The 57,671-nt window shown below is 52.8% G+C and carries 41 protein-coding genes, 1 other RNA gene, 2 pseudogenes and 1 other annotated feature (1 of these 45 running past the window's edge); of the genes and pseudogenes, 18 read left to right on the top strand and 26 right to left on the bottom strand.

Features of this window, described 5'->3' with window-relative positions; translation table 11 throughout:
* From ACLJRU_RS11160 to iroB, 4 genes are all read right to left on the bottom strand, one after another.
* On the bottom strand, positions 1–679 hold the 5' portion of the coding sequence (locus ACLJRU_RS11160; protein WP_001540733.1) for an alpha/beta hydrolase. It extends 257 nt beyond the left edge of the window; only the first 679 of its 936 coding nucleotides appear in the window; its start codon is at positions 677–679; its stop codon lies beyond the left edge, outside the window.
* A gap of 31 nt (positions 680–710) precedes the next feature.
* Positions 711–1,955 (bottom strand): esterase family protein, encoded by a 1,245-nt coding sequence (locus tag ACLJRU_RS11155; protein ID WP_001540732.1) that lies wholly within the window; start codon positions 1,953–1,955, stop codon positions 711–713.
* A 109-nt stretch (positions 1,956–2,064) separates the two neighbouring features.
* A complete protein-coding gene (iroC, locus tag ACLJRU_RS11150; RefSeq protein ID WP_001540731.1) occupies positions 2,065–5,721 on the bottom strand; it encodes a salmochelin/enterobactin export ABC transporter IroC in 3,657 nt (1,218 codons plus the stop codon).
* An 80-nt stretch (positions 5,722–5,801) separates the two neighbouring features.
* Positions 5,802–6,917 (bottom strand): salmochelin biosynthesis C-glycosyltransferase IroB, encoded by a 1,116-nt coding sequence (iroB, locus tag ACLJRU_RS11145; protein ID WP_001221110.1) that lies wholly within the window; start codon positions 6,915–6,917, stop codon positions 5,802–5,804.
* Positions 6,918–7,607: 690 nt separating this feature from the next.
* Here iroB and hin point away from each other — a divergent pair.
* From hin to ACLJRU_RS11125, 4 genes and pseudogenes are all read left to right on the top strand, one after another.
* Positions 7,608–8,180: a flagellar phase variation DNA invertase Hin gene (gene hin / locus ACLJRU_RS11140; RefSeq protein WP_000190907.1), complete on the top strand. Its 573-nt coding sequence runs from the start codon at positions 7,608–7,610 to the stop codon at positions 8,178–8,180.
* 363 nt (positions 8,181–8,543) lie between these two features.
* Positions 8,544–10,064 carry a FliC/FljB family flagellin gene (locus tag ACLJRU_RS11135; RefSeq protein ID WP_000079795.1) on the top strand — a complete coding sequence of 507 codons (1,521 nt, stop codon included), beginning with the start codon at positions 8,544–8,546 and terminating at the stop codon, positions 10,062–10,064.
* Between the two features lie 67 nt (positions 10,065–10,131).
* Positions 10,132–10,671, top strand: a complete 540-nt coding sequence (gene fljA / locus ACLJRU_RS11130) for a phase 1 flagellin gene repressor FljA (RefSeq protein WP_000389000.1) — start codon at positions 10,132–10,134, stop codon at positions 10,669–10,671.
* Between the two features lie 27 nt (positions 10,672–10,698).
* A pseudogene (locus tag ACLJRU_RS11125) lies at positions 10,699–10,921 on the top strand (helix-turn-helix domain-containing protein); the annotation flags it as partial.
* 367 nt (positions 10,922–11,288) lie between these two features.
* Here the strand turns inward: ACLJRU_RS11125 and ACLJRU_RS11120 are convergent.
* From ACLJRU_RS11120 to smpB, 10 genes and pseudogenes are all read right to left on the bottom strand, one after another.
* Positions 11,289–12,275, bottom strand: a complete 987-nt coding sequence (locus ACLJRU_RS11120; protein ID WP_001540728.1) for a TIR domain-containing protein — start codon at positions 12,273–12,275, stop codon at positions 11,289–11,291.
* A complete protein-coding gene (locus ACLJRU_RS11115) occupies positions 12,178–13,137 on the bottom strand; it encodes a reverse transcriptase family protein (protein ID WP_000843207.1) in 960 nt (319 codons plus the stop codon). Before ACLJRU_RS11115 ends, ACLJRU_RS11120 begins: the two co-directional genes overlap by 98 nt.
* 30 nt (positions 13,138–13,167) lie before the next feature.
* Positions 13,168–13,395 carry a hypothetical protein gene (locus ACLJRU_RS11110; RefSeq protein WP_000088415.1) on the bottom strand — a complete coding sequence of 76 codons (228 nt, stop codon included), beginning with the start codon at positions 13,393–13,395 and terminating at the stop codon, positions 13,168–13,170.
* Between the two features lie 367 nt (positions 13,396–13,762).
* A protein-coding gene (locus ACLJRU_RS11105; RefSeq protein WP_110161805.1) for an IS3 family transposase occupies positions 13,763–14,931 on the bottom strand; the annotation gives its coding sequence in 2 pieces (ribosomal slippage) (positions 13,763–14,682 and positions 14,682–14,931; 1,170 coding nt in all).
* Positions 14,932–15,153: 222 nt separating this feature from the next.
* Positions 15,154–15,516: a transfer-messenger RNA gene (gene ssrA, locus ACLJRU_RS11100) on the bottom strand.
* A gap of 71 nt (positions 15,517–15,587) precedes the next feature.
* Positions 15,588–16,751 carry an HlyD family type I secretion periplasmic adaptor subunit gene (locus tag ACLJRU_RS11095; protein WP_077916206.1) on the bottom strand — a complete coding sequence of 388 codons (1,164 nt, stop codon included), beginning with the start codon at positions 16,749–16,751 and terminating at the stop codon, positions 15,588–15,590.
* Between the two features lie 7 nt (positions 16,752–16,758).
* Positions 16,759–18,939, bottom strand: a complete 2,181-nt coding sequence (locus ACLJRU_RS11090) for a type I secretion system permease/ATPase (protein ID WP_001540719.1) — start codon at positions 18,937–18,939, stop codon at positions 16,759–16,761.
* The gene (locus tag ACLJRU_RS11085; RefSeq protein ID WP_000533858.1) at positions 18,936–20,345 is read right to left on the bottom strand and encodes a TolC family outer membrane protein; all 1,410 of its coding nucleotides are present in this window, start codon (positions 20,343–20,345) and stop codon (positions 18,936–18,938) included. The genes ACLJRU_RS11090 and ACLJRU_RS11085 overlap by 4 nt, the downstream gene beginning before the upstream one ends.
* Positions 20,346–20,409: 64 nt before the next feature.
* Positions 20,410–31,882: pseudogene (gene bapA / locus ACLJRU_RS11080) on the bottom strand (biofilm-associated protein BapA).
* A gap of 614 nt (positions 31,883–32,496) precedes the next feature.
* Positions 32,497–32,979 carry an SsrA-binding protein SmpB gene (gene smpB, locus ACLJRU_RS11075; protein WP_001518569.1) on the bottom strand — a complete coding sequence of 161 codons (483 nt, stop codon included), beginning with the start codon at positions 32,977–32,979 and terminating at the stop codon, positions 32,497–32,499.
* A gap of 187 nt (positions 32,980–33,166) precedes the next feature.
* On the opposite strand from smpB, the gene ACLJRU_RS11070 reads away from it, so the two are divergent.
* Both ACLJRU_RS11070 and ACLJRU_RS11065 read left to right on the top strand, forming a co-directional pair.
* Positions 33,167–33,604, top strand: coding sequence for a type II toxin-antitoxin system RatA family toxin (locus ACLJRU_RS11070; RefSeq protein ID WP_001537508.1), 438 nt, complete (start codon positions 33,167–33,169; stop codon positions 33,602–33,604).
* Positions 33,594–33,884, top strand: coding sequence for an RnfH family protein (locus ACLJRU_RS11065; RefSeq protein WP_001112990.1), 291 nt, complete (start codon positions 33,594–33,596; stop codon positions 33,882–33,884). Before ACLJRU_RS11070 ends, ACLJRU_RS11065 begins: the two co-directional genes overlap by 11 nt.
* Before the next feature lie 165 nt (positions 33,885–34,049).
* Here the strand turns inward: ACLJRU_RS11065 and bamE are convergent, their stop codons facing one another.
* The 3 genes from bamE to nadK form a co-directional block, all read right to left on the bottom strand.
* Positions 34,050–34,388 carry an outer membrane protein assembly factor BamE gene (gene bamE / locus ACLJRU_RS11060; RefSeq protein ID WP_001203445.1) on the bottom strand — a complete coding sequence of 113 codons (339 nt, stop codon included), beginning with the start codon at positions 34,386–34,388 and terminating at the stop codon, positions 34,050–34,052.
* Positions 34,389–34,536: 148 nt separating this feature from the next.
* The gene (gene recN, locus ACLJRU_RS11055; RefSeq protein ID WP_000880965.1) at positions 34,537–36,198 is read right to left on the bottom strand and encodes a DNA repair protein RecN; all 1,662 of its coding nucleotides are present in this window, start codon (positions 36,196–36,198) and stop codon (positions 34,537–34,539) included.
* Between the two features lie 85 nt (positions 36,199–36,283).
* Positions 36,284–37,162, bottom strand: a complete 879-nt coding sequence (nadK, locus tag ACLJRU_RS11050) for an NAD(+) kinase (RefSeq protein WP_001059160.1) — start codon at positions 37,160–37,162, stop codon at positions 36,284–36,286.
* Between the two features lie 123 nt (positions 37,163–37,285).
* On the opposite strand from nadK, the gene grpE reads away from it, so the two are divergent.
* Positions 37,286–37,876, top strand: coding sequence for a nucleotide exchange factor GrpE (gene grpE, locus ACLJRU_RS11045; protein ID WP_001518875.1), 591 nt, complete (start codon positions 37,286–37,288; stop codon positions 37,874–37,876).
* 34 nt (positions 37,877–37,910) lie between these two features.
* On the opposite strand, the gene ACLJRU_RS11040 is transcribed toward grpE, so the two are convergent.
* The 3 genes from ACLJRU_RS11040 to ACLJRU_RS11030 all read right to left on the bottom strand — a co-directional run bounded on the left by ACLJRU_RS11040 (position 37,911) and on the right by ACLJRU_RS11030 (position 40,734).
* Entirely contained in the window at positions 37,911–38,516 is a 606-nt protein-coding gene (locus ACLJRU_RS11040; protein ID WP_023235176.1) for a hypothetical protein, read from the bottom strand.
* Positions 38,517–38,636: 120 nt separating this feature from the next.
* The gene (locus tag ACLJRU_RS11035) at positions 38,637–39,923 is read right to left on the bottom strand and encodes an HlyC/CorC family transporter (protein WP_127172650.1); all 1,287 of its coding nucleotides are present in this window, start codon (positions 39,921–39,923) and stop codon (positions 38,637–38,639) included.
* A gap of 19 nt (positions 39,924–39,942) precedes the next feature.
* Positions 39,943–40,734, bottom strand: coding sequence for an inner membrane protein YpjD (locus tag ACLJRU_RS11030; protein ID WP_001537507.1), 792 nt, complete (start codon positions 40,732–40,734; stop codon positions 39,943–39,945).
* Between the two features lie 165 nt (positions 40,735–40,899).
* Between ACLJRU_RS11030 and ffh the strand changes: the two genes are divergently transcribed.
* From ffh to rplS, 5 genes are all read left to right on the top strand, one after another.
* Positions 40,900–42,261, top strand: a complete 1,362-nt coding sequence (gene ffh, locus ACLJRU_RS11025) for a signal recognition particle protein (RefSeq protein ID WP_000460052.1) — start codon at positions 40,900–40,902, stop codon at positions 42,259–42,261.
* Between the two features lie 252 nt (positions 42,262–42,513).
* Positions 42,514–42,762 carry a 30S ribosomal protein S16 gene (gene rpsP, locus ACLJRU_RS11020; protein WP_000256453.1) on the top strand — a complete coding sequence of 83 codons (249 nt, stop codon included), beginning with the start codon at positions 42,514–42,516 and terminating at the stop codon, positions 42,760–42,762.
* A gap of 18 nt (positions 42,763–42,780) precedes the next feature.
* Positions 42,781–43,329 (top strand): ribosome maturation factor RimM, encoded by a 549-nt coding sequence (rimM, locus tag ACLJRU_RS11015; RefSeq protein ID WP_000043266.1) that lies wholly within the window; start codon positions 42,781–42,783, stop codon positions 43,327–43,329.
* A gap of 44 nt (positions 43,330–43,373) precedes the next feature.
* Positions 43,374–44,141 (top strand): tRNA (guanosine(37)-N1)-methyltransferase TrmD, encoded by a 768-nt coding sequence (trmD, locus tag ACLJRU_RS11010; protein WP_000469813.1) that lies wholly within the window; start codon positions 43,374–43,376, stop codon positions 44,139–44,141.
* 40 nt (positions 44,142–44,181) lie between these two features.
* Positions 44,182–44,529: a 50S ribosomal protein L19 gene (gene rplS, locus ACLJRU_RS11005; RefSeq protein ID WP_000065257.1), complete on the top strand. Its 348-nt coding sequence runs from the start codon at positions 44,182–44,184 to the stop codon at positions 44,527–44,529.
* A 156-nt stretch (positions 44,530–44,685) separates the two neighbouring features.
* Here rplS and dgcN read toward each other — a convergent pair whose 3' ends face one another.
* Positions 44,686–45,906: a diguanylate cyclase DgcN gene (gene dgcN, locus ACLJRU_RS11000; RefSeq protein WP_001030985.1), complete on the bottom strand. Its 1,221-nt coding sequence runs from the start codon at positions 45,904–45,906 to the stop codon at positions 44,686–44,688.
* Positions 45,899–46,417, bottom strand: coding sequence for a YfiR family protein (locus ACLJRU_RS10995; protein ID WP_001212379.1), 519 nt, complete (start codon positions 46,415–46,417; stop codon positions 45,899–45,901). The genes dgcN and ACLJRU_RS10995 overlap by 8 nt, the downstream gene beginning before the upstream one ends.
* A gap of 439 nt (positions 46,418–46,856) precedes the next feature.
* On the opposite strand from ACLJRU_RS10995, the gene aroF reads away from it, so the two are divergent.
* From aroF to ACLJRU_RS10980, 3 genes are read left to right on the top strand one after another with little or no spacing between them, the layout of a single operon-like run.
* Positions 46,857–47,927: a 3-deoxy-7-phosphoheptulonate synthase AroF gene (gene aroF, locus ACLJRU_RS10990; RefSeq protein WP_023235175.1), complete on the top strand. Its 1,071-nt coding sequence runs from the start codon at positions 46,857–46,859 to the stop codon at positions 47,925–47,927.
* A 9-nt stretch (positions 47,928–47,936) separates the two neighbouring features.
* Entirely contained in the window at positions 47,937–49,058 is a 1,122-nt protein-coding gene (gene tyrA, locus ACLJRU_RS10985) for a bifunctional chorismate mutase/prephenate dehydrogenase (RefSeq protein ID WP_000225190.1), read from the top strand.
* 57 nt (positions 49,059–49,115) lie between these two features.
* Positions 49,116–50,024 (top strand): SMP-30/gluconolactonase/LRE family protein, encoded by a 909-nt coding sequence (locus ACLJRU_RS10980; RefSeq protein ID WP_001540705.1) that lies wholly within the window; start codon positions 49,116–49,118, stop codon positions 50,022–50,024.
* Here ACLJRU_RS10980 and pheA read toward each other — a convergent pair.
* From pheA to bamD, 4 genes are all read right to left on the bottom strand, one after another.
* Entirely contained in the window at positions 49,985–51,145 is a 1,161-nt protein-coding gene (gene pheA / locus ACLJRU_RS10975; protein ID WP_000200080.1) for a bifunctional chorismate mutase/prephenate dehydratase, read from the bottom strand. The genes ACLJRU_RS10980 and pheA overlap by 40 nt on opposite strands.
* A 22-nt stretch (positions 51,146–51,167) precedes the next feature.
* Positions 51,168–51,293, bottom strand: a sequence feature (Phe leader region).
* A complete protein-coding gene (gene pheL, locus ACLJRU_RS10970; RefSeq protein ID WP_010989056.1) occupies positions 51,245–51,292 on the bottom strand; it encodes a pheA operon leader peptide PheL in 48 nt (15 codons plus the stop codon). Its footprint overlaps the feature before it by 48 nt.
* Before the next feature lie 102 nt (positions 51,294–51,395).
* Complete coding sequence (gene raiA / locus ACLJRU_RS10965; protein WP_000178449.1) at positions 51,396–51,734, bottom strand: ribosome-associated translation inhibitor RaiA; 339 nt, start codon at positions 51,732–51,734, stop codon at positions 51,396–51,398.
* Positions 51,735–52,005: 271 nt separating this feature from the next.
* Positions 52,006–52,743, bottom strand: coding sequence for an outer membrane protein assembly factor BamD (bamD, locus tag ACLJRU_RS10960; RefSeq protein WP_023235173.1), 738 nt, complete (start codon positions 52,741–52,743; stop codon positions 52,006–52,008).
* A 131-nt stretch (positions 52,744–52,874) separates the two neighbouring features.
* On the opposite strand from bamD, the gene rluD reads away from it, so the two are divergent.
* The 3 genes from rluD to clpB all read left to right on the top strand — a co-directional run bounded on the left by rluD (position 52,875) and on the right by clpB (position 57,286).
* Entirely contained in the window at positions 52,875–53,855 is a 981-nt protein-coding gene (gene rluD, locus ACLJRU_RS10955; RefSeq protein ID WP_000079130.1) for a 23S rRNA pseudouridine(1911/1915/1917) synthase RluD, read from the top strand.
* Positions 53,852–54,583, top strand: coding sequence for a purine nucleoside phosphorylase YfiH (yfiH, locus tag ACLJRU_RS10950; RefSeq protein ID WP_000992640.1), 732 nt, complete (start codon positions 53,852–53,854; stop codon positions 54,581–54,583). Before rluD ends, yfiH begins: the two co-directional genes overlap by 4 nt.
* Positions 54,584–54,712: 129 nt before the next feature.
* The gene (clpB, locus tag ACLJRU_RS10945) at positions 54,713–57,286 is read left to right on the top strand and encodes an ATP-dependent chaperone ClpB (RefSeq protein WP_001235092.1); all 2,574 of its coding nucleotides are present in this window, start codon (positions 54,713–54,715) and stop codon (positions 57,284–57,286) included.
* Positions 57,287–57,671 lie beyond the last annotated feature (385 nt).

Raw genomic sequence — 57,671 nt, 5'->3', positions numbered from 1 at the left:
TCACTGCCGTAAGGCGATTCAACAGGGCAAAGTTATCCCTGCTGAGTGACGGGCTGGCGCTGTAATAGATATGAAAGAAGGATGACGACAGCCAGGAGTCCAAAACGAACAGGCCGCCATAAGAATGTCCCCATACCCCGCGCCGTTCGGGGTTGATGGTTATTCCTTGTTCCACCTGCGGCGCGATATGCCTCTCCAGTAGCTGGCGGAACGCTGGCCCGCCGCCGGTTTTACGATGAAAACGCGGGTTATTTTCACTGCCATCGCGATCGATTCCCGGCGCCGGCGTATAGTCATAAGCTCTGCCGTTAAGATCAAACGGCAGGTTAGTCTGATAGCCAATCGCCACAATCACCGGCGGCGAGTGGTCTGCCAGTTGTTTGAGCAGCGCCTCCGGCAGTCTGTCCATCACTGCGTTGCCGTCCAGCATATATAAGACAGGATAACCCGACGGCGGGGCGGCTTTATTGGGGATAGCGGTCCATACCCGGTAATGTCTTGCGCCATCGGCAGATTGAAAGTCATTGACCCTAAAATGGTAATATCCCGAACCTTTATCAGCGATATTCGGCCCTAATGGCTGCATATCCGGCTGCGCATAACTCAGCGCGCTAAAACAAAAACTCACTAAAAATAGCGCCATGCGATAGCGCTTGTTGTGGTACTGGCGACCATACATCGGATATGATTCCTTTTTGGTAGGTGAAGTTTTATCGGGGCAGTAGACGTAATCCGTCAATCAGCGCGCCGCGCCACCAGGCATAATCGTGACCGCCGGTGTACACGTTGCAATGGCTTTCAACGCCGGCGGCGCGCAATTTTTCATGCAACTGTTTGACCTGCGGGACCGTCGAACCTTCCAGCGATCCCACGCACAGATGCGTACGTACGGCTGGCGAGGGCGCGGATAACACATGTTCGCTGACCCATGAGCGCTCTTCTGCGCTGAAATGGGGCGGGCGATTGCGGTTGTCCGGCGTCCACCACATTGAGGGGGAGTGGCTCAGCACCAGGCCGAAGCTCTCTGGCGCGTGGCGGGCCGCCATCAGCGCGGTCACGCCGCCGAGGCTTTGCCCAGCCAGCACCGTTTGTGTACGGTCCGCCCACCGCCGTTCCGGGTAGTTGGCGCGAAGAGTTGGCAGCAGGCGTTCGGCAATGTCGAGCACCAGCTCGCGGCGACCGCCGAGGATTGCGACGCGTTCACGCGCGTTGATGTTATCAATGCCGAGTACGGCCACCGGCGCGATGCGTCCGCTGCGGATGGCGGCGTCAATGGCGGCGCTTACCCCAAGATGGTCGAACCAGATCTCGCCATCCGTGAGTACCAGCAAGCCCAGCGGTTGTACGACAGGAACGTCAGGAAGATACAGCCGCACACGGCGACATTGTCCGGCGAGCCGATGCTCTGAGGTGAAAAGCTGCCCGGCGTAAGCGCGACAGCCTGACCACTCCTCCTGTGCCGGGGCATGATCCAGCGCCAGAACGGATTCCTGCGCATTGCCCCGAACATTTATTCCCGGCGTGCTGTTCAGCGGGTCCGCCTTCCCGACAAGGGAGGCGAAACGGCTTCCAAGCTGCAACACCGTCTCGTCCGGGGTTTCCGGTGGTATTTCGACCATCGTATAGGAACCGCAGTAGGACGCCGGTAAGCGAAGCGTCAGATGCCAGATATCCGTTGTGGGCAGTTGCGTCATCATACCTTTCGCCACGTTATCTTTATCGGTGACACGGTTCAGGCGAACATAAACCCCCCGCAGAGGAGAGGCGGCACGCCACAGGAAGGTGACTTCCCGTTCATCGTCTGCGCCGTTAATGGCTGTCACCAGCGGCAGTGCGAGCGAGTTTGCTTCTCGCCAGAAGTGAGAAGCGTCAACCTGGCTTCCGGCGGCGAGTTGGCGGCGAAGGCGCGTAGCGGTCTGTATAGCGACAGGAGCGACGGGCGGGCTCAGTCTCATTCTTTGTATTCCATCTCATTTATATTTCGGTCAGTACTAATAGCTAAAGCGGCTGTTACAGGAACAGCCGCTTGCGGGCTTTCTTTTGCGTAAATCGTGGCGATAAAAACTATCCTATGACCTCTCCTTGCGTATCGCGTGTCTGGCCGATGCTGTCCCGCCACAGACGAGCATACAGGCCATGAGTCGCTATCAACTGCTCATGGCTGCCATATTCAGCGATACATCCTTTATCGATTACGACAATAACATCGCAACGGCGAGCGGTGGTCAGCCGGTGCGCGACGATAAGCGCGATGCGTTTCTCGGTATGCGTCACCCTGGTAAGCGAGGTCATTAAGCGCTCCTCGGCGCTACGGTCGATACGCGCTGTCGCCTCGTCGAGCAGCAGAATATGCGCCTGCGCCAGGTGGGCGCGGGCGAGGGCAATCAACTGACGCTGGCCCGCGGACAGATCTGTGCCGCCGTTATTGACCGGAGTACGGAACCCCAGCGGCAGATGTTGCACAGTTTCAAAGAGTCCCGCCCGTCGCGCCGCGCTCTCCACCTCCGTGTCGCTGCTGTTTGGCCGCGGATAGCGGATATTTTCGGCAATATCGCCGCTAAATAATGCGACATCCTGAGTGACCAGCCCCGTCTGGCGACGATAATCACTAAGCGACGCTGCATCAATTAGGCGCTCACCGACACGGATTTGCCCGCTACCGGGAGAGTAGAGTCCGGCCAGCAGCTTGATCAACGTCGATTTGCCAGCGCCGCTACGTCCGACCACCGCGACTACAGTTCCTGGCGGAATGGTGAGCGAGAGCTTATCAAGCACAGGTTGCGTTTTTTCGGGATAGCGGAATGTCAATGCCTCCAGACGTAGCGCGCCGCCAGTGCCAGGCGTTATGGAGGACGGTTCAATATTCTCCGTGTCCTCAGTCGCCAATAGCGCATTGATATGTTTGCCGCTGGCGGTCGCCTGCTGCCAGGAATCAACAATGCCTGACAACTGCTGTACCGGGCCATAAAATTGTCCCAGTAGCAGGAAGAACGCCGCCAGTATCCCGGGCGTCATTTCGCCTCCGGCGACCCGGGTCGCCCCGATTAAAAGCACGGCGGCATAGGCGGCCTCGGTGCAGAAGGTCAGGAACGGAAAATAAACGGCAAGGTATTTTTGCGCCCGCACGCGGGTGGCGCGGAAGTTATCTGATAACGCCCGTAGCCTGGCGGCTTCCTGCTTCTGTTGGCCGTGTGACTGTACTACCCGCATACCGGAGACCTTTTCCTGAAGCGTACTGTTCACCTTACCAATTTCCAGCCGTGCCTGAGCGTAGGCAGGCGAGCTCAAACGGCGGTAAATCCACGTCGCCAGCATCACTACAGGCACGGCGCTTAATGCCGTTAACGCAAGAATGGGGTCAAGCCAGAACATTGCCGCGGCGATAGCGACCATTGTCACGATGCTGGTGGCCGCGCTGGCAAGACCGTTTTGCAGAAATCGGGCGAGTGAATCAACATCGACGGTCATGCGAGTAAGACGCGAGTCGATGTGCTTCTCGTGCCAGGGAAGACTCAGGCGTAGCAGGTGGCTAAAGCTGCGTAAGCGTACCGTATGCTGTACCGACTCTGCCGCGCGGGCGGCGAAGATCGTTTGCAGCGCATAGCAGCACCAACCAATCGCCACCAGACACAGCGCGAGCAGAGCGCATATGCCAATAGTCGACATATCCCCTGCGGCAACGCCTGAGTCAATACCGCGCTGCAAAAGCACCAGCACGCCAACGCCTGCGGCGGAATCAAGCGCGATAAGCAGGGCGGCGATGACGAACATCCAGGCTACTGGCGTCAGCAGCGATGAGACTTGACGCCCGTGGCCTGCCAGCGCCATCTGTACGGCGCGTTCTGGAACGCGCGTCATCCGGTCGACAAAACCTTTTCCGGCGGGTGTCTGGCGCTCATGCGCGTCGTCGGATTTTACCGCCTGCGTTGTTGGCCATAGCGTACGTTGTTCTGCCGGGGCAAGGGCGAGAAAATCCCCCTCGCCGCTCATCAGCGAGCGAAACGTCGGACACCTTGCATCCAGCTCCGCCTGGGTACCGATATCCACGACGCGGCCTTTATCCAGCACGACGATCCGATCGGCTAACTGCAGTGTTGAACGGCGGCGTGCAATCACCAGCAGCATATGCTCATTATCGGCATAACGACCAAGAGCCGTGTTAATTTCCGCTTCAGTACCGGCATCGACCGCCGAGGTGGTGTCATCGAGAATCAGCAGTTCCGGCGCGGTAATCAGTGCCCGGGCTAGCGCAATACGCTGGCGTTGGCCGCCGGAGAGGTTGCTTCCGCGTTCGGTCAGTCGGGTGTTGAACCCCTGCGGTAGCGCATTGATGAACCCGCTGGCGCCTGCGGCATCGGCGGCGCGTCGAATGTCGTCCTGAGTCGCTTGCGGGTGCCCATAGGCGATGTTTTCCGCCACCGTACCGGCAAACAGAAACGCGTCTTCAAAAACTACGCCAACGCGACGACGAAGCGCCGTCAGTTTCAGGTCGCGAATATTCTGTTGACCCGTAGTGGTGTTGAGCCATACTCCGCCGGAGGTGGGATCGTAAAAGCGCGCCAGCAACATCAGCAATGTTGATTTCCCGGAGCCGGATGCGCCAACCACCGCCACGGTTTCACCGGCGTGAATGGAAAACGAGATCTCATTGAGGATACGGTTACCGTTGTCGTAGTGGAAACTCATCTTCTCCACGTCCAGCCCGATAATCTGACCCTCAACCGACTCAGTACCGTCTTCCATGCGAGAACGCGTGTCGATAAGCGCGAAGACGCGCTCTACCGACGCCTGTGTGCGCTGTGCGATAACCAAAAACGATGCCAGTACGCGGGTAGGGCCGGTCAGCATAGCGAGAAAACTCGCGAACGCAACGAAGGTTCCCAGATCGATGCGCCCATTCATTACCGACCAGCCGCCATAGCACAGCAGGACGATTTGCCCTATCACTGGTAGTGCCAGCATGGTTGCGCCCGGCATCGCCTGCGAGATAGCGGCGCCGATGCGTACCCGCACCATCTGCCGCGACTGACCATCGAGCCAACGCGTTTCGCGTAACTCCGCCACGCAGGACTTCACCACTGAGATCTGTTCCAATACTTCGCGCATATGTTCCGTCATGTGCGCCAGCCGGTCTGAGGCAAGCCCCGTTTGCGCGAAAACACGGCGACGGGCGCGCAGGGCGGTAATGGCAAGGGCGGCCAGTACGCAAATCACGATAAGCGTCATGGATGGCGACATCCATAGCATCACCGCGATACCGGCCACATAGTAAGTGAGTACCGCCATCGGCACCGGGCACATTTGTAGCAAGGTGTGTACCTGTTGAAGATCGCTGTTGGTACGCGAAATGACCTGCCCGGTACGTAAGGCGTCCTGGCCTGCGCCGTCCAGTTTTTGAATACTGTCGAACGCACGGCTACGTAACGTATGCTGAACCCACAACGAGAGTTCCCCGGCATAGCCGCGGCGCACGTAATTCCCGATAAAATCAAAAAGGGCAATTAACAGCAGGCCGCAGGCAAGTAACGGCAGGTGGGTCGTATCGCCTGCTATCGCGTCATTGACGGCCTGACGCGTTATTAGCGGCGTCAGCGCAGCCAGTAAAATGGTCGATACTGATGCTACGATGACAATGATGCTCAGTGTTTTACGTTCCCAACACACGCGGGCAAGGCGAACTATCCAGGCACGAGCGGGCATGGGGGAATGAGTCGCGGGCATTAAGCCTCCTTATCGGTGAAAGATGAGATATGGCGACACACGCTGGGTTCAGCCGCCATATTGTCATTGCGCTGCCGCGGTTAGCCGTGTTGCAGCATGGCGATCAGTTTTTTTGCCACCTCGGTCGGGCAAGGCTGGGCCGCCATTTCCGCCGCGACCTCCTGCGACGCCTCGCGAAGCGCGCGATTACCGAGGAAGGTATTAATCATGCTGCTCGTAAGCCCGCTCTTACCGGGAATAATGCCGCATCCGCGCTCGACCACGGCGCGGGCATTGACGGGTCTGTCGGCACCCTGGCCAAAGACTATCTGCGGAATGCCGGCATGCAGCGCCGTCAGGGTGTTGCCTGCGCCGCCATGGTGGATAAAACCGTCGGCGCCGTTAAGGAAAACGCCCATCGGAAGCCAGTCGACCAGACGGACATTCGGCGGCAGTGAACGTAAATCCGAGCGGGCGTTTGCCGGAAGATGCAGGATGATTTCGGCATCTACTTCGCCGGCAGAATCCATTACCCAGGAAATCAGATCCAGGCCATCCACCATCGGTTTGACAGTGCCGAGGCTGACCAGAAGACGCTTGCGATCAGGTGTACGTTCCCACCATTCTTCCCAGACGGCGCCGCCGTTATACGGGACGTATTGCATGGAGATAACCGGCTCTCCGTCATTTTGCAGTATGCTCATGCTGGGCGGTGTGACGTCTATCCACGCCAGATCTCTTGGTGGCGCGCTGACCCCATGGCGGCGGTAGGCGTTAGAAAGTGATTTCGTCACGCCTTTGATGTGCCAGGGCGTATGACCGAAGCCGACGGTTTGCATCACTACCGGAATGTCATACTTAGCGGCAATCAGTGGTCCAACGACCCCAAGGGGAGGGTAGACGATGAGATCTGGTCGCCACTGCCCGGCGAACGCGACCAGCGGGTCAGTCATCTCTTCGCTGAAGAATGAGAAGTTCCCCATTTTTGTTCCAATGTTATTTTCTTTTCGTAATGCCTCCTGACGGCGATAACCCGCTTCCGAATCGAAACCAGGCGCAGCGTCAAATACCACCAACCCAGCTTCGGCTGCTTTCTGTGCAAATTTTCCACCGCTTGCAATCAGCACTTCATGGCCATTAACACGAAACGCTTGCGCCAGAGACAGCACAGGGTATAGCAGTCCATACAGTGGTGGACCGACAAACAGAATACGCATGAGAAATCCTCTCTCTCCACGTCATAAATCGAACAAGTCGTTAATGAGAATGATAATAATTACCAATATCATTTGTAAAATGCAATAACTAATACGACACTTGATCATGTGATGATTTTTTGCGTAAAAATCGGGAAAGATGAGAGCGTTAAGCGGTGAAGTTTGGTTTCAGGCTTATTTACGCGCGTATGGTCGCACAGGCAAAGCGCCAGGATTGGGGAACTGGATTCGCATACCAGACGCCCGTGGATTATTAATGATAACTTCGCAAATAACCTTTCAGACAATGAGGTAAACGTACCGACAGCAAGGTAACGGGAAACGTAGGGAGTAGTATTGATAACACGTTGCGGGGCAATTTAATGGTGTCCGGCGGCAGATCGTGTTCTGTGCAGACTTTCCGGCGTTAAATCCCGTATCACCTGCGAGCCTGGACTATCTCTGTGGTATCAACTCTGTAGGAATTTTGTCCCCTTCGTCTTCATTAGCCAATGAAACCGGCTTTAACGTCACCGTTCGAATGTTGCGAACGAACAGCTCCTTATGCGGAATATCGTCACCGCTCTGCGATTTTTATAGCGCATCAGCCACACGATTTATTGGTTCTTGAAAACCAAGGTTTTTGATAAAGCAATCCTCCATGAGAAAAGCGACTAAAATTCTTCCTTATCTGATGTAAAGGAGAAAATCATGGCTACTATTGGGTATATTCGGGTGTCAACAATTGACCAAAATATCGATTTACAGCGTAATGCGCTTACTTGTGCAAATTGTGACCGCATTTTTGAGGACCGTATCAGTGGCAAGATTGCAAACCGCCCCGGCCTGAAACGGGCGTTAAAGTATGTAAATAAAGGCGATACTCTTGTCGTCTGGAAATTAGACAGACTGGGCCGCAGCGTGAAAAACCTGGTGGCGTTAATATCAGAATTACATGAACGTGGAGCTCACTTCCATTCTTTAACCGATAGTATTGATACCAGTAGCGCGATGGGGCGATTCTTTTTTCATGTAATGTCAGCACTGGCCGAGATGGAGCGAGAATTAATTGTCGAGCGAACCCTTGCCGGACTGGCTGCCGCCAGAGCGCAAGGACGACTGGGAGGGCGCCCTCGGGCGATCAACAAACATGAACAGGAACAGATTAGTCGGCTATTAGAGAAAGGCCATCCTCGGCAGCAACTAGCTATTATTTTTGGTATTGGCGTATCTACCTTATACAGATATTTTCCGGCAAGCCGCATAAAAAAACGAATGAATTAAAATAAAAATTACAACAGGATGGATATAACATTTTTGTAATACAGGCGTGTGGCATAAATAAACCGAAAGGGTATACAAAAAAGACAGCATCTAATTAAAAAGAGAAAAAATTCAACGTATTAACATATATAGTGTAACGCGCTCACGATAAGGCCTATGTTACATCCAGCTATAGACGACATCGCTCAAAACACTACCAGACACAGTATTCACCTGGAAAGGCTTTTTAATCAAAATGTTAGATGTAAGCAATTACGGACAGAAAAAATAGTAAAGTTTATGCCTCAAGTGTCGATAACCTGGATGACACAGGTAAGCCTGGCATAACATTGGTTATCAAAAACCTTCCAAAAGGAAAATTTTATGGCACAAGTAATCAACACTAACAGTCTGTCGCTGCTGACCCAGAATAACCTGAACAAATCCCAGTCCGCACTGGGCACCGCTATCGAGCGTCTGTCTTCCGGTCTGCGTATCAACAGCGCGAAAGACGATGCGGCAGGTCAGGCGATTGCTAACCGTTTTACCGCGAACATCAAAGGTCTGACTCAGGCTTCCCGTAACGCTAACGACGGTATTTCTATTGCGCAGACCACTGAAGGCGCGCTGAACGAAATCAACAACAACCTGCAGCGTGTGCGTGAACTGGCGGTTCAGTCTGCTAACAGCACTAACTCACAGTCTGACCTCGACTCTATCCAGGCTGAAATCACCCAGCGTCTGAACGAAATCGACCGTGTATCCGGTCAGACTCAGTTCAACGGCGTGAAAGTCCTGGCGCAGGACAACACCCTGACCATCCAGGTTGGTGCCAACGACGGTGAAACTATCGATATCGATCTGAAGCAGATCAACTCTCAGACCCTGGGTCTGGACTCACTGAACGTGCAGAAAGCGTATGATGTGAAAGATACAGCAGTAACAACGAAAGCTTATGCCAATAATGGTACTACACTGGATGTATCGGGTCTTGATGATACAGCTATCAAAGCGGCTATAGGTGGTACGACTGGTACGGCTGCTGTAACCGGTAGTGCGGTTAAATTTGACGCAGATAATAACAAGTACTTTGTTACTATTGGTGGCTTTACTGGTGCTGATGCCGCCAAAAATGGCGATTATGAAGTTAACGTTGCTACTGACGGTACAGTAACCCTTGCGGCTGGCGCAACTAAAACCACAATGCCTGCTGGTGCGACAACTAAAACAGAAGTACAGGAGTTAAAAGATACACCGGCAGTTGTTTCAGCAGATGCTAAAAATGCCTTAATTGCTGGCGGCGTTGACGCTACCGATGCTAATGGCGCTGAGTTGGTCAAAATGTCTTATACCGATAAAAATGGTAAGACAATTGAAGGCGGTTATGCGCTTAAAGCTGGCGATAAGTATTACGCCGCAGATTACGATGAAGCGACAGGAGCAATTAAAGCTAAAACCACAAGTTATACTGCTGCTGACGGCACTACCAAAACAGCAGCTAACCAACTGGGTGGCGTAGACGGTAAAACCGAAGTCGTTACTATCGACGGTAAAACCTACAATGCCAGCAAAGCCGCTGGTCATGATTTCAAAGCACAACCAGAGCTGGCGGAAGCAGCCGCTAAAACCACCGAAAACCCGCTGCAGAAAATTGATGCCGCGCTGGCGCAGGTGGATGCGCTGCGCTCTGATCTGGGTGCGGTACAAAACCGTTTCAACTCCGCTATCACCAACCTGGGCAATACCGTAAACAACCTGTCTGAAGCGCGTAGCCGTATCGAAGATTCCGACTACGCGACCGAAGTTTCCAACATGTCTCGCGCGCAGATTCTGCAGCAGGCCGGTACTTCCGTTCTGGCGCAGGCTAACCAGGTCCCGCAGAACGTGCTGTCTCTGTTACGTTAATTTATTTCGTTTTATTCAGCCCCGTGAATTCGGGGCTTTTTCATTTAGCATAGATGAATATATATTTATGGAATGTATGGCTGTAAATGATATTTCCTACGGGCGAGAGGCTGAAATATGGCCGCGGGATTATTCTATGCTTGCTCGTCGAGTTCAATTTCTACGTTTTAATGATATCCCTGTTCGATTGGTGAGTAATAATGCCCGAATAATCACAGGCTACATTGCGAAGTTTAATCCGAGGGAAAATTTGATTCTGGCTTCGGATAAACCTAAAGGAAATAAGCGCATTGAAGTTAAATTAGAGTCTCTGGCAATTCTTGAAGAATTATCAGGTAATGACGCTTTTAATCTTTCACTGGTGCCGGCTGACGAATTTAATCTTCAGCAATATACTCCATCAAGAAGGGATTATTTTTCGATTTGCAATAAGTGCTATAAACAGGGAGTCGGTATCAAAATCTATATGAAGTATGGACAGGTTTTGACTGGCAAAACGACAGGTGTAAATGCGTGTCAGGTTGGTGTGAGGACATCCAATGGCAATCATATGCAAGTTATGTTTGACTGGGTGAGCAGGATCACGTCTTCGGACTACGCTGAATAACGCCTACGGTAATAAAAAATTGCGTGAGAAAATATTGCTCCTGGAGGAACAGAGACCATTCGACAGCGCATAGATAGTTTCGCCGCTGCTCGTGCCACTACGGCCAGGACGCTTAAAGCAGCTGACAGAAAAGAATTGATCATTAAAGCTTCGCAAAGAAGGTCTGCTGATTTTTTGCAAATCTATGGATACCGTAGCCCAACATCCTGGCGTCTCACGGGCAACTGCTTATCTTTATGCTCGACAGTCTGACTGCGAGCTTTGCCCCAGCCAGGCAGGACTCTCAGTGAGTGTTCTATTTTCTTTGACTCTCGTATTCCAATTCTTTCGGGAGTTATTGGTGAGACTTTTGGCGTTTTGCCCTGTCACCCATTGCGTCATTTGACGTCAATGCCCGTGAGGCTCTCAGCAATCCTCACCAGGCGGCAATAGATGTAAAAAAGCCCGCAGAGCTTGTGCTGTGCGGGCTTTCTGTACTTCACCGGACGTATCCGGATCATTATTTGGTGGAGCTGGCTGAGAGCGACACCAAATACTAACTGTCTGATTCTTTGAGCAATGTAGCGGGAATCAATGTCACATGACTATGGCACATTAAGGCAGTAATTTTCAAGTGGTTACACAAGCTTGTTCATATCAATGTTAAAACCAGCTTGTTTCATTTCTTTGGCTAACTGAAGATGCCATGCGTTTGCCTCGTCCATTTTTATGTAGACGACCCCACTAATATCATTCGGAAGTTCTATTGCTCCATCAACCAAAGCTACTACACGATCTCTTCCTAACTTACCTATCAAAAAACCATGTTCGAAAACAACGTTTTGACGGGCTCTTAACTGTAGGTCGTCTGCATTGTCTTTGGCATTGCCTATATCGTCCGGCGTGTATAGCACAACAGCAAATCCCACATCAGTAAACTGCTCGATTTTCTCTATTATGGTTCTACCAGAGCTTGCTTGTTCATGCAGAATAATAGCTTTGTAATCCAATTGTTCTACAAAACGAGCAGTCTTGATCTTCGCTGCATCATCATGCCCGTGAACAATGAAAACTTTGTCAGACTTTGTATTTGTTGTTGATTTATTTGGTTTTTTTGATGCGATCGGTTTTTTGCTGCCAGCGGGACCAGTGATGAATTCATCAGTTACATCAGGAGCTCGATATATCGCACGTTCTAGGTAAGACGGTCCGCCAAACATAATCACACTTGAATTTCGATCTTCTGCTTCTATCGCAGGTATGAAAGATTCAATGCTGGCTTCAGTAGCCTTAACAGTTAATCTGTTTATTTCTGATGTTTGAATAGTCGTGCCGTTTACTGTAATTGGGTTGCCTAGCTCGTAAGGTTCTATGAAGCGAGCAATCAGCTGCTCTTTGGTGAGATCTGTTTTGTTTTCTTCAGCACCATCTTTGCCAGTTTTTACTGGTTTCTTTTCAATAACAACGTGATACAACATATCATTTTCCTTGTATGGCACGATAATTACTTTTAGTCTACTTGCTGTTTTAAGTACCTTGTTCTGAGCGCTTTTTTGTGGCTTTGAGCTGCTGTGTAAAAAAACGAGCTCTATCTTTTTGTCTGAAGTCAACTTGACCGGCTGCATGCAGTTTACCTGCTAGCTTTTCTAGATGGATTATTTTTGTAGCGTTGTCTTTTGCTTCAGCCAAAGTAGCGAATTCTTTTCCTATTGAATCGTTATGTGCCCAACGTACCTTAAGTTCCCCATCCTGAATGACTATCCCCGTAAGCAGCTTTCCCTCTGATGACGGATAAAATCGCTCTTTTTTGTCTTTAGAGGTGAGTCCATGGGAACGAATACATTTTTTAGCTTGGGCGGCAAATCCTTTTGGGATTTTCGAACCAGAGAACGCCACATCGTCAACATATGCCGTAAATACTAAGCTGTTTGAGGCCGCAAGGTTGCTAAGCTCGTCGAACATGTCTTTATTGGCCCAAAACGCCATAGCCATGCTTATCGGACTGCCTGTGGGCACTTTTCCTGCAAAGGTTGAGAGATTGGTCATGATATAAGCTACATCAGGTGACATCTCAAATTTTTCTACAAATGCCTTGTAGACCTTTGCAGCCCTAGTCGAGGGGAAAAACTTATGAATGTCGAGTTTCAGAAGTTCAGTTGCTAGCTTATGTGATTCTACATTAGTAAGTGTTGAATGCTTCTTCCGACCAGAGTGAAGATATGGAGGTAGTTCGATTCTGCTCAATAAAACGCCGATTTTCCTATGAACCGCTTTGAGCTGAGCAATTGGTTCCTGTATTGTCCTTCCGGCATCATTTACAAATTCTTTGTACGCTGAGTCAAGCATTAGCTTGTCTGCTTGTTTCTTGGATAGCCCTATGATTTCAAGTAATTTTCTTTTATTTTTAAGCTTGAATAGAGGCGATTGATTCAGGGGATAAATCTTTGGGGGACTTTGAAGACTAGGGGTACGTTTTGTGCTTTTCATCGTTGTTGTTCCTATCCATTATAGCCTCCATTACAGGAATCCCTTGATGGATGCAAAGATGGAGGCAACAGCTTCAGAATGAAAAACAGCAGAAATCACTTCGCTGATAACTAAGGTAAACAAGAGATTACCGGCATCTTTGGAGTATTTCTTTAGTCTTTCCTTCACACAAAACGTTTGCTGAACACTAGCCTGGTATTTTTTACGTGTCTTTCGACTTGTATTTGTCTTTCGACGTTTACGTGTCTTACGACTCATAATTACATCTCCTTCTCAGTTCCCGGTCACCACTATGGTTACCGGCCTCGCCTGAACTGACAGGAATAAGAGATGTTCAGCAATTAACCCCAGTATTCGACGTCACTGTGTGACGTCCCCTCGCCACAATCCGGCAATCCCAACTGTTACAGCAAGTACCAGAGCGTTGGTGATGCGTTAGCATCGTAACGTTGGAACATTGAGAACGTGTGGCATGCGTCGTGTGGGGAGAGAATAGAGGCCGAAGCCTCCACGATGGCTGACAAGCAGACCATCAAGCTTTTGCGAGGAGCTCTCTCCTAGGTACTAGCGGGGATATTTTATGATCATATTCATGTGGTTAGCAATAGAGCAGAGGATGAAGTGGTCAACTAAAACTGGCCACGGCTTTAGAGTTTTTCCAGTATCGGTTTTCCGATTCGTTTGGGAGTAATCCACCGTTATAGTCATGCGGCCTTAACGAGCTGTAATACCCGACGATATAGTTTGTAATCGCATGAGCAGCTTCGCTAAAGTTTGTATAACCAGTCACTGGCACCCACTCGTTTTTCAGACTTCTGAAGAAGCGTTCCATCGGGCTGTTGTCCCAACAGTTTCCTCGTCGGCTCATACTCTGCCTGATCCGGCAACGCCACAGTAACTGCCGGAACTGTCTGCTTGTATAGTGGCTACCCTGGTCACTGTGGAACATCACTTCGGCTGGTTTACCGCGAGCTTCCCACGCCATTCCCAGCGCTTTGATGGTCAGCCTGCTGTCCGGCGAGAATGACATTGCCCAGCCCACCGGTTTCCTTGCGAACAGATCGAGAACAACTGCCAGGTAAGCCCAACGCTTGCCTGTCCAGATATATGTCACATCACCGCACCACACCTGGTTAGGTTCTGTCACTGCGAACTGTCGCTCAAGGCGATTCGGGATAACGATGTGTTCATGACCACCACGTTTATACCGGTGGGTAGGCTGCTGACAACTCACCAGCCCCAGTTCTTTCATGAGCCTGCCGGCAAGCCAGCGTCCCATTCTGAAACCTCTCATGGTTGCCATAATCGCGATGCTTCTTGCACCAGCAGAGCCATGGCTGATGTTATGCAGTTCCAGAACCTGATTACGTAACACAGCTCGCCTGCCATCTGGCTTTTCGGGGCTTTTTTCCCAGTATTTATAGTTGCTTCGATGAACCCCGAACACGTGGCAGAGTGTGACCACAGGATACTGCGCTCTGAGTTTCCCGATTAACGAGAACTGTTCAGGGAGTCTGACATCAAGAGCGCGGTAGCCTTTTTTAATATGTCGTTTTCCATTTCAATGCGTTGTAGCTTTTTCTTCAGCTCACGTATTTCAATTTGTTCCGGGGTTATAGGGGAGGCTTTAGGTATTTTGCCCTGTCGTTCATCCCGCAACTGCTTTACCCATCGCGTCATGGTAGAAAGGCCCACATCCATAGCACTGGCCGCAGCTGCAACGGTGTAGTTCTGATCAAGGACCAGTTGAGCGGATTCGCGTTTAAACTCTGCACTGAAATTTCTTTTTTTCATTGAGGCACCTGTAATGTTCTGAGGTGAGCATATCACCTCTGTTCAGGTGGCCAAATTCAGTAAACCACTTCAAAACGCTTCCTGAACCACCAGGTGTGGTTACGCTTATAGAGGTAATGGGGGATGCTGTTTGATGGCATATGGTACACTCCTGAGTCACAGTTGTGCCACACGCCCAAAGAGAAACGGCCTGAAACTCCAAGAGAATCAGGCCGTTATATTTGGTGGAGCTGGCGGGAGTTGAACCCGCGTCCGAAATTCCTACATCCTCGGTACTACATGCTTAGTCAGTCTTTACATTCGCCTGGCACCTGCGGACGGACACGCCACTACCAGACTAGCCTGATTCGTTTTAACGCTTCAACCCCAGGCAGGGCATCCGCGCGATCTCTTTTGGGTTTGACCTCTCTTGATCCCTGTCCTAAGAGCGGAGGCTAGGGAGAGAGGGCTCTAAGCAGGTTATTAAGCTGCTAAAGCGTAGTTTTCGTCGTTTGCGACTATTTTTTTGCGGCTTTTTACGAGGCCAACCGCCCCTCGGCATGCACCTTGGGTTTCGCAAATCCCGTCGAATCCAGAATCAGCCCCAATGTGTAAGGTAAGTATAACAGACTTGTGACACGCGTGACCAGCCCCCGTATCTTCTTATCTTCAACGATTTACCGCTCGCGCAGCGCTTCTTTCGCGCGATTAAACGGTTTGATTAAATAGTCGACAATGGTTTTTTCACCGGTTTTGATATCCACCGTGGCGATCATGCCTGGAACAATCGAAAAACGGCGTCCTGATTTATTTTGTAGATAGTCCTGGTGGGTGCGGATAAACACGCGATAGTAGAAAATTTCCGGTTTCACTTTATCCTGAATGGTGTCCGGTGAAATGGTCTCCACCACGCCGTCAAGCCCGCCGTAAATGGCGTAATCATAAGCGGTAATTTTAACCAATGCGCGTTGGCCGGGATGAATAAAGGCGATATCACGCGGCGAAAGGCGGGTTTCAATCAGCAGACGATCGTCTACCGGCACTATCTCCATCATCTCGCCGTTAGGCGGGATCACGCCGCCAATCGTCGTGACCTGGATATTTTTAACAATGCCGCGTACCGGCGAACGCACGGTGAGGCGGGTGACGGAATCCTCGCGTCCTTTTAAAATGGCGGAGAGCATATCGACTTCAGCGTTCGCTTTCGATAACGCTTCGCGTGCCTGCACATAATATTGTGAGCGCAGATCGGTAATTTTTAAGCCTAAATCGCTTTTTTGTCGTTGCAGGCGTAGCACTTCAACATGACTGGCCGCGCCGCTTTTCTCCAGACGCTGGGTAATGGCCAGCTCTTTATTAACCGACGCCAGCGCATCCCGTAGCTTGGCTTCGGTATCGGACAGCTGCGCGCGGCGGCTTTTATAGAGACGCGTCTCTGCGGCAATCAGATCCGGCCAGCCGTTCAGCTCAGCGGGGAAGGCGAGAGGTAAGTCGTTGACTTCCGCGGTTAACCGTGCGCTGGAGGCGAGTGAAGCGCGATATTTTGCCGCACTTTCACCAACATTGGACGCCAGACGCGTCGGATCAAGCCGGGCGACAATCTGGTTAGCCTGAACTCTGTCGCCTTCCCGCACCGTCAACTGCGCCAGAATGCCGCCATCCAGCGACTGCAGAACCTGTTCGCGTGAACTGGGGATCACTTTCCCGTTGCCGGTGGAAACCTCATCCAGTCGGCCAAACCACGCCCAGATGCCGAGAATGAGAAATAACAGTGAGCAGATCAGAACAATACGACCCGCGCCGGAAAACGCCCGTTCACGCTGAATATCGGGATCGTCCATCGCGGCATCATGCTGATTGATTTTCATTTTTCCACTCCCGACGGTGACTTTGCATCCGATCCGCGTTAAGCGCCTGCGCTTTTGGCGCATCCATCACCAGTTGTCCTTCTTTCAGGACAACGACACGCTCAACCAGCTCCAGTATTGGTACCCGGTGCGTCGCGACGACCAGGGTTCGATTGCCAAGCCACTGATGTAACCGCTGAATAAACTCTCGTTCCGTATGCTCGTCCAGCGAGGCGCTGGGTTCGTCAAGTAGCACAATATTGGGGGAGCGCAGCAGCATTCTCGCCAGCAACAGGGACTGACGCTGCCCGCCGGACAGGCCGTTACCACCCTCCATAATGGGATGATCCAACCCTTTTGCCAGCCGCCTGACGAAGACGGCGCCGCCGCTGACTTCGAGCGCGTCAAAAATCTGTTCATCGTTGGCGTGCGGCGCGCCGAGCGTCAGGTTCTCTCGTAGGGTGCCGAAGAAAAGCCGCGCGTTCTGGCTAAGAAAGCCGATGTTGCGGCGTAAATCCGCCATATCGATGTGCGACAAGCTGAGATTATCAAGCCGGGCATCTCCCTGAATCATCTCCAGGCCGCCCGCCATCGCCTGTAAAAGTGTGGATTTACCCGCGCCGTTACGCCCCAGTATCGCAATCCGCTCGCCTGGCATGATCTCCAGACGCACGAGGCGCAGCGGTATGCGTTGATCGTCGTTATGGTAACGAAACTGAGCGTTTTCAAAGAGGTAATGCCCGTGGAGGATGTCGCGGTGTATCAGGCTATCGTCATGCTGTGTCTCGGTGGGCAGTTGCATAATGTTGTCGAGACCCATCTTCGCCGCTTTCACCTGCTGCCAGCGCGCCAGCACGCCGCACAGGTTAGCCATTGGCGCGATCATCCGCGAGCCGAGCATCGACGCGGCGACCACGGCGCCGGTAGTCATACTGCCTTCAATAACCATCGGCGCGCCGAACATAATCACTGCGGCATACACCAGACTTTGTACCGACATCCCCCAACTGATAAGCCCTTGCGTGAGTTTGCGGGTGCGTAGACCCGACTCGCCGGTAATACGGATATAGCTATTCCACTGCTGAAGAAAGCGGTTCTCCGCCTGCATCAGTTTAATATCTTCCAGCCCCTGAACGCTTTCGACCAAGACTGCATTGCGTAGCGTCGCTTCGTGGGCGGCCTGGTTGGCGAGGACAGCCAGTTTTTTTTGCAGTGCGACGCCCGGCAGGATCATCAGCAGAGCCGCCACGGGCGCTATCCATGCCAGCGGTGGGGCAATAATCGCCAAGACTATCATAAACAGGAAAAAGAAAGGCAGATCGACAATGGTCGCCAGCGTTGAAGAGGTAATCATCTCGCGGATCTGCTCCAGTTCGCGTAACTGCGAGATAAAACTGCCTGTGGAACGGGGAATAGCGCTGTTGCGCAGCCTTAACGCATGACCGAATACCCGATCGGAAATGCGCATATCGGCGCGTTTACCGAGCACGTCCATAATGTGCGTACGCGCTTCACGCAGCAGAAAACCGAACAGCACCGCTACCAGCACGCCGAAGGAGAGAACGTACAGGGTAGGATATGACTGAGCGGGGATCACCCGATCGTAAACCTGCATAGAGAACACAATCCCGGCCAGCGACAGCACGTTAATCAGAAAGGCGGCGACCATTACCGGTAAATAAGGGCGAATATCCTGCAGAACCAGCTCGCGCATCCAGTCAGGTTTAAAGCGGGAGATATAGCGGTCGACGCGGCTATCCTTGAGCGCCGATAGCGGGCGTAGCGCGGCAACATAGAGGATCTCCGGCAATAACTCGCTGAGCGTCAGGAGGTTACGCTGACCCTCTTCTTCAATCACAAAAACGTCTACCGCATCTTCGCCATTAACATGTTCGATGACCAATAACTGCCCGTCCCGGAGCTCGACAACCAACGGCAATCGCCACTGACTAAATGCCGTTTTGTCTATGTCCGGCGCATGAAAGGATAAACCCGCCTGCCGCGCGAGCTGCGTTAAGGCGGTCGTTCTGCTTTTACCCCTAAACCACGGGGCGTTGGCCTGAATTGAACCGGGAGAACAGGCAACGCGATAATGACCGGCGACATGGCTGATGGCCTGCGCCCATTGGCTTAGCGCGCGCTCACTGAGTACCTCTTCTACATCGGGGGCGGCGCGGGTCATGGCTGGATCTCCACGGATTGAATGCTGCGATGATTTAACGCGAACGCCTGACGAAGCGCGCCGGTGTTATACAGACAGTTCAGTTGCAACTGATGCAACTGGCTTTCCGTTTGCAGTTCGGCAAAACGCGCCTGGTAAACTTCCTGCTCCGCATTAAGCACGTCGAGCAGCGGGCGGGAACCGAGGTCAAGGTATTGTTGCTGATACAGTTCGCGCGTGCGTTCGCTAAGCTGCTGTTGCCGACGAAGGATTTGTAACGCGCTGGCAAGACTCATTGCCTGGCTGCGCGCCTCCATCAGTTTCTGGCGGACATCAAGCCGGGTGCGCTGAATGGTCGACTGAGCCGCGTCTACCGCATGGCTGGCGGCGTTGCGTCGGGCAGTCAGCCCTCCGCCCTGATAAAGCGGCATCTCAACTTTTACCCAGGTGGAATACTGGGTTTTATCCAGCACTTCATGACTGGGATATTTATCATTAAGATAATGTTGTACAGAAGGTTCGAGCGAAATCGTCGGCGTCATTTGCGCGCTGGCATAGTCCAGATTCGCCCGCGCAACGTTGGCCTGCGCCCAGGCGGCCAGTACCGCGGGCACCAGTCGATCGTCGGGAGTCGCCGTCTCACAGCTGCGAGCAAGTTTCGCCGGGAAGTCATTATTGATGCCGTTAAGCGAATTCCAGCCCAGCCAGCTCATCAGTGAGGCTTTCGCACTGTCGAGATTGGCCTGATACTGCGCCAGTTGCGAGCGGGCGGATTCGATTCTGGCTTCGGTTTGCACCACGTCAGATAGCGACGTAGCGCCTTCATCGCTGCGCTGCCGGATAAGTTTACCGATGCTGTCCAGCGCGACGAGCTGTTCTTCCGCCGCTTCTACCATTTGCTGCCAGCTCTGCGTTTGTACAATGGCGTTGGCGGTTTCGTGCGCGACGGTATCAATACTGAGCAACACATTGGCCTGTTGCTGCGCTGCGCCTGCGGTTTCGGCGCGAACCTGGCTTGCCACTTTGCCGAAGTCATAAAGCATTTGCGATACCGACAGCACCAGCGAGGGGCTATACCCGTGATCGGTGTAGGTATTGCTGTACCCATTGTTCACGCCAGCGCTGACTTGCGGATAATATTTCGATTTGGCGACCTCTATTTGTTCATTCTGTGCGAGCAGTTTGCCGATGGCTTCGCGAATAGAAGGATGCCAGTTAACGGCGCGATTGACCGCGTCATTGAGCGTCAGGTTGCCCGGCGCGGCGGCGCTGAGCGGCAACTCAGCGGCGGAGCCATCCAGCGAAGGAAGCATCTGGTCCGTTGCTAATCCTTCGGATGTAATCATTGGCGGCGCTTCTGCGCCCCGGGGCTGGTGATGAAACAAAGCAAATGCCAGTACGATGGCGACAGGCGCGACTCTTCCCATAGTTTATCCCTTTTAAATATCACCGCTTGTTGCCCCGAACGTCGTGGCGTTCGGGGCTTTTTTATCAACCGCCGGTTATCAGGTGGTTGTTCTGCAACAGATCATTTAGCGTGAGCTGCACATTCTCCAGAGTGACAAGGTCGGTTGATTTAAACGCGCTGCCGGCGCCGTCGCGATCGACGGATATCACCGTATTGGCGCCGCTGGTATGAACCTGAACAAAGTTACCCAGCGTCGCCGCCTGGTGATCCCAGCCGGTCAGCAGTTCGTGGATATCGATCTTGTCGCCCTGCGCGGTGGAGAAGTTTTGCCAGCGATCGGCGCTGTTGCCGCCGGTCGCGTCCGCGCCGTTTAACAGGTGGTAAATCAGCGTATCGCCATAGGCGGAGCCGATGAGAACATCGTTTTGGTTGGTACTGACGATTTGTGGCGCCATATCAATGGTCAATGTGGCGCTATCCGTATGACCCATCTTGTCATCCAGTTGATAGGTAAAGACCTCTTTACTGGTGATGGATGACATCGCGACGCCATTATTCAGGGTGTAGGTGTAAGCGCCATCAAGGTTAATTTGCAATGTGCCGTAATGTCCCTGAATCGTGGCGCTGGTGGCATTCGCCGCGGCGTCCAGCGTGGCGGCGCTGCCGTTATACCCGCTAATGCTCAGGCGGGTATTCACCGTATTAAGCTGATCCATCGCCCCCGCCGCGTCGCTGCCGTCAAAAATATTGCCGAGAACGGTATGCGTTCCGGACGTTTCAAAATTATCCAGATCGACGGTGGTGCCGATGACGCGTGGCGTGATCGTCGCCGCCCCGGCCAGGGTATTGGTGCCGGTAAAGTTAAGCGTGTACGTTCCGGCATCCAGCTCCAGGCCGCTCAGGTTAACGGTCACCGTCGCGCTGCCCAGCGTGATATTCGCCACCGGAACGGTTCCGTTGCGTATGACGGTCCCGTTCTCCTGAATGGCCCAGCTAATATTCAGATTGCCCAGCGTAATGAGCGTGGAGACATCAAAAACCAGTGACGCGCCTTTAAGTACGGTGCCCGTTGCAACGTCAAAGGTGCCGCTCCCGCTGCCCGATTTGCCGAGTAGCCCCCAACTGGCGCTGCCGACGCTGGAGTCCAGCTAGGCAGCGGTATCCTGAAGCGTGGCGACGCTAAGGGTATCGCTGACATCATTAATCGCATCCAGCGCCCTGGCGGTTGGCGTGATATTGAGCGAGGCCGTATCGGTATCGCCGTTTGGCGCTTTGACCGTATAGATAAAGCTGTCCGGCGTTTTAATGCTGTCGGCGCCGACGCCGTTCTTCAGCGTGTAGGTATAGTTGCCTCTTGCGTCAATGATGAGCGAGCCATACAGCCCGTTTACCTCCGTCGTGCCGGTCGCCGCAATCGCCACGCCGTTTACTTCAGTGAGGAGGGCGTCCGTAGGGGCGACATCATTGGTCAGTACGTTGCCGGTGGTGTTGGCGGTGATACTGTCAACGGCATAGGTGTGGTTCTGGGAAATCGCCAACGTATAGCCTGTGAGGACGCTAATGCCGCTGGCGGTATTCAGCACGAACAAGTATTCGCCGCCAGGCAACGTCAGGGTCAGCGGCTGGGACTGTCCGGCTAACAACAGGGTGTTAATCCAGCCTTTTTCCACCCGGAACTGCTCATATTGCTGAATGGCATCGTTGAAGCGATAAACGTACAGATCGAACGTGGAAACCAGTGAGACGCCGCCGACGGTTCCCTGTAACGTCATGGTTCGCGTAGCGCCTTCTTCAACGTTAAAGATGATCGGATTAGTCATATCATCAAGCAGATTCGCGTTCAGTACATTACCAAGTCCGACGCTTAATACCGTGACGCCGCTTTGTGTCGAGGGACCGTTGTTGACGTAGCTAACATGAGTATCAAAGACCAGAGAGGCGTTATTGTCTGTCGCTATCACACTGCCCGGTACAGGCGCGGGACCCAAATTAATAACCAGTTGCGCGGCGCTGCTACCGACGCCATTCTGGGTGATGGTGTAGGTGAAGCTCTCTTTATGTCCGTATCCCGCCGTGGGCTTAGTCAGCGTGTAGGTGTAACTGCCATCCTGATTAATGTGCAGCGTGCCGTATTGTCCCTGGATATCCACGCCACCCGCGCCGACCGGCGTACTGACGCCGTTGGCGTTGGTGATGGCGGTGACCGTGGTGCCCGTCGGCGCGGTATCATCAGCCATGACGTTGCCGGTACTGATGGTTGGCCCGCTAATAATACCTGCGCTGGTCTGGTGTACATCGACATCCAGGCTGGTATATGACCCGGTGGCGAGCAGACTGGTGTTATAAGTGAGTACCCGGTACTGGCCTTCGCCCAGTCCGCTCAGGTTCAGGGTAACGCCGCTCCCGGTCAGGGTAAGCAAATTCGCGAAGTCGCCAACGGCGGTGTTGACGATCGTCGTCCAGGCGCCGAGGCTGGTGTCGTAGCGCTGTACCACAATCTCCTGAGTGCTGAGCAGCGAAAGCACGATTCCCGTTGCGGCGGCATCGATGGTGACGTCGCCCGTACCACCTTCAGCAATGGTGAACTCAACCTGAGCGGTATCGTTACCCAAAACCGAGGCGACATTGCCAAGCGCGCCAACCAGCAGCAGGCCGTAATCCGAATAGTTTTGCGTACTGGTGACGGCGGTAGAGGTCAGATCAAGACTGGTGATGTTATCCCTTGCCGCCAGCGGCAGAACCGGCGCAGTAATGCCTAACGCGCCGGAGGCGTTACCCGCAGCGTCAGTGGCCGTCACGTTAATGAGTTGACCTTCAATTTGTTTTGTCGGCAAGGTGAGAGACCATGCGCCGTTGCTGCCGGCGGTGGTGGTGAGCGTCACACCGCCCGCCAGCGTGACGGTTACGGTGCTGTTTGCCTCTGCCTGCCCGGAAAGTGAACCGCCATCGGCGCTGAGCGTACCTGACGGCGTACCGGGCGCCAGCGTATCGACAATCACCGTCGCGGCGGTGGATACACTGCCTGTTCCGTTGGCGTTAGTCGCGGTGGCGGTGAAGGCGTGGCTGCCTTCGGTCAAATTGCCTGTCGGGGTAAAGCTCCAGTTTCCGCTGGCGTTCGCCGTGGTGGTGCCGAGCAGCGCCCCGTTGTTATAAATGCTCACCGTGGCGCCCGCCTGAGCGGTACCATTCAATGTGGGTTGGGCGTCATTAGTGACCTGACCGTTGGCGATAGCGCCGGTATAAATACCCACATCATCCACTACGTTGGTGATGATCGGCGCTTCCGGCACGCGCGTATCGGGCGCGCTAAATCCGGCGGCAATGCCAGTGTTGCCTGCTTTATCCTGGGCAAATGCCAGTAGCGGCTGACCATTGGTCTGCGCGGGCGTGAGTGTGGCGGTGAAGCTGCCTGTACCGTCGGCGGTGGCGGTTCCCAGTACCACACCAGTATCAGAGGTAATCGTCACTGTACTGCCTGCTTCCGCGGTGCCCGTCACCCGATTACCGGTAGCATTGATGACCAGGTTGCCGGGCGCGCCGGGCGCAATGGTATCCACGATAATCGTTATCGATGGCGAAGCGGCGCTAACGTTACCAGCCGCATCGGCGGCGCTAACGCTATAGGCGTGACCTCCCTGGCCGAGCGCGGCGGTTGGCGTCCAGCTCCAGTTGCCGCTGGCATTGGCGTTCACGGTCGCGACCAGCGCGCCATTATCGAAGATGCTTACCGCGCTGTTGGCTTCCGCAGTACCGTTGAGCGTCGGCTGTGTGTCGTTGGTCGATTGTCCATTGCCAATGGCGCCGGTGTTGTTCGGGACATCATCAACGATGCTGGTTATAAGCGGAACCGTTGGCGCAAGGGTATCGACCACGATAGTAAACCCGCTGGTGGCCGGGCTAACGTTGCCTGCCGGGTCGGTGGCGGTCACTGTTAATGTGCGCGTGCCGTCGTTTAACCCTGTCGTCGGCGTGAAGCTCCACGCGCCGCTCGCGTTAGCCGAGGTGACGCCAAGCAGAGTGTCGCCATCATAGATACTGACCACGCTGCCCGCTTCGGCAGTGCCGTTCAGCGTGGGGCGGTTATCATTGGTTATCTGACCATTAGCGAGATTTCCTGTGACCCCGCCTGCGACGTCATCCACTACGGACGTCAGGATCGGCGTTTGCGGCGCGGTGGTATCGACCGTCAGGGTGAAAGCCGTACTGTTCGGGCTGCTGTTTCCTGCGGCATCGGTGGCGACGGCGGTGATGACGTGCGTTCCGCTTGCCAGCGTTGAGGTGGAGACGCTCCACGCGCCGTCAGGCTGAGCCGTTGTCGTGCCAATGACCGTACCATTTTCATAGAGCGTAATCGTGGCGCCGGCTTCTGCGGTGCCGCTGAAGGTTGGCGTAGGATCGTTGGTATTTTGGCCGTTCGCGATCGTGCCGAGGCCTGGCGCCTGATCGTCACTGACTGATGTGATTACTGGCGTCAGCGGCGGCGTGGTATCGACGACGAAATTAACGCTGTCTGAAACGGGACTGGCGTTGCCTGCGGCATCAACGGCAATGACGGTAATTACATGGTTGCCCGTCGCCAGAGAGGCATCAGGCGTATAGCGCCAGCTACTGCTATTGTCGGCGGGAATTTCAGCCAGCAGCGTGCCGTTATCGTAGAGACGAATAGCTGTGTTGGCTTCACGGGTGCCGCTAATGACAGGGCGCGCCTCGTCTGTGATCTGCCCTGAACTCAGATTGCCGGTAATGGGGCCCGTACCGTCGTAGACCGTATCAATAACAGGCGCGGCGGGAGCCGTGGTATCAATAGTAAACGAGCGTATTTCGGACGCGGCGCTGGTGTTGCCTGCCGCATCGGTTGCTGTCGCCGTCAGGTTCCAGATGCCCGCGCCCAGCGAGGTAGACGGTATAAAGCTCCAACTACCGTTGGCCTGAACTTGCGCCGTGCCGACCAGCGCGCTGCCATTATAAATCGAGTTGGTTGCACCCGCCTCACCGGTACCCGAGAGTGTTGGTCGGGTTTCGTTCGTCGAGCCGCCGTTGGGGACGATGCCCGTTACTGGCGCCGTATTATCTGCCACGCTGGCGATAACCGGCGCGGCGGGCGGTGTGGCGTCAATCGTCAGCACAAATCCACTGGACACCGCGCTGCTATTACCCGCCGGATCGGTGGCGCTAAGGGTGAACGTGTGGCTACCGTTTGCAAGCGGCGTCTGCGGCGTGAAACTCCACGTGCCGTCGCTATTCACCGTCGTGGTACCGATGGACGCGGGATTACCGTCAAGATAGACATTAATCGTCGCGCCAGCCTCTCCGCGCCCGTTCAGGGTGGGCGTCGCATCGTTCGTTAGCTGCCCGCTAACTAGGTTGCCGGTAATACCGGGCTGGTCATCCACGACGGAGGTGAGAACCGGAATCGCCGGAGGCGTAATATCGACCACGATCGTCCACGGCGCGGAGACCGCGCTGGTATTGCCCGCCGGATCGGTAGCGCTAACCGTCAGATTATGGCTTCCCTCTGACAAATTGCGGGGCACCGGGAAGGTCCAGCTACCGTTTTCGCCTACCTGAGCCGTGCCAAGCGGCGTACCGTTATCAAAAATGGTAATTGTCGCGCCAGGTTCGCCAGTTCCGTTCAGTATTGGCTGCCGATCGTCGGTGGATTGCCCCGGTAACACCGGAACGGTCGGTTGATTGTTATCGTCAATCACGGAGGTGATAACCGGCACATCTGGCGCCAGCGCGTCAATGTTCAGCGTAAAGCCGTCCGAAGGCTGGCCGCTATTGCCAGCGGGATCGGTCGCCACGGCGGTAAAGATGTGTGCGATGCTCTCCAGCGGCGCGTTCGGGGTGAAGCGCCAGTTGCCGCTTTGATCTACCGTGGCGGAACCGATTTCTACGCCGTTATCCAGAATGCGGATCGTGGCGCCTGCTTCTCCCGTTCCGTTGAGCGTCGGGCGTGAATCAGGTGAGCGCGCCGTTATCCAGCGTACCGGTCATGCCGGGGACATCATCCGTTGCGCTGGTAATAACCGGTTGCGCCGGCGCGCTAAGATCGACAGTGATCCCGACCGGTGCGGACAGGCCGCCCGGGCCATTCGCATTGGTTGCCTGGACGGTGAAGTAATGTGTGCTTTCGCTTAATGGCGTCGCGATCTCAAAGATCCAGTTCCCGCTGGCGTCAACGGTGGCAAGGCCTGCCGAATCGCCATCAATGAAAACTTCAACGGTAGAGCCGATATCCGTGGTGCCGCGCAGCGTCGGCGTGGTGTCGTCCGTGGCGCCGCCCGCCGCAATATTCCCCTGTACGCTCCCGACATCATCTTCAATCGCCGTGATAGCCGGGACGGCGGGCAGACCGCTGTCGGAAGCGGGAAAATTCGTAGCCGGGCCGTTATTCCCCGCGCGATCGATAGCAATTGCCGTCAGCGTACCGCCATCGGTTTGCGCCGGACTGAGCGTAACGACGAATTCACCGGTGCCATTAGCGACAGCGCTGCCGACCAGGGTGCCATCGGCATGGTGAATTTCAACGGTAGCGTAAGGATCGGCAAGTCCGGCGACGCGCGTGCCATCGTCGTCCACCGTCTGGACTGTTGGCGCGGGCGGGGCGGTGATATCCACAGTAATGGTGATCGGTTGGGTTTGCGCCGTGGTATTTCCAGCATCGTCAGTCGCGCTGAAGGTTAGCGCATGGCTGGCTTCTGACAATTCGGACGTATTGAATGTCCAGACCCCGTCGGTAACGAGCGCCGTCCCTATTGCCACGCCATTGTCGTAAATCGTGACGGTGCTGCCGTTTTCGCCGCTGCCGTTAATAGTCAGCGTCCGATCGTTAGTAAAGGCGCCATCGGTTAATGGCCCGGTCACTGGCGCAACATCGTCAAGGATTTCATTGACGACGGGCGGCTGTAACGGAACGGTGTCGACGGTGAAGGTAAAGCTGTTCGATACGCCGCTGCTGTTTCCGGCGGCATCGGCGGCAATGGCAGTCAGGGTGTAGACGCCATCCGGCAGCGCGCTGGTCACCGCTAGCGTCCAGGTGCCGGTCTCATCGACGGTGACTACGCCTAAAACGCTGCTGCCATTATAGAGCGTAATAATGCTGCCGATGTCGCCAGTGCCGTGAATGACCGGTGTATTGTCGTCAGTGGTTGCGCCGCTGACAATAGTATCCTGGACTTCGCCGACGTTATCTTCGGCAAAAGTGATAACCGGATTGGCGGGCGCAGTGGTGTCTAGCGTAAAAGTGACTGAGGCGGAAGGTGGACTGATATTGCCCGCTCTATCGGTTTCCGTGACGGTAATGGTATAGGTTTCTGGCGTCAGTGCCGCAGGCGTAAAGTTCCAGCTACCGTTATCGCCTACCGTTGTGCGACCAATTTCACTGCCATTATTGTAGAGAATTATCGTGCTGCCGATCTCTCCCGTGCCGCTGAAGGTCGGCGTGGTATCGTTCGTTGCGCCATTATTGCCGATGTTGCCGATAACCGGCGCGACGTTATCGCTGATCAGCGGCGCGTCAGGCTGCGCTGGAGGCTGGGTATCAAGGGTAACGGAGAAAACGCCGGAGGTGGGGCTACTATTGTCTGCGGCATCCGTGGCGGTGGCCGTCAGGATGTTTAATCCTTCGCTCAGATTACGGGTTAGCGGATAGGTCCAGCTACCCTGTGGATTGACCTGGACGGTAGCCAGTTCTACGCCGTTATTGTACAGGGTGATGATGGCGCCGGGTTCGCCGGTGCCGCTGAGGGTCGGCATACGCTGATTGGTAATACTGCCGTTTGCCAGTAGCACCTCGCCTTCTCCGCCGGTGATGGCGGCTGACACGATCTGCGGCGCATCCGGCGCCTGGGTATCGATGCGTAGGGTAAAGCTGAGGGATTCGGGACTTTCGTTCCCCGCCGGATCGTTGGCGCGAGCGGTCAGATGGTGGTCGCCGTCGCCCAGAGCGGCAGGCGGCGTAAACTGCCAGCACCCGTCCGTGCCGACCAGCGCCTGACCTATGGCATTGCCATTATCGTAAAGGATGATTATGTCGCCTGCGGTGCCGCTACCGCTCAACCGGGGCTGGGATTCCTGGGTAATCTGATTGGTATCAATCGTATTTCCGTCGCCGTCAGCTACGCCGATAACGCCGGGGGCGGCAGGGGCCTGGGTATCAATGGTAATCGTAAAATCGGTCGAAAAAGGCGTGGTGTTGCCGTTACTGTCGCTGGCCGTCACGGTAAAGGTGTAGGTGTCGTCCGCCAGTGGCGAGGCCGTAGTGTAAGCGTAGCTCCAGACGCCGGAATTACCGACGATAATATCTGCTATCCGGGCGCCATTCTGATACAGGTGTACTGTGGAACCCGGTTCACCTGTACCATTAATCGTTGGCGTGCTGTCGTTAGTGAGCCCCAGATGCGCGACGCTACCGAGAATACCCGGCGCATCATCTGTAATGAAGGTGATTACCGGTTGCTGCGGCGATTGCGTATCGACCACTAGGTCGAATGACGCGGCCTGACTGGCATTGCCTTTAGCGTCGGTTGCGATTACGGTCAGTCGATGCGCGCCTTCACCTAAATTTTGCGACGGCGTAAACGTCCAGGCACCGTTGGGCTGTAGCGTGGCGAGTCCCAGCGAAACGCCGTTATCAAAGACTTCGACACGCGCGCCGGCCTCCGCCGTACCGCTAAGGGTGGGACGGTTGTCGTTGGTGGTTTGTCCGTTAACCAGCGGCCCGGTGAAGCTTTCAACATCGTCCAGCACCTGAGTGATAATGGGCTTATCCGGGGCGGTGATATCGGGCGCTTGCGCTGTGGTTGGCGGGCTGACGTTGTTGGCGCTGTCGGTGGCGGTGACGGTAACCTGTTCGCCGTTGGTCTGTGCGGGGAGGAGGGGAAGGGTAAAATGACCTTCGCCATCTGCTTTGCCGCTGCCAAGCGGCTTGCCGTCCGGCGTGGCGATCGTGATGGCGCTACCCGGTTCGGCGGTGCCGCTGATACTGGTGCCATCCTCACTAATTACCACGTTTTTTGGCATTTCCGGCGCGGTACTGTCCGGAGCGATAACCGTCGCGGCGGCGCTTTCGTTTTTCGCGACATCGGTGGCGGTAGCGATAAGCGCCTGGCCGTTAGTCTGCGCCGTATTCAGCGGAACGATAAATTGTCCGTTGCCATTAGCGACGGCGCTGCCAAGTACGGTGTTGCTACTGTCGCGGATAGTTACCGTTGCCCCGGCTTCCGCCTGACCGCTTACGGACAGACCGTCGGTCGCCACGATAAGACCGTCCGGTGCCGCAGGCGCAGTTTTATCCGGCGCGTTCAGCGTTTCTACCGGACCGCTATTCGCGGCTTTATCGGTAACGCTAATGCTTAATGTTTCGCCGTTAATTTTCGCCGGGCTAATACCTATTGAGAAGGTACCGTCGTCGCCTGCCGTTCCACTCCCGAGCGTATTTCCCAGGCTGTCTTTGATAACCACAGTACTGCCAGCTTCCGTAGTGCCGGTGAGTCTGTCGCCGACGTCGCTAACCGCCAGGCCTTCCAGCACCGGCGGCTGCGTGTCGATATCAATGGTAAAGGAGACGGACTGCCCGCTGGTGCCGCGATCGTTGGTCGCGGTAGCGGTAAAGACATGGTCGCCATCGGCAAGCGCCAGCGAGGGGGTAAAGCTCCATTTGCCGTCAGCGTCGGCGACAATGGGCGGAAAGGTCGCTACAGGAAAGCCATTATCGTTAATCGATATCGTACTGCCTGGTTCAGCAGTACCGCTGAGGGTTGGGCGGTTATCATCTGTGGCATCGCCATTTTTCAGCAGCCCGGTAACGACGCCAGCGTCATCTGTCACGGTAAGGATAGTCGGCTGGGCAGGATACTGTGAGTCAGAAGCGGTAAACTCCGTGGCGGGGCCGATGTTACCGACGGCGTCCTGAATACGCGCTTCCAGACGCTCGCCGTGGGTCTGAGCCGGATTCAGCGTGATGCTGAAGTGGTTATTTTCTCCGGTAATCGTGGAGCCCAGGTAATTTCCCGCCGGGTCATAGATCGACACAGTACTGCCAGCTTCAGCGGTGCCGCTAACGGTTGTGCCGTCTTTCGCAACATTATCAATGATAGCGGCGTCAGGCGGTGTGGTGTCCACAATGATAGTAGGCGTTGTCGTCACGCGGCTCGTGTTTCCGGCTTTGTCGCTTTGTTCGACGGTAAAGGTATGTTCGCCATCGCTTAACGGCGTAGTCGGCGTAAAGGTCCAGCGTCCATTTTCGTCTACGGTAGCGCTGCCGATAACGGTTGAACCTTCTTTAATCGTGATGGTATTGCCTGCCTCTCCCTGCCCGGAAAATAGCGGTTTTGCCTCGTCAGTCCGGTCATTATTCTGTAGCGGCCCGGTGAGCAAACCGGTGTTATCGGCAATCAGTTCAACGCGTGGGGCATCGGGGCTGAGTGTGTCGATAGTCAGCGTAAAGCGGGCTGATTCGCTACTTTCGCCTTTAACGTTAGTCGCAATGGCGGTGAAATGATTTTCCCCATCCGCTAGCGCGCTGGTAATGGCAAAATGCCATTTTCCGCTGCTATCAACCGTTGTTGAGCCTATTTCCTGACCATTGGCGTAAATATGGATGACTGTGCCTGCGCTGCCGGTGCCCTCCAGAGTGGGGGTATTGTCGTTCGTAAACTGGTTATTGCTCAGCGTGCCGGTGAGGGGAGCGGCATCATCGATAGCGGCGGTGATAGCTGGTGTATCGGGGAGAGGAATGTTGGGCGCATCGATGGTTGCGGATGGGCCGGTATTGCCGGCATCGTCAGTCGCGGTCACGGTAAGTTGTTCGCCGCTAATCTGTGGCGCTGTCAGATCAATACTAAATTTACCGTCGCTATCCGCTTTGCCCTCGCCAACGACGTTACCTGAGGGATCTTTGATGGTAATGATACTGCCCGCTTCGGCCTCGCCGCTCACCGTTTTTCCGTCCGCTGAAATCAATAATTCGCCGGGAGCGAGAGGCGGGGTAGTATCTACAGGATTACTGCTACCTGGAGTATTGCCGTTGGGGGTACTGCCGCCGGGATTGCTGTTATCAGGGGGATTACCGTCAGGATTGGTGTTATCGGGGGGCGGATTATCGCCATCCGAATGATGGTGGGAATCGCCGCCGCCGGAAGACGCGATAGCGGCAATACCGCCAGCCGCCACCGCACCAGCCAGTACCCACGGCCAAACGGCGCCGCCTGCTTCATGGGAAACGCCGGAAGTGACCAGCAGCTCATTAATATCAGCGATTTGTTCAAAATGTAGCCCGGCTTGCGGATTTTCTACCCACCATAACGTGCCATCGTTTTCTGCCAGTACTAACTGGCTTGCGCCCAGATCGTTGGTAACGTAAAAGTTTTTAATCGTGATCGTTTCGCCGGAATGGAGCCTCACCACCAGATCCTGATTAATGCGCGTAAGTTGACTAATTTCCTCCCGGGCCACTGATAATTTAACAATTGACGGGGCGTTAAGAGTGACCGCTGAGGATTCCACAGTGGTGGAGACGCCAGTCAATTTCGAAACCACGGCGAGTAGACGCATAAATTAGCTCCTGATGGATTTGCTCTGTGTATTAATTAACGGGCACGACGTTCAGGGCAAAATGCGTAGACGAGCCTTCCCGTTCATCGTGAGAGATGAATTTCCGTCGCCATATTCTTTTTTATGAGCGTAGGTGAAGGTCTGGTTTTCTCGCCGAATAACCCTTTGTTTTTTGTGCCTGACTAGTGCTTTCGTATTAGATGATATAGTCAGAAAAAAATCTTTCTGCAAATTAAGATCTATTGATAAAGGTGTTAGTGCGTCTGAAATATAACGAAGTTTGTGTTAAGGAGAGGTGGGGTAGGCTAACAACGCATGATGGTTTTTTATTTATCTTTATGTTTTATAATGAGTTTTAATTTAATCTTCTTTTTCTTTTTTAACATAAAAACAATACCTTTTGTGAAGGTATTCAGCAATATTAAATTTTATAAAAATCATTTGAAGTATTGTGTTATTAGGCTATAAAAATTTTTTAAACAAAGAATATATTCTTGTTGTGGTATTTATTGCTATTGATAAGCGTCAGACACAGAGAATATATTTTCGAGGCATGCATGAGATATGAACATTGACCAGCTTCATACTGAGAAGCTGGTCACAAAAAATGTCTATTATCGGCCTGCATTTTTCATAATGCGTGCTTTATCCAGTTGCCACTCACGTTCTTTAAGATCGGAACGTTTATCATGTTGTTTTTTACCTTTCGCCACGCCGATCTTCACTTTGCACCAGGCATTTTTCCAGTACAGAGAAAGCGCGACGACAGTATAACCTTCACGATTAATACGGCCATACAGTGAATCAAGCTCACGCTGATTTAACAACAGTTTGCGGGTTCGGGTTGGGTCGCATACGACATGTGTCGAGGCGACCGCCATCGGCGTAAAGTTTGCGCCAAACAGCCAGGCCTCGCCATCTTTGAGGATAACGTAACTGTCGCCGATATTGGCTTTTCCTGCGCGCAGAGATTTTACTTCCCAGCCTTGCAGGGCGAGACCAGCCTCGAACTCTTCTTCGATAAAGTATTCGTGCCGGGCGCGCTTATTCAGCGCGATGGTGGCTGAGCCCGGTTTATGTGCTTTTTTCTTCGTCATAAGTGTCGTGAATTCATAGGTAATCTGATATCGAAAACACCCCATTACGTCCTGATGAGGTGCAAAAATCTATCTTAGCATGAGTTGGGCTATGCACGCACAATTAAGGCATGACGGTTGGGGACAGCATTTTTTTACTCGCTGATAAGTGGTATTATTTACACGATTTATGTTGATGGGAATTGCTATGCCTCAGATTAGTCGGACTGCTTTAGTCCCCTACAGTGCGGAACAGATGTATCAGTTAGTGAATGACGTGCAATCGTATCCCCAGTTTTTGCCTGGGTGTGTTGGTAGTCGCGTCCTGGAGTCATCGCCAGCACAGATGACGGCGGCTGTTGACGTGTCGAAGGCGGGTATCAGCAAGACGTTTACGACGCGTAATCAGCTAACGCGTAACCAGAGTATTCTGATGCATCTGGTGGATGGCCCCTTTAAAAAGCTGATCGGCGGCTGGAAATTTACCCCGCTCAGCCCCGAGGCGTGCCGCATTGAGTTTCAGCTTGATTTTGAGTTTACCAATAAACTCATTGAGCTGGCGTTTGGTCGTATATTCAAAGAGTTAGCGTCCAACATGGTGCAGGCGTTTACGGTTCGCGCCAAAGAGGTTTACCGTGCCGGATAAACTTGTGGTTGAAGTGGCTTATGCGCTGCCGGAAAAGCAGTATTTGCAGCGCGTAACGCTGGAGGAGGGCGCGACGGTCGAAGAGGCGATTCGCGCTTCCGGCTTGCTGGAATTGCGCACGGATATCGATCTGGCGAAAAATAAAGTAGGTATCTACAGTCGTCCGGTAAAACTCACCGATACGGTGCAGGATGGCGATCGGGTTGAAATTTACCGTCCCTTAATCGCCGATCCAAAAGCATTACGCCGCCAGCGTGCCGAAAAATCGGCTGGCAGATAATTAGCCTCTTTTGCCGGATAACGGTGTGAAAGCCGTACCACACCTGAAGCACAGGCGTGCCTGTAAGCCAGATAAACGTAGCGCCATCAGGCAAATTCGTACCAAATGGCGGGGGAGAGGTTTGCAGGCCTGATGAACGTAACCTCATCAGGCGGTATCACAAAATTACTTCGTCAACGCCGGTTTGTTATCAATATTGGTTAACACGCCGCTGCTGTTAAAGGTGAGCGTCAGAGTCTGCTGCGTCACGTTCTCATGTCCTGGCTGCTGGCGGAAGACATAAAACCAGGTGTTCGTACCAAAAGGATCGGTCATCATCGGCGTGCCTAAAGCATACGCAACCTGTTGTTGCGTCATACCAACACGCACTTTGGCGACATCCGTAGGTGTAAGATAGTTCCCCTGATTGATGTCAGGTCGGTAAACCACTCGCTCCAGAGTGGAACAGCCTGCGGTCAACATCAGGAGTACTGCTGCGGCAGCAGTCAGCGTTTTACAGCGCATAGTGATTGGGTTCCTTTTCGGGCCTGAGCAGTACGTGGCTCATATTAATATGCCGATGATAATAGACCTTTCATCACTTTAAAACCTTTTGCTGTCGGGTCTTACGGCGTTTTTGTTGTGAACTCAGACCTTCGGGAGATAAAAAAGTTTACGCCGCCAGCAGTTCTTTTGCGTTTGCCAGCGTATTACGCGTAACTTCACTTCCTCCCAACAGGCGGGCCAGTTCCTGTAAACGCGCACGTTTATCCAAAGGTTGCATATGGGTTTCGGTCATTGCCCCGTCTGTTTCTTTACTGACAAAGAAGTGCTGGTGACCGCACCCGGCTACCTGTGGCAGGTGAGTGACACACATCACCTGAGTGGATTCGCCAAGCTGACGCAGGAGTTTACCGACCACGGCGGCGGTTGGGCCGCTGATGCCAACATCGACCTCGTCAAAAATTAGCGCCGGCGTTTCCATTTTGCGCGCGGTAATCACCTGAATAGCCAGCGCAATGCGCGACAGTTCACCGCCAGACGCGACTTTAGCGATAGGCTGCAGCGGCTGACCCGGGTTTGTCGTCACTTTAAACTCCACGCGATCGGCGCCGTCGTTGCTCAGATGATGCTCATCAAATTTCACGTCGATAGTAAACAGACCGTGCGGCATCGAAAGTAAATGCATACTTTCAGTGATCAACTGCCCCAGCTCCTGGGCGTAAAACTGACGCTGTTGATGCAGCGCTTGCGCCGTTTCCAGCGCTTGTTGGTGATGCTTATTAACCGCCAGAGTCAGCGTTTCCAGAGAATCGGCCTGATCGTCGAGCTGCTGCTGTTCTTCGAGCAGTGACTGATAAAGCTGCGGCAGCGCTTCCGGGCTGACGTGATGTTTTCGCGCTAGCGAAATTTGTTTAGCGATGCGCTGTTCAAGCTCAAACAGGCGATTGGGGTCTAAATCCAGACGCTCGCAATAGTGGCGTAATTCATCGCTGGCTTCGGTGAGTTGGATAGTGGCTTCTTCCAGCATATCCAGGATGCCGGAAAGCTTGCTGTCCATACCCACCAGCTCGCTAACCAGTTGTTTTGCGCTATATAACTGGCTTTGCAGGTTAACGTCTTCGCCGTCCGCGAGTAGCGCCAGAGCGTTCTGGCTGGTCGTAAGCAACTGCCCGCTGTTGGCCAGCCGTTTGTACTCTTCGTCAATTTGCTCGAATTCGCCGGCCTGCGGATTAAAGTCGTTCAACTCTTTTAACTGATATTGCAGCAGTTCCGCGCGCGCGGCGCGTTCCTGGCTTTGTTGCTGGTGATGGGCGAGATCGCGGCAGCTTTGATGCCATAATTGGTAGCGAGCAGCCATCTGTTGCGCTAAAGCGGCTTCGTTGGCATAGCTATCCAGCAGCGATTTTTGCTGTTCGGGTTTGGTAAGCTGCTGGTGCGCATGTTGACCGTGAATTTGAATCAGCAACTGACCGAGCTCGCGCAATTGAGACAGGGGCACAGCGGTGCCGTTAATAAAGCCCCGTGAGCGACCATCGCTGCTGATAACGCGGCGAAGTAAGCATTCGCGACCTTCTTCAAGCTGGTTTTCTTCCAGCCAGCGCAATGCCGCAGGCGTGTCTTTCAGCGCAAAGCGGGCACACAAATCGGCGCGGGTCGCTCCGGTACGGACCATATCGGCCTCAGCGCGACCGCCCAGACACAGACCCAGGGCATCAATCGCAATAGATTTACCCGCGCCGGTTTCACCAGTAATGACGGTCATTCCGCTCTGAAAATCGATCTCAAGCTCACGAACGATAGCAAAATTGCTGATGGTCAGTTGCGCCAACATAGCTGTTTTCCTGTATGAAAAACCATGACTGTAATTAAATACAGTATAAACTGGTTTTTTATACAGTAAAGAGGCTAACGTAAAATTAGAATAATTTTTTTGACCAACCGAGTTTTGTGCTTAATGTATTGAAATAGCTATAGTCTTTGGGATGTATCAGGTTGAGATGGTAGTCGCAGCGGCGAATCAGCACATCTTCTCCTTCCTGAATAGGCAGCGCTATCTGACTGTCGCAGCTAATTTCCAGATCGCTACGGCGATGCGAAAAACGCAGACGAATCGTGCTACTGCTGTTAATGACTAACGGGCGCGCCGACAAGGTATGCGGGAACATCGGCACCAGGGTGATGGCATCCAGTGAAGGGGTCAGAATAGGGCCGCCTGCGGAGAGCGAATAGGCGGTGGAGCCGGTCGGCGTAGAAATGATCAGACCATCAGATCGCTGTGAAAAAGCGAAGGTTTCATCAATATAAACCTCGAATTCGATCATATGCGCCACTTTTCCCGGATGCAGCACCACTTCATTAATGGCTGTGCTGATACGCTTCTGGCGCTCCTGTTGGCAGACCTGCGCTTCCAGCAGAAAACGTTTTTCGGAGATATAGCGCCCTTCCAGCACATCAGATAATTGTTGTAGGGCGTTGTCCGGATCGAGATCGGTCAGGAAGCCAAGATTACCGCGGTTAATGCCAATCACATTGATGTCATAACGCGCCAGCGTACGCGCTGCGCCAAGCATATTGCCGTCGCCGCCCACAACTACCGCCAGATCCGCCTGTTGACCAATTTCCGCCAGCGTGCCGGTTGGCACATTTTTTAGCTGTAATTCGTGGGCGATTTGTTGCTCCACAATGACCTCATAACCCTGATCGCATAGCCAACGGTAGAGCATTTCATGTGTCGTGAGTGCGGTGGGATGACGCGGATGCCCCACAATGCCGATACACTTGAAATGATTATTCATTTTTCTGAGGTCCTTGTAGCGAAGATTGATGACAATGTGAGTACTTCCCTTGAAACCCTGAATCTGATCCCCATAATAAGCGAAGTTAGCGAGATGAATGCGAAAAAAAACGCGGAGAAATTCATGAGTAGTAAAGAACAGAAAACGCCTGAGGGGCAAGCCCCGGAAGAAATTATCATGGATCAGCACGAAGAGGTTGAGGCAGTTGAACCAAACGATTCTGCTGAGCAGGTGGATCCGCGCGATGAAAAAATTGCGAATCTGGAAGTTCAGCTTGCAGAAGCCCAGACTCGCGAACGCGACACCGTGTTGCGTATCAAAGCGGAAATGGAAAACCTGCGCCGTCGTACTGAACAGGATATCGAAAAAGCGCATAAATTCGCTCTCGAGAAGTTCGTCAACGAATTGCTGCCGGTAATCGATAGCCTGGATCGCGCGCTGGAAGTTGCAGACAAAGCCAATCCGGATATGGCGGCAATGGTTGAAGGGATTGAGCTGACGCTGAAGTCTATGCTGGATGTGGTGCGTAAGTTCGGCGTGGAAGTGATTGCTGAGACCAACGTGCCGCTGGACCCGAACGTGCATCAGGCGATTGCGATGGTGGAGTCGGAAGAGGTTCCGGCAGGCAATGTGCTGGGTATTATGCAGAAAGGCTATACGCTGAACGGTCGTACCATTCGCGCGGCGATGGTGACTGTAGCGAAGGCGAAGTAAAAGTCTAATGGCCGATGTAAAGTCGGCCATTTTTTTAGCTTAAAAAATCCTGCACTTCCAGCCACGGCGTGTTGAAATCCTCTATTTTTTTATATTCGCTCATTGGCAGAACGACCACATTATAGGTGTCAGATCCTTCATTCAGATCAAAAATCTGGAAGCCCCTCTTATTGAGTTCGGTCTGGATGCGTTCAAAGATCTCGTCAAGGTAACGGTCTCCGGCTTCACAGACATCGGAGATTTCATCCTCTTGGGTTATTTCGACAAGAAGACTCCTTAATTCCTCAGAGGCCGTCAGGTTTTTTGTGAGTTCATAAAAGCGATCTGTAGCAAAATTAGCCAGTTCGCCTTCTTCATCTTCACCTTTCCAGTCAACGAGGTGAATAAATCCTTCGCCGCGTAGAACTTGTAAAAATGCCTGTGCCAGCTCGTTATTTCCGAGATCGCCATCACTACAATCCAGGACGTCCTGCAACCCATATTCGTCTTCATCTTCGTCTTCAAAGATTTCAGGTTGCGTCGAAAGTTGAGAGAAAATAGTGGGCCATAAGGTTGGGTTGTGCGATAAAAAAACGCTGGCGACGACGTTGAGGTCGTCTGCAAAATTCTTATCCCATTCAATTACATAATCTTCTGACATAACATCAATATCCTTTCTGAATGCCTGAAAAGACATTATTGCATTGTTAAGTAAATGGCAGGAATTGATGGAATCTTAAAAGACGGCGATAAAAAAGGCGAACCGGAGTTCGCCATTGTGTTACTCCGCCACACTCTCGCGCAGCGGTTTTACCGGTACAACCTTTACCTGCTTAATCATATTTTCCTGTACATCGAGAATATCTATATCGTACTGCTCAATGCGCACGCGCGTGCCAGCAACCGGAATTTCCTCCAGCGCCTCCAGAATCACCCCGTTGACGGTGCGCGCGTCATCTTCCGGCAGGTGCCAGTTAAACGCTTTATTGATTTCCCGGACGTTGGCGGTACCGTCAATAATGACCGAACCGTCGTTTTGCGGCGTGACCTCTTCCGCCAGTGTTGGCGACATCGAGGTGGTGAAGTCGCCAACGATCTCCTCGAGGATATCTTCCACGGTGACCAGCCCCTGGATATCGCCATATTCGTTGACGACCAGTCCGACTTTCTTTTTATTGCGCTGAAATTTAATCAGTTGTGTGCTGAGCGGCGTACCTTCCGGGACGTAATAGATTTCATCGGCGGCGCGCAGCATCATCTCTTTGGTGAACTCTTTTTTCTCGGCCATTAACCGCCAGGCTTCACGCACGCGCAGCATACTGATGGCGTCATCCAGCGAATCGCGATAGAGCACAATGCGTCCGTGCGGCGAGTGGGTGAGCTGCCGCTCGATAGACTTCCAGTCGTCATTGATATCGATCCCGATAATTTCATTACGCGGCACCATGATGTCATCCACGCTGACCTTTTCCAGGTCGAGAACCGACAGCAGCATATCCTGATTGCGGCGAGAGATTTGCGAACGGGATTCATGCACGATAGTGCGTAATTCCTCTTTGCTTAACGACCCACTAACCACGATGTCCGTTTTAATTCCCATCAGACGCATCAGCAGGCGGGTGATGGTGTTAAGTAACCACACCAGCGGCATCATCAGTATCTGTAACGGCGCCAGCAGGAAGCTGCTGGGATAGGCCACTTTTTCCGGATAGAGCGCGGCGATAGTTTTGGGCAGGACTTCGGCAAAAACTAACACGACAAACGTCAGTACCCCGGTGGCGATAGCCACGCCGGCGTCGCCGTAAAGCCGCATACCCACAATCGTGCCGAGCGCCGAGGCAAGAATGTTGACCAGGTTATTGCCGATCAGCACCAGGCTTATCAGTCGGTCGGGTTTACGCAGTAATTTTTCTACCCGTTTTGCCGAGCGATTACCTTGCTTCGCCATATGGCGTAAACGGTAACGGTTTAGCGTCATCATTCCAGTTTCGGAACCGGAAAAATAGGCCGAGATGACCACCATGATGATTAATATGATAATCAGCGTGGTGGTGGAGATGTGTTCCAGGGGAAACTCCTTTAAAAGCTTAGCTTACAAATTGCTGTAATATGCGGCTACCAAAATAGGCCAGCGTCAGAATACCCGCGCCTGCGACGTTAAACCACACGACCCGCCGACCCCGCCAGCCTTCATGGTAATGCCCCCACAGCAGAACGATATAGACAAACCATGCCACGATAGAGAGCACGGCTTTATCAATATTTTCAGTACTGAACAGGTTATGCATGTAAAACAGGCCGGTACACAGAGTAAGGGTCAGCAGTACGACGCCAATCTGCGTGATATGAAACATTTTGCGCTCAATGCTCATCAATGGCGGCATTTCATTACTAAACGCCAGCTTTTTGTTCTTCAACTGATAGTCGATCCACGCCAGCTGTAGCGCATACAGAGCGGCGATTATCAGCGTCGCGTAAGAGAAAAGCGACAGACCGATGTGCACCATCATGCCTGGGGTCGCTTCCAGATGCGTAATATATTCATTAGGCATGAACGTGGCGAAGGCCAGGTTAATCAGCGCAAAAGCATAGACAATAGGCAGAAGTAGCCAGCCGCGATTACGCGACGCGACAATGGTCATCACCGTGCAGATCATCAGGCTGACCAGCGAACCGACATTCAGCAGGCTCAGGTTTTGTCCACTGTCGCCGCCGGGCAGAATACGCGATTCCAGCGCGACAGCATGGCACACCAGCGCGATGACCGCAGAAAGAATAGCCATACGCCGCCAGCCGCTGTTTTTTTGCAACAGTCCGGGAACGATCAGCGCGAGGCTGAAGGAGTAGGCGACAAGGGCAAGTAAAGCAAAAACGGGCATAGTTGTGTCGACAGTTGACCAGTGAGAAAGAGAAGCAGTATAGCGTTACGTGACCGCAGCTCCAACCGTTGCATAACAACAAAGACGGCTTCATGGTATACTGTGGCGAAATTCTGTAACTGTGTCGCTGCGGCGACCAACCGTTTCCACCCCAGGCGAGAGACAATGTTTGATAATTTAACCGATCGTTTGTCGCGCACGCTGCGCAATATCAGTGGCCGTGGGCGCCTTACTGAAGACAACGTTAAAGAGACGCTGCGCGAAGTGCGCATGGCGCTGCTGGAGGCTGACGTTGCGCTGCCGGTAGTGCGTGAGTTCATCAATCGCGTAAAAGAGAAAGCGGTTGGTCATGAAGTTAACAAGAGCCTGACCCCAGGGCAGGAGTTCGTCAAGATTGTCCGTAGCGAACTGGTTGCGGCGATGGGCGAAGAGAACCAGACGCTGAATTTAGCTGCGCAGCCGCCAGCCGTAGTATTGATGGCGGGTCTGCAGGGGGCGGGTAAAACCACCAGCGTCGGTAAGTTGGGTAAATTCTTGCGCGAGAAGCACAAGAAGAAAGTGCTGGTCGTCTCTGCCGACGTCTATCGCCCGGCGGCGATCAAACAGCTCGAAACGCTGGCTGAGCAGGTTGGCGTGGATTTCTTCCCGTCTGATGTTGGCCAGAAACCGGTTGATATCGTCAACGCCGCGCTGAAAGAAGCGAAGCTCAAATTCTACGACGTGCTGCTGGTGGATACCGCCGGTCGTCTGCACGTTGACGAAGCGATGATGGACGAAATCAAACAGGTCCACGCTTCTATCAAGCCAGTAGAAACGCTGTTTGTCGTCGATGCGATGACCGGTCAGGATGCGGCGAATACCGCAAAAGCCTTTAACGAAGCGCTGCCGTTAACCGGCGTGGTGCTGACCAAAGTTGATGGTGATGCTCGTGGCGGTGCGGCGCTCTCTATTCGTCATATCACCGGCAAGCCGATTAAATTCCTCGGTGTCGGCGAGAAAACCGACGCGCTGGAGCCGTTCCACCCGGATCGTATCGCCTCGCGTATTCTCGGCATGGGCGACGTACTGTCTCTTATCGAAGATATCGAAAGCAAAGTTGACCGCGCACAGGCTGAGAAGCTGGCGACCAAACTGAAGAAAGGCGACGGTTTCGACCTGAACGACTTCCTGGAACAGCTCAAACAGATGAAAAACATGGGCGGTATGGCCAGTCTGATGGGCAAATTACCGGGCATGGGGCAGATTCCGGACAACGTTAAATCGCAGATGGATGACAAGGTGCTGGTGCGTATGGAAGCGATCATCAATTCGATGACGCTGAAAGAGCGCGCGAAGCCGGAAATCATCAAAGGTTCCCGCAAGCGTCGTATCGCGCAGGGCTGTGGGATGCAGGTGCAGGACGTTAACCGCCTTCTGAAACAGTTCGACGACATGCAGCGCATGATGAAGAAGATGAAGAAGGGCGGGATGGCGAAGATGATGCGGAGTATGAAGGGGATGATGCCGCCAGGCTTCCCGGGTAGATAAATATATCGGGCTACCTTATTTGCCATTTTGACGCCGGAGTGTGCTCGAAATGCTCACGTACTGCGTGTACGCTCCGCTTTCTGCGCGCACGCTGACGCCAAACTGGCTGCAACGGTCACGCCCTGGAATCAAGCTTCATCACATGTTGATTGCTTTTTTCCCAGAAATCAGTAAAATTTTCGGGCTTTTAATATGACGCCGGGCTCCGTTCCTCGATGGGGCCCGGTTGTTTTATTCACACAAGAGGATGTTATGGTAACTATTCGTTTAGCTCGTCACGGCGCTAAAAAGCGTCCGTTCTACCAGGTTGTTGTCACCGACAGCCGTAATGCACGCAACGGTCGCTTCATTGAGCGCGTTGGTTTCTTCAACCCAATCGCTAGCGAAAAAGAAGAAGGCACCCGCCTGGATCTGGATCGCATCGCTCACTGGGTTGGCCAGGGCGCAACCATTTCCGATCGCGTTGCGGCGCTGATCAAAGAAGTAAAAAAAGCAGCTTAATCTGTCACGGTGGTCATGATGAGCAAGCAACTCGCCGCACAAGTACCCGCTGAACCGGTTGTACTGGGGAAAATGGGTTCTTCATACGGTATCCGTGGTTGGCTCAGAGTGTTTTCCTCCACTGAAGACGCCGAAAGCATTTTTGACTATCAGCCCTGGTTTATCCAGAAGGCGGGTCAGTGGCAGCAGGTACAGCTGGAAAGCTGGAAGCACCACAATCAGGATCTGATCATCAAGCTGAAAGGCGTTGACGATCGAGATGCCGCGAATCTTCTGACAAATTGCGAAATTGTCGTGGATTCCTCGCAACTTCCTGCGCTTGAGGAGGGAGACTACTACTGGAAAGACCTGATGGGCTGCCAGGTAGTCACCGCTGAAGGCTACGATCTCGGTAAAGTTATCGACATGATGGAAACCGGGTCGAATGACGTTCTCGTCATTAAGGCGAACCTGAAAGATGCATTTGGTATCAAGGAACGACTAGTACCGTTCCTCGATGGGCAGGTTATCAAGAAAGTCGATCTCGCTACTCGTACTATCGAAGTAGACTGGGATCCTGGTTTTTAAACCACCGAATAAACGGTAATAAATGGCGTTATGGGGATTGGCTTGTGTTTATTGGCATCGTTAGCCTGTTTCCTGAAATGTTCCGCGCAATTACCGATTACGGGGTAACTGGCCGGGCAGTAAAAAATGGCCTGCTGAACATCCAAAGCTGGAGTCCTCGCGACTTCACGCATGACCGGCACCGTACCGTGGACGATCGTCCTTACGGCGGCGGACCAGGGATGTTAATGATGGTGCAACCCTTGCGGGACGCCATTCACGCAGCAAAAGCCGCGGCAGGTGAAGGCGCTAAAGTGATTTATCTGTCGCCTCAGGGACGCAAGCTTGATCAAGCGGGCGTTAGCGAGCTGGCCACGAATCAGAAGCTTATTCTGGTGTGTGGTCGCTACGAAGGCGTAGATGAGCGCGTAATTCAGACCGAAATTGACGAAGAATGGTCAATTGGCGATTACGTTCTCAGCGGTGGCGAACTACCGGCAATGACGCTGATTGACTCCGTCGCCCGGTTTATACCGGGAGTTCTGGGGCATGAAGCATCAGCAATCGAAGATTCGTTTGCTGATGGGTTGCTGGATTGTCCGCACTATACGCGCCCTGAAGTGTTAGAGGGGATGGAAGTACCGCCAGTATTGCTGTCGGGAAACCATGCTGAGATACGTCGCTGGCGTTTGAAACAGTCGCTGGGCCGAACCTGGCTTAGAAGACCTGAACTTCTGGAAAACCTGGCTCTGACTGAAGAGCAAGCAAGGTTGCTGGCGGAGTTCAAAACAGAACACGCACAACAGCAGCATAAACATGATGGGATGGCATAGGCCCCCGAATATCAGTTTACCCAGGATAAGAGATTAAATTATGAGCAACATTATTAAGCAACTTGAACAAGAGCAGATGAAGCAGAACGTACCTTCCTTCCGTCCGGGCGATACCGTGGAGGTGAAAGTATGGGTTGTTGAAGGTACCAAGAAACGTCTGCAGGCATTCGAGGGCGTGGTTATCGCTATTCGTAACCGCGGTCTGCACTCTGCATTCACTGTTCGTAAAATTTCCAACGGCGAAGGCGTTGAGCGTGTCTTCCAGACTCACTCTCCGGTAGTTGACAGCATTGCTGTTAAACGTCGTGGTGCTGTTCGTAAAGCTAAACTGTACTACCTGCGTGAGCGTACTGGTAAAGCGGCTCGTATCAAAGAGCGTCTTAACTAAGAACGCGCTTTCGCAACATCCGAAAGCTTGTAGAAAAGAAGGGGTTGGCATTACGCTGGCCCCTTTTTTATGGGTTTGCTCCACGCCATAGACGGTTGCATGATTAGGCTGGGTCTGTGGTCTCAACGCTGAGTCAGAAACGGCCAGGCCCGTTCCTTAGTTTAGCGAGCGTTCCGCACGCCGGTGTTTAGCCTGATACATATTTCGATCGGCCAGTTCTTGTAGTTTTTCGGCAGTGGCATGTTCCCATGTCAGCGCAAAGCCAATACTCAGGGTCATCGTTATTCGCTGGCCGTTATGCAGTTCAAAAGGTCGATTAAACGCCTGGGATAGCGCTGCGCAAATACGTTGTACTTCATATTCCGAATGTACATCGTAAAGCACCATCGCAAATTCATCGCCGCCGAGTCGGTAAGTCTGATAACGGCTACCACCGAATTCCGCTAATCTTTTGGCAACCTCTATAAGTACGCGGTCGCCTGCCGCATGTCCCCAGGTATCATTAATATATTTAAAGTTATCGCCATCCAGAAATAACAATGCCGAACTGCTACGAGCGGAATTGTCCTTCATCAGCGCGTTAATACAGCTGCGAAATGCCGCGCGATTGGCAAGCCCCGTCAGCGGATCGTGCAGCGCGGTACGTAGTAACTGGGCATTTTTAGCCTGAAGCCGTAGCTGCCATTCTTCCATCTCATCCAGAAGGCTATTGAAATCCTGCGCAAACAGGTGAAATTCCGCAATACGCTCATCAGGTACCCGGCGTGAAAAATTTCGGTTAGTGCGAACGTCGTGTACAACTTCAGTAATATTTTGCAGCGCATCCACAACGCCATTGTGTAAATAACGCGTGAGCAGCAGGGCAATGCCGGATGCCAGCAGAATACATCCTGTCAGCACTGCCAGCGATAGCCAGATAAAATGACCAATAAGGCTGTCGCGGGCGACAAGCCGTACTTCGCCGATGGCCCTGCCGTTGTGCCAGACGGGTTGTGATACCGGCAATGGAAAAAGCCAGTGGCTAATTAAGCCAATGAGCTTATCGTCTGCGGCTCGCGCATCATAGCGCCATGAGGCGATAGTACGGCCATTTTTATCGCGGACCTCCGCCGCTGAAAATTGTCCCTGGCGTCCCAGTGTGGCGAGCGTTTCCGCTGCGGCCGCGTTATCGGAAAATACCAGTGCCGCTTCAAGGCTATGGGCCATTGTGGCGGCGGTCAAATCGAGATTCTTTTGCGCATACTGTTTGAGCGTAAGGACAGACGCAACGCAAATTAATAGCCAGATCAATGTCATTGTAAGCAGCACGCTGATTATACTAATCCGCCGTAGTGTGCGTTTAAATGTTGGCCTGGACAGAGAAAACTCCTTATTCATGCTTTTGATTCCGTGCAAGCATTAATACTTCTGGATTTACTCTCACCCCGCTATGCGAGAGGGAGTCCAGGTTGACGGAAAATTTGACTTCATCATTGTTAATGATCAGACAAAATGCGCTGCCAATAATACATTCGGTATTTTGCTCGGCAATTAATAACAAGGCATTAACTGGATAATGACGCGTTAACTCCACCTGATAAGCTGGCGATTCATTGCCAAAGTAAAAACCATCACAGCGGGCGCTCAGGGCTTCTTGTGTGGTACGGATGACAAGCGGTTGATAAGGGAAAGCCCAGTCAGCCTCTTCGCTAAGTACCCTGACAAAACGCGCAGATGAAAATATGCATAGCCTTGGCGGCCCGGATAACGCCGGCCAGTGTGTATAACTGACGATACCGGAGACGATGGCGCGTACGGATTTCTCTTCTTCCGTGACGCGTTGAGCATACAGAGGCAAGCTTGCTAATAATAGCGATAACAGAAGGATAAATCGGTGAGAAAAACGCATTAACAAGCCCCCACCATCTTCAGTCGTAAAGCATTAAAATACATCCGTGATTGTTTGTAGCAAAATAACATTATTTTGCCATATCGTCATTATGTCTTATTGATAATATGAATAATTTAAGTGGCGTCCCTGATATTAAATTCTTGTGATAATGGTATTAATCACCCTATATCAGAAAGTAAAAATATGTGTGCGGACAAAAAATAATCAAAAAATAGCGAGCATCGCTCATTTTACCGCTTTTCTGAGGCTGGGAATAAAATAATTCACTTGTTGTGTAAAGTTTTTGATACGAAATGAAGGGGTTTAATCGATGATTTCGCATGATGTAAAGTTTATTTTACGTAATATGGATTGAAATCTTTACTTTTTGTGGTATGGTTTAAACATCCTCGTGGAGGATCAACTATCGCAAACAAGAAAAGACAGGATCGCCATCATGCAAAAAGACGCGCTGAATAACGTACGTATCACCGATGAACAGGTATTAATGACGCCGGAGCAGCTTAAAGCGGCCTTTCCGTTGAGCCTGGTGCAGGAAGCGCAGATAGCGCAGTCCCGGGGAATCATTTCTGACATTATTGCCGGGCGCGATCCGCGTCTGTTGGTGGTATGCGGTCCTTGTTCTATTCACGATCCTGAAACCGCTCTGGAATATGCCCGTCGATTTAAAGCCCTTGCCGAAGAGGTCAGCGATAGCCTCTATCTGGTAATGCGCGTCTATTTTGAAAAGCCGCGGACTACCGTCGGCTGGAAAGGGCTGATTAACGATCCTCACATGGATGGCTCATTTGATGTGGAAGCCGGGTTGAAAATAGCGCGTCAGCTACTGGTGGAACTGGTGAATATGGGGTTGCCATTGGCGACCGAAGCGTTGGATCCGAACAGCCCGCAATACCTGGGAGATCTGTTTAGCTGGTCGGCGATAGGCGCGCGCACAACCGAATCGCAAACCCACCGCGAAATGGCGTCTGGCCTTTCTATGCCGGTCGGCTTTAAAAACGGCACGGATGGCAGCCTGGCGACAGCGATTAACGCCATGCGCGCCGCTGCTCAACCCCATCGCTTTGTTGGCATTAACCAGGCCGGTCAGGTTGCGTTATTGCAAACCCAGGGAAATCCGCATGGCCATGTGATTCTGCGTGGCGGCAAAGCGCCAAACTATAGCCCGGCAGATGTCGCTCAGTGTGAAAAAGAGATGGAACAGGCGGGACTACGTCCTTCGCTGATGGTAGATTGCAGTCATGGTAACTCCAATAAAGATTATCGCCGCCAGCCAGCCGTTGCCGAATCTGTGGTTGCGCAGATTAAAGATGGCAATCGTTCAATCATTGGCTTAATGATTGAAAGTAATATTCATGAGGGTAATCAGTCTTCCGAACAGCCGCGCAGCGAAATGAAGTATGGCGTTTCCGTCACCGATGCTTGTATTAGCTGGGAGATGACCGATGCCCTGTTACGTGAAATTCATAAAGATTTGAGCGGCCAGCTGGCGGTGCGCGTCGCATAAGAGGTTGTTATGGTTGCTGAATTGACCGCATTACGCGATCAAATAGATGATGTCGATAAAGCGTTGTTGAATTTACTGGCTAAGCGCCTGGAACTGGTTGCCAAAGTCGGCGAGGTGAAAAGCCGTTTTGGCCTGCCTATTTACGTGCCGGAGCGTGAGGCCTCTATGCTGGCTTCACGACGGGCGGAAGCAGAAGCGATCGGTGTCCCGCCCGATCTCATTGAAGATGTCCTGCGCCGGGTAATGCGTGAATCTTACTCCAGCGAAAATGATAAGGGGTTCAAAACGCTTTGTCCTTCTCTGCGTCCGGTCGTCATTGTGGGCGGCGGCGGACAGATGGGGCGTCTGTTTGAAAAAATGCTCACGCTGTCGGGCTATCAGGTCCGTATTCTGGAACAGCAGGACTGGCCGCGCGCCAGGGACATTGTCGCCGATGCCGGAATGGTGATCGTCAGCGTGCCGATTCATGTTACTGAACAGGTCATAGCGCAACTGCCGCCCCTGCCGTCCGACTGTATTCTGGTCGATCTGGCATCGGTGAAAAGCGGTCCGTTGCAGGCAATGTTGGCGGCCCATGATGGCCCCGTGTTGGGCTTGCATCCGATGTTTGGTCCGGACAGCGGGAGCCTGGCGAAGCAGGTGGTGGTCTGGTGTGACGGGCGTCAACCGGAAGCGTATCAGTGGTTCCTTGAGCAAATCCAGGTGTGGGGCGCGCGGTTGCATCGAATTAGCGCTGTCGAGCACGATCAGAACATGGCTTTTATCCAGGCGTTGCGCCACTTTGCTACCTTCGCTTATGGGCTGCATCTGGCGGAAGAGAACGTCCAGCTTGAGCAGCTTCTGGCGCTATCATCGCCGATTTATCGACTGGAGCTGGCGATGGTCGGGCGTCTGTTCGCCCAGGACCCGCAACTGTATGCGGACATTATTATGTCGTCGGAGCGCAATCTGGCGCTTATCAAGCGTTACTATAAACGTTTTGGCGATGCGATCGGGTTACTGGAACAGGGTGATAAGCAGGCTTTTATCGACAGTTTTCGCAAAATTGAACACTGGTTTGGCGATTATGCCAGACGCTTCCAGAATGAAAGCCGTGTGTTATTGCGTCAGGCGAATGACAGCCGACCATAATGATGACATCTATACTAAAAGCCAGCTTTGCTGGCTTTTTTCGTTTAAGGAACCGTTATGACTACGCCGCACGTTTTATTTGATTATGTCGGACATCTACCAGAATGCCCCACATGGAGCGAGGATGAAAGCGCGCTGTATTGGACCGATATCCTGGAACAGGAGATCCATCGTTACCATCCGACGAGCGGGACGCATAGCGTGCTGGCGTTTCCGGAAGAGGTGGGCTGTTTTGCCTTGCGTGAGCAGGGCGGATTTATTGTGGCCATGCGTCATGCTATCTGGCTGGCCGATAAAAATGGATTATTGCAGCGTAAGGTTTGCGACAATCCCTCTAATACGAAACTGGCGCGTTTTAACGATGGCGGCACTGATGGCGATGGACGTTTTTATGCCGGAACGTTCTGGGCGCCAGGTGACTATAATGGCGCGTTGCTGATGCGGATCGATCATGACCTGACGGCAAAAGTGATCCAGTGCGATATCCAGGGACACAACGGCCTGGCGTTCAGCCCGGATAACCAGTGGATGTATACCTCCGATACGCCGAATGGCGTGATATACCGCACGTTACTTGATAAGCATGGCGAACCGGGCAAGCGTGAACTTTTTCGCCATTTTGGCGAAGGAGAAGGACTTCCCGACGGCGCGGCGATGGATAGCGAAGGGTGCTACTGGAGCGCGATGTTTGACGGCTGGCGCGTGGCGCGTTTCTCACCGCAAGGAGAGCAGCTGGAAGAGTACCGGTTGCCGGTACGTTGTCCGACGATGGTTTGCTTTGGCGGCGCAGATATGAAAACGCTGTTTATTACAACTACCAGAAAAAATATGTCTGCTCAGGAAGTGGCGGATTATCCGCTCTCCGGCGCCATCTTCACCCTGCAGGTAGCCGTCGCAGGGATGAAGAAAAGCCGTTTTATTGAACGTCAGGCAGGTTCTACCGGCACGACGTTTTCGCTGGGATAGCAGCCAAGCACTTTCATTGAGCGCGTGATCTCGCCCAGCTCTTTTAGCGCGCTTTGCATTACCTGCGACTCCAGGTTCGCCTGAATATCGAGATAAAACATCTCTTCCCACGGATTGCCGTGAATGGGGCGCGACTCCAGTTTCGTCATGATGAGATTGTGGTTACGCAGCACCAGCAGCGCTTCGACCAGCGCGCCAGCTTGCTGCCCGGTGGCGATTAACAGAGTGGTTTTTGCCGGAACCTGATCGGAAACGTTGATGGCTTTGCGCGCCAGTACCAGAAAGCGGGTGATATTCTGCGTCTGGTTTGCGGCGATGCGTTCCAGCACCTGTAAACCGTGCAACATGCCGCCTGCCTCGCTGCCGAGCGCCGCGACGCGCGGAGAGTTCGCCTGCGCGACTTTTTCCATCGCTGCCGACGTACTCTCGGTATAGTCGATTTTCCAGTGCGGATAGCGGCTCAAAAACTTACTGCACTGCTGGAACGGCTGCGGATGGCTGTACACCGTTTCGATGGTATTCAGATCCGTAGCGCCGGAAACCAGTACGCAGTGATCGATAGTGACAGTCATCTCACCGACAATCGACAGACTGGTGTGTTGCAATAAGTCGTACACATCGTTGATAGCGCCGGAGCTGGTGTTCTCTATCGGAACCACGGCGTAATCGGCCTGGCCGGTTTCGACCTGATGAAAAATATCGGTGAATTTTGCGCAACCGCTCTCAATAAATTGCTCAAAATGGCGTGCAGCATACTGGCGCGCCGCGAGATGAGAATAGGAGCCTTTCGGCCCAAGAAACGCAATACGTGCCGAATGAGGGTGAGTATTATTCAGATGTTGTTGCAGCAGCGCCTGCTGAGTAAGCACGGAGTCTTCAATGATAAGCTGGAACAGACGGGTAATGTAGTGTGCGTCGAGATGGTGGGCTTTACCGAGATGGATGAGTCTGTCCAGCAGCGCGCGTTCACGATCGATATCCCGAACCGGACGATGCGACAGTAGTTTTGCTTGTCCCACTTCAATCGCCAGCGCGCGTCGTTTTGCCAGTAAGGCCAGTAACTCTTCGTCTAAAGCGCTGATTTTATCTCGCAGCGCCAGTAATGGGTTTTCCGATGTCATAGTGTTGCCTTTTTTGTTATCAATAAAAAAGGCCTCCCGGTGGGGGAGGCCTTCTTGTTCGTCTTCGCATTCTTTATCACATGACGAAACGCCTCCCGGTCAGGGGAAGATAAAAAAGAATGCGAAGAAAAACCGGGTTAGCTTCATAACTGTTTCCTTTGTGTACGTAAGTACAGTACCCGTACTGTTTTAATCCTGTCAACAAAAAACGCGCCCGAAGGCGCGTTGGCGATACACTCAATGTAAGGGACTACTCTTCTTCTGCTTCGACGAAGCTGGCATCTTTCACCGATGCGGTGGCACGACGGGCTTCGCCTTTGTGCTGCACTTTATTGAGCTGCCGTTCCAGCTTGTTGATCAATTCATTAATAGCGGTGTACATATCTTCGTGTTTTGCGCTGGCGACCAGATGTCCGTTCGGTGTATTAATGGTGGCGTCAGCAATAAAGCCCTGTGGCTCTTTAGACAGAATGATATGAGGATTAATCAGGTGAGTTTGCCATTTTTCCAGTTTGGCGAGACGGTCTGCGACATGTTGGCGGATTGCCGGAGTAATTTCCATTTGTTTACTGGTAATGTTCATTGTCATAAATTTTACCTCTTGTCTTTCCCGTCTTGGTGATTCCAGCATACCGTTCTTAATGTCAAAATGTGTGATGTAAATCACATTATTTTGTCACTTTTTGTCAAGGCGAACTTTTTGTGAGGCATCGCAGGAAGAAGCGATCTTTTACTTGAGGAATGGCTGAAAGCAGGCCATATTTGACTGGATGCGTTGCAGTGAAATCATTTCTGTTGCATCAGATATCGAATAAAAAAACGGCAGCCGGAAGGCTGCCGTTTTGCTTGTTGGTATTGCTTCAGGTGTTTTTGCTGTTAGCGGCAATAATTTTCGCGACTTTGTCAGCCTGCGCATTCAGCTGCATCTGACGATAGGCGTTTTCCATCAGCGGCAACGCATCGCGCGTGGCCTGCGTATCAGGATAATTGCGTAGCATACCTTCTACCCGGTTTACGACCGCAACCCATGCGCCGCGCGCGGTATAGTACTCTGCGACGGAATATTCATATTTCGCCAGACGGTCTTTCAGGAATACCAGACGCTTAGTGGCGTCGGTGGTGTACTGGCTATTAGGATAGCTGCGTACCAGTTTCGAAAAGTCATTGAACGCCGCCCGCGCATGTTGCGGATCGCGATCGCTGCGATCGATGCCAAAGAAACCTTGCAGCGCGCTATCATCCAGCGCCATGTTCGTCAGGCCGCGCATGTACATGACATAGTCAATATTAGGGTGCGTTGGATTAAGACGCATAAAACGATCGATGGCGGCCTGCGCTAGCGGCAAATCGGCGTTTTTGTAATAGGCGTAGATAAGATCCAACTGCACCTGCTGAGAATACGGTCCGAATGGATAACGATTATCTAACGCTTCCAATTGCGTTATTGCCTGTTTCCAGTTACCGTCCTGCAGCTTTTGCTGAGCAGTCGCGTAGATTTCATTCGGCGGATTATCGGGCACCTCTTCCTTTGAACCCGAGCAACCCGCCAGAAACAGGCTCAACGTGGCTGCTGCCACCAGATATTTCATGTGCGTCATGACGTTTTGACTTTCCTCAAAATGTTTTACGGGAGATTCTCTGTTCCTGCTCCCGGTTAAGACCAGCTACAATAGCACACTATATTAAACGGCAAAGCCGTAAAACCCAACGTTAAACGAAGAAGCTGTATATGGCACAACGAGTACAACTCACCGCAACGGTCTCCGAAAACCAACTCGGTCAACGCTTAGATCAGGCTTTGGCCGAAATGTTCCCGGATTATTCACGTTCGCGTATAAAAGAATGGATTTTGAATCAGCGCGTGTTGGTCAATGGTCAACTTTGCGATAAGCCAAAAGAAAAAGTGTTAGGCGGCGAGCGGGTGGCTATTGATGCGGAGATCGACGAAGAGATTCGTTTTGAAGCGCAGGATATCCCGTTAGATATTGTTTATGAAGATGACGATATTCTGGTTATCAACAAACCACGCGATCTGGTGGTACATCCTGGCGCGGGTAACCCGGACGGTACGGTACTGAACGCGTTGCTACATTATTATCCGCCGATTGCGGATGTTCCGCGCGCGGGCATTGTGCATCGTCTGGATAAGGACACGACGGGGCTGATGGTGGTGGCCAAAACCGTTCCGGCGCAAACGCGCCTGGTGGAGTCTTTGCAGCTGCGCGAGATTACCCGCGAATATGAAGCGGTCGCGATCGGACATATGACGGCGGGAGGAACGGTGAATGAACCCATCAGTCGTCACCCGACCAAACGTACCCATATGTCGGTGCATCCCATGGGCAAACCGGCGGTGACCCACTACCGCATTATGGAACATTTCCGTGTGCACACGCGTCTTAGGCTGCGTCTGGAGACTGGGCGTACGCACCAGATCCGCGTGCATATGGCGCATATTACGCACCCGTTAGTGGGCGATCAGGTCTACGGTGGTCGTCCACGTCCACCGAAAGGCGCATCGGAAGAGTTTATTTCCACTCTGCGTAAGTTTGACCGCCAGGCGCTTCATGCAACGATGCTGCGTCTCTACCATCCTGTATCGGGTATCGAAATGGAGTGGCACGCGCCGATTCCACAAGATATGGTGGACCTTATCGATGCGATGCGCGCCGATTTCGAAGATCATAAAGATGATGTGGACTGGTTATGAATGCACTGATTGTCCCGCAGTGGCCGCTGCCGAAAGGCGTCGCAGCCTGTAGTTCTACCCGTATTGGCGGGGTGAGTTTACCGCCTTACGACTCGCTGAATCTGGGTGCGCATTGCGGCGATAACCCGGAGCATGTTGAAGAGAACCGCAAGCGTCTGTTTGCGGCGGGCAATCTGCCTTCGAAACCTGTCTGGCTTGAACAGGTTCACGGTAAAAATGTGTTGAGGCTTACCGGAGAACCTTATGCCTCCAAACGTGCGGATGCGTCTTACAGCAATACGCCAGGAACCGTCTGCGCGGTAATGACGGCAGACTGCCTGCCTGTGCTATTCTGTAACCGTGAGGGAACAGAAGTGGCGGCGGCTCATGCGGGCTGGCGCGGATTATGTGAAGGCGTACTGGAGGAAACTGTCACCTGCTTTGCTGACAAACCAGAAAATATCATCGCCTGGTTAGGTCCGGCGATCGGCCCGACCGCGTTTGAAGTGGGGCCGGAAGTGCGTGACGCATTTTTAGCAAAAGATGCGCAAGCCGATAGCGCATTTTTGCCGCACGGGGGAAAATTTCTGGCGGATATTTATCAGCTTGCACGCCAACGTCTGGCGAATACCGGCGTTGAACATGTCTATGGCGGGGATCGCTGCACCTTTAGCGAAAGTGAGACTTTCTTCTCTTATCGTCGCGACAAGACGACAGGTCGTATGGCAAGTTTTATTTGGCTGATATAACCTAAAGAATCAAGACGATCCGGTACGGGTAACTTTCTTTTCACATAATTCAGGTCATTCACCTTGAATAATTGAGGGATGACCTCATTTAATCTCCAGTAGCAATTTTGACCTGTTATGGGAGGAGTTATGCGTCTGGATCGTCTTACTAACAAATTCCAGCTTGCTCTTGCCGATGCCCAGTCGCTCGCGCTGGGGCACGACAACCAATTCATCGAACCTCTTCATTTAATGAGCGCCTTGCTGAACCAGGAAGGGGGATCGATACGTCCTTTATTAACCTCCGCCGGCATTAATGCTGGCCAGTTGCGCACCGCTATCGATCAGGCGCTGAGCCGTTTACCGCAGGTGGAAGGCACCGGCGGCGACGTACAGCCTTCTTCGGAACTGGTACGCGTACTGAACCTTTGCGACAAGCTGGCGCAAAAACGGGGAGACAATTTTATTTCGTCAGAGCTGTTTGTTCTGGCGGCGCTTGAGTCTCGCGGCACGTTAACCGATCTGCTGAAATCAGCCGGTGCGACCACGGCCAATATCACTCAGGCAATTGAACAGATGCGCGGAGGTGAAAGCGTGAACGATCAAGGGGCTGAAGACCAACGTCAGGCCTTGAAAAAATATACCGTCGATCTGACCGAGCGGGCTGAACAAGGCAAGCTTGACCCGGTAATTGGTCGTGATGAAGAAATTCGCCGTACCATTCAGGTACTGCAACGTCGTACCAAAAACAACCCGGTGTTAATCGGTGAGCCAGGGGTCGGTAAAACGGCAATTGTTGAAGGACTGGCGCAGCGCATTATTAACGGTGAAGTCCCTGAAGGCTTAAAAGGTCGCCGCGTACTGGCGCTGGATATGGGCGCGCTGGTGGCGGGGGCGAAATATCGCGGCGAATTTGAAGAGCGTCTGAAAGGCGTGCTGAACGATCTGGCGAAACAGGAAGGCAACGTCATCCTGTTTATTGACGAGCTGCACACGATGGTTGGCGCAGGTAAGGCTGATGGCGCAATGGACGCCGGGAATATGCTGAAACCGGCGCTGGCGCGTGGTGAACTGCACTGTGTGGGCGCCACCACGCTGGATGAATACCGTCAGTACATTGAAAAAGACGCGGCGCTGGAACGTCGTTTTCAAAAAGTGTTTGTCGCAGAACCTTCAGTGGAAGACACCATCGCTATTCTGCGTGGCCTGAAAGAACGTTACGAGCTGCACCACCATGTGCAGATCACTGACCCGGCGATTGTGGCGGCGGCAACATTATCTCACCGCTATATCGCCGACCGTCAGTTGCCGGATAAAGCTATCGACCTCATCGATGAAGCGGCATCCAGCATTCGTATGCAGATTGACTCTAAGCCGGAGGAGCTGGACAGACTCGACCGCCGCATTATTCAGCTCAAACTGGAACAGCAGGCGTTGATGAAAGAGTCTGACGAGGCGAGTAAAAAACGTCTCGATATGCTCAACGAAGAACTGGACGACAAAGAGCGCCAGTATTCTGAGCTGGAAGAAGAGTGGAAAGCGGAAAAAGCGTCGCTCTCTGGTACGCAAACTATTAAAGCGGAGCTGGAGCAGGCGAAGATTGCCATCGAGCAGGCGCGTCGCGTTGGCGACCTGGCGCGAATGTCTGAATTGCAGTACGGCAAAATTCCGGAGCTGGAAAAACAGTTGGAAGCCGCGACCCAGTCGGAAGGTAAAACCATGCGTCTGTTACGTAACAAAGTAACGGATGCGGAAATTGCCGAAGTGCTGGCGCGCTGGACCGGTATTCCGGTTGCCAGAATGCTGGAAGGCGAACGTGAAAAACTGTTGCGTATGGAACAAGAGTTACACAGCCGTGTGATCGGGCAGAATGAAGCCGTTGAAGCAGTATCGAACGCCATACGTCGTAGCCGCGCGGGGCTGTCCGATCCGAACCGTCCGATTGGTTCCTTCCTGTTCCTTGGGCCGACGGGGGTCGGTAAAACCGAACTGTGTAAAGCGCTGGCTAACTTTATGTTCGACAGCGACGACGCGATGGTGCGTATCGACATGTCTGAGTTTATGGAGAAACACTCCGTGTCTCGTTTGGTCGGGGCGCCTCCGGGATATGTCGGCTATGAAGAAGGCGGTTATTTGACGGAAGCGGTACGCCGTCGTCCTTATTCCGTCATCTTGTTGGATGAAGTAGAAAAAGCGCATCCGGATGTATTCAACATTCTGTTGCAGGTGCTGGACGACGGTCGGCTGACTGACGGGCAGGGGAGAACGGTCGACTTCCGTAATACGGTGGTCATTATGACTTCTAACCTCGGTTCCGATCTCATTCAGGAGCGCTTTGGCGAACTGGATTACGGTCGAATGAAAGAGATGGTGCTGGGTGTGGTTAGCCAAAACTTCCGTCCGGAATTTATCAACCGTATTGATGAAGTTGTGGTATTCCATCCGTTAGGTGAGCAACACATCGCTTCTATTGCTCAGATCCAGCTGCAGCGTCTGTACAAACGTCTGGAAGAACGTGGTTATGAAATCCATATCTCCGATGAGGCGCTGAAACTGTTGAGCGCCAACGGTTACGATCCGGTCTACGGGGCGCGTCCGTTAAAACGTGCTATTCAACAGCAGATCGAAAACCCACTGGCGCAGCAAATCCTGTCTGGTGAACTGGTTCCTGGCAAAGTGATTCGCCTTGAAGCCAATGATGATCGTATTGTGGCAGTGCAGTAAGTCACAAATTTGAATAAAACGGGCCCTGACGGGCTCGTTTTTGTTTAAAAACCAGGCGAAAATAGGCTTTTGGTTCAAATGTTGTTTGAAAAGTGAACGGTTGAGCTTTTTTTTGCATTTAGGTCTTGTCAGGCTCTAATAACTCCCTATAATGCGCCACCACTGACACGGAACAACGGCATACAGGCCGCCGGGTCAGAAAGGCTTCGTTAAGAAGTCTGTGAGGAAAGCGAAAATAAAGGCTTGACTCAAAAAGAGGAAAGCGTAATATACGCCACCTCGCGACGGTGAGCGAAAGCCGCGTTGCACTGCTCTTTAACAATTTATCAGACAATCTGTGTGGGCACTCGAAGATACGGATTCCTGACGTCGCAAGACGAAAAAT

Source organism: Salmonella sp. SAL00653, from assembly GCF_046552515.1.
Lineage (GTDB): Bacteria > Pseudomonadota > Gammaproteobacteria > Enterobacterales > Enterobacteriaceae > Salmonella > Salmonella enterica.
The sequence above is the reverse complement of the archived record's forward strand: the minus strand, read 5'-3'. Positions and strand labels throughout refer to the sequence as shown.

What these genes read in the sequence shown, in the direction of transcription:
- ACLJRU_RS11155 (WP_001540732.1), bottom strand. Translation starts at nt 1,955, where the DNA reads ATGAGACTGAGCCCGCCCGTCGCTCCTGTCGCTATACAGACCGCTACG.
- iroC (WP_001540731.1), bottom strand. Translation starts at nt 5,721, where the DNA reads ATGCCCGCGACTCATTCCCCCATGCCCGCTCGTGCCTGGATAGTTCGC.
- iroB (WP_001221110.1), bottom strand. Translation starts at nt 6,917, where the DNA reads ATGCGTATTCTGTTTGTCGGTCCACCACTGTATGGACTGCTATACCCT.
- hin (WP_000190907.1), top strand. Translation starts at nt 7,608, where the DNA reads ATGGCTACTATTGGGTATATTCGGGTGTCAACAATTGACCAAAATATC.
- ACLJRU_RS11135 (WP_000079795.1), top strand. Translation starts at nt 8,544, where the DNA reads ATGGCACAAGTAATCAACACTAACAGTCTGTCGCTGCTGACCCAGAAT.
- fljA (WP_000389000.1), top strand. Translation starts at nt 10,132, where the DNA reads ATGGAATGTATGGCTGTAAATGATATTTCCTACGGGCGAGAGGCTGAA.
- ACLJRU_RS11120 (WP_001540728.1), bottom strand. Translation starts at nt 12,275, where the DNA reads ATGCAGCCGGTCAAGTTGACTTCAGACAAAAAGATAGAGCTCGTTTTT.
- ACLJRU_RS11115 (WP_000843207.1), bottom strand. Translation starts at nt 13,137, where the DNA reads ATGAAAAGCACAAAACGTACCCCTAGTCTTCAAAGTCCCCCAAAGATT.
- ACLJRU_RS11110 (WP_000088415.1), bottom strand. Translation starts at nt 13,395, where the DNA reads ATGAGTCGTAAGACACGTAAACGTCGAAAGACAAATACAAGTCGAAAG.
- ACLJRU_RS11095 (WP_077916206.1), bottom strand. Translation starts at nt 16,751, where the DNA reads ATGGACGATCCCGATATTCAGCGTGAACGGGCGTTTTCCGGCGCGGGT.
- ACLJRU_RS11090 (WP_001540719.1), bottom strand. Translation starts at nt 18,939, where the DNA reads ATGACCCGCGCCGCCCCCGATGTAGAAGAGGTACTCAGTGAGCGCGCG.
- ACLJRU_RS11085 (WP_000533858.1), bottom strand. Translation starts at nt 20,345, where the DNA reads ATGGGAAGAGTCGCGCCTGTCGCCATCGTACTGGCATTTGCTTTGTTT.
- smpB (WP_001518569.1), bottom strand. Translation starts at nt 32,979, where the DNA reads ATGACGAAGAAAAAAGCACATAAACCGGGCTCAGCCACCATCGCGCTG.
- ACLJRU_RS11070 (WP_001537508.1), top strand. Translation starts at nt 33,167, where the DNA reads ATGCCTCAGATTAGTCGGACTGCTTTAGTCCCCTACAGTGCGGAACAG.
- bamE (WP_001203445.1), bottom strand. Translation starts at nt 34,388, where the DNA reads ATGCGCTGTAAAACGCTGACTGCTGCCGCAGCAGTACTCCTGATGTTG.
- recN (WP_000880965.1), bottom strand. Translation starts at nt 36,198, where the DNA reads ATGTTGGCGCAACTGACCATCAGCAATTTTGCTATCGTTCGTGAGCTT.
- nadK (WP_001059160.1), bottom strand. Translation starts at nt 37,162, where the DNA reads ATGAATAATCATTTCAAGTGTATCGGCATTGTGGGGCATCCGCGTCAT.
- grpE (WP_001518875.1), top strand. Translation starts at nt 37,286, where the DNA reads ATGAGTAGTAAAGAACAGAAAACGCCTGAGGGGCAAGCCCCGGAAGAA.
- ACLJRU_RS11040 (WP_023235176.1), bottom strand. Translation starts at nt 38,516, where the DNA reads ATGTCAGAAGATTATGTAATTGAATGGGATAAGAATTTTGCAGACGAC.
- ACLJRU_RS11030 (WP_001537507.1), bottom strand. Translation starts at nt 40,734, where the DNA reads ATGCCCGTTTTTGCTTTACTTGCCCTTGTCGCCTACTCCTTCAGCCTC.
- ffh (WP_000460052.1), top strand. Translation starts at nt 40,900, where the DNA reads ATGTTTGATAATTTAACCGATCGTTTGTCGCGCACGCTGCGCAATATC.
- rpsP (WP_000256453.1), top strand. Translation starts at nt 42,514, where the DNA reads ATGGTAACTATTCGTTTAGCTCGTCACGGCGCTAAAAAGCGTCCGTTC.
- rimM (WP_000043266.1), top strand. Translation starts at nt 42,781, where the DNA reads ATGAGCAAGCAACTCGCCGCACAAGTACCCGCTGAACCGGTTGTACTG.
- rplS (WP_000065257.1), top strand. Translation starts at nt 44,182, where the DNA reads ATGAGCAACATTATTAAGCAACTTGAACAAGAGCAGATGAAGCAGAAC.
- dgcN (WP_001030985.1), bottom strand. Translation starts at nt 45,906, where the DNA reads ATGAATAAGGAGTTTTCTCTGTCCAGGCCAACATTTAAACGCACACTA.
- ACLJRU_RS10995 (WP_001212379.1), bottom strand. Translation starts at nt 46,417, where the DNA reads ATGCGTTTTTCTCACCGATTTATCCTTCTGTTATCGCTATTATTAGCA.
- aroF (WP_023235175.1), top strand. Translation starts at nt 46,857, where the DNA reads ATGCAAAAAGACGCGCTGAATAACGTACGTATCACCGATGAACAGGTA.
- tyrA (WP_000225190.1), top strand. Translation starts at nt 47,937, where the DNA reads ATGGTTGCTGAATTGACCGCATTACGCGATCAAATAGATGATGTCGAT.
- ACLJRU_RS10980 (WP_001540705.1), top strand. Translation starts at nt 49,116, where the DNA reads ATGACTACGCCGCACGTTTTATTTGATTATGTCGGACATCTACCAGAA.
- pheA (WP_000200080.1), bottom strand. Translation starts at nt 51,145, where the DNA reads ATGACATCGGAAAACCCATTACTGGCGCTGCGAGATAAAATCAGCGCT.
- raiA (WP_000178449.1), bottom strand. Translation starts at nt 51,734, where the DNA reads ATGACAATGAACATTACCAGTAAACAAATGGAAATTACTCCGGCAATC.
- bamD (WP_023235173.1), bottom strand. Translation starts at nt 52,743, where the DNA reads ATGACGCACATGAAATATCTGGTGGCAGCAGCCACGTTGAGCCTGTTT.
- rluD (WP_000079130.1), top strand. Translation starts at nt 52,875, where the DNA reads ATGGCACAACGAGTACAACTCACCGCAACGGTCTCCGAAAACCAACTC.
- yfiH (WP_000992640.1), top strand. Translation starts at nt 53,852, where the DNA reads ATGAATGCACTGATTGTCCCGCAGTGGCCGCTGCCGAAAGGCGTCGCA.
- clpB (WP_001235092.1), top strand. Translation starts at nt 54,713, where the DNA reads ATGCGTCTGGATCGTCTTACTAACAAATTCCAGCTTGCTCTTGCCGAT.